The organism is Clostridium sp. (genome assembly GCF_050717515.1).
GTDB lineage: Bacteria > Bacillota > Clostridia > Clostridiales > Clostridiaceae > Clostridium_AD.
This window is the reverse complement of the sequence record NZ_JBOITL010000026.1, coordinates 115343-160870: the sequence shown is the minus strand read 5'-3', so window position 1 is coordinate 160870 and position 45528 is coordinate 115343. Positions and strand designations below refer to the sequence as shown.

General features: G+C 31.5%; 43 protein-coding genes and 1 pseudogene (1 of these 44 running past the window's edge). 16 read left to right on the top strand and 28 right to left on the bottom strand.

Annotated elements, in window-relative coordinates; all coding sequences use genetic code 11:
• Positions 1-244: 244 nt before the first annotated feature.
• Positions 245-1993 carry a M56 family metallopeptidase gene (locus ACREV6_RS12715; protein WP_431578403.1) on the bottom strand — a complete coding sequence of 583 codons (1749 nt, stop codon included), beginning with the start codon at positions 1991-1993 and terminating at the stop codon, positions 245-247.
• Positions 1994-1998: 5 nt separating this feature from the next.
• Complete coding sequence (locus tag ACREV6_RS12710; RefSeq protein WP_431578402.1) at positions 1999-2382, bottom strand: BlaI/MecI/CopY family transcriptional regulator; 384 nt, start codon at positions 2380-2382, stop codon at positions 1999-2001.
• 241 nt (positions 2383-2623) lie between these two features.
• On the opposite strand from ACREV6_RS12710, the gene ACREV6_RS12705 reads away from it, so the two are divergent.
• The 7 genes from ACREV6_RS12705 (at position 2624) to lpdA (ending at position 10020) form a co-directional block, all read left to right on the top strand.
• Positions 2624-2995, top strand: coding sequence for a GntR family transcriptional regulator (locus tag ACREV6_RS12705; RefSeq protein ID WP_431578401.1), 372 nt, complete (start codon positions 2624-2626; stop codon positions 2993-2995).
• Between the two features lie 33 nt (positions 2996-3028).
• Complete coding sequence (locus ACREV6_RS12700) at positions 3029-3919, top strand: ABC transporter ATP-binding protein (protein ID WP_431578400.1); 891 nt, start codon at positions 3029-3031, stop codon at positions 3917-3919.
• On the top strand, positions 3912-4973 hold the full coding sequence (locus tag ACREV6_RS12695; RefSeq protein WP_431578399.1) for an ABC transporter permease subunit: 1062 nt from the start codon (positions 3912-3914) through the stop codon (positions 4971-4973). The genes ACREV6_RS12700 and ACREV6_RS12695 overlap by 8 nt, the downstream gene beginning before the upstream one ends.
• 189 nt (positions 4974-5162) lie before the next feature.
• On the top strand, positions 5163-6248 hold the full coding sequence (gene pdhA, locus ACREV6_RS12690; protein ID WP_431578398.1) for a pyruvate dehydrogenase (acetyl-transferring) E1 component subunit alpha: 1086 nt from the start codon (positions 5163-5165) through the stop codon (positions 6246-6248).
• Between the two features lies 1 nt (position 6249).
• Positions 6250-7227: an alpha-ketoacid dehydrogenase subunit beta gene (locus tag ACREV6_RS12685; protein ID WP_431578397.1), complete on the top strand. Its 978-nt coding sequence runs from the start codon at positions 6250-6252 to the stop codon at positions 7225-7227.
• 15 nt (positions 7228-7242) lie between these two features.
• Entirely contained in the window at positions 7243-8556 is a 1314-nt protein-coding gene (locus ACREV6_RS12680) for a dihydrolipoamide acetyltransferase family protein (protein WP_431578396.1), read from the top strand.
• Between the two features lie 78 nt (positions 8557-8634).
• Positions 8635-10020, top strand: coding sequence for a dihydrolipoyl dehydrogenase (lpdA, locus tag ACREV6_RS12675; RefSeq protein WP_431578395.1), 1386 nt, complete (start codon positions 8635-8637; stop codon positions 10018-10020).
• 75 nt (positions 10021-10095) lie between these two features.
• Here lpdA and lplA read toward each other — a convergent pair whose 3' ends face one another.
• From lplA to ACREV6_RS12625, 10 genes are all read right to left on the bottom strand, one after another.
• Positions 10096-11085 carry a lipoate--protein ligase gene (lplA, locus tag ACREV6_RS12670; RefSeq protein WP_431578394.1) on the bottom strand — a complete coding sequence of 330 codons (990 nt, stop codon included), beginning with the start codon at positions 11083-11085 and terminating at the stop codon, positions 10096-10098.
• A 199-nt stretch (positions 11086-11284) separates the two neighbouring features.
• Positions 11285-12277 carry a D-2-hydroxyacid dehydrogenase gene (locus ACREV6_RS12665; RefSeq protein ID WP_431578393.1) on the bottom strand — a complete coding sequence of 331 codons (993 nt, stop codon included), beginning with the start codon at positions 12275-12277 and terminating at the stop codon, positions 11285-11287.
• Between the two features lie 90 nt (positions 12278-12367).
• Entirely contained in the window at positions 12368-13528 is a 1161-nt protein-coding gene (locus tag ACREV6_RS12660) for a YkvI family membrane protein (RefSeq protein WP_431578392.1), read from the bottom strand.
• Between the two features lie 52 nt (positions 13529-13580).
• Positions 13581-14606, bottom strand: a complete 1026-nt coding sequence (locus tag ACREV6_RS12655) for an electron transfer flavoprotein subunit alpha/FixB family protein (RefSeq protein WP_431578405.1) — start codon at positions 14604-14606, stop codon at positions 13581-13583.
• 83 nt (positions 14607-14689) lie between these two features.
• A complete protein-coding gene (gene etfB, locus ACREV6_RS12650; RefSeq protein WP_431578391.1) occupies positions 14690-15475 on the bottom strand; it encodes an electron transfer flavoprotein subunit beta in 786 nt (261 codons plus the stop codon).
• A gap of 38 nt (positions 15476-15513) precedes the next feature.
• Positions 15514-16647, bottom strand: a complete 1134-nt coding sequence (gene acdB / locus ACREV6_RS12645; protein WP_431578390.1) for a putative isocaproyl-CoA dehydrogenase AcdB — start codon at positions 16645-16647, stop codon at positions 15514-15516.
• A gap of 58 nt (positions 16648-16705) precedes the next feature.
• Positions 16706-17836, bottom strand: coding sequence for a (R)-2-hydroxyisocaproyl-CoA dehydratase subunit beta (gene hadC, locus ACREV6_RS12640; RefSeq protein ID WP_431578389.1), 1131 nt, complete (start codon positions 17834-17836; stop codon positions 16706-16708).
• Positions 17836-19056: a (R)-2-hydroxyisocaproyl-CoA dehydratase subunit alpha gene (hadB, locus tag ACREV6_RS12635; RefSeq protein ID WP_431578388.1), complete on the bottom strand. Its 1221-nt coding sequence runs from the start codon at positions 19054-19056 to the stop codon at positions 17836-17838. The genes hadC and hadB overlap by 1 nt, the downstream gene beginning before the upstream one ends.
• 23 nt (positions 19057-19079) lie before the next feature.
• Entirely contained in the window at positions 19080-19901 is an 822-nt protein-coding gene (locus ACREV6_RS12630; RefSeq protein WP_431578387.1) for an acyl-CoA dehydratase activase, read from the bottom strand.
• A gap of 56 nt (positions 19902-19957) precedes the next feature.
• Entirely contained in the window at positions 19958-21169 is a 1212-nt protein-coding gene (locus tag ACREV6_RS12625; RefSeq protein ID WP_431578386.1) for a CaiB/BaiF CoA transferase family protein, read from the bottom strand.
• Positions 21170-21632: 463 nt separating this feature from the next.
• On the opposite strand from ACREV6_RS12625, the gene ACREV6_RS12620 reads away from it, so the two are divergent.
• Both ACREV6_RS12620 and ACREV6_RS12615 read left to right on the top strand, forming a co-directional pair.
• Complete coding sequence (locus ACREV6_RS12620; RefSeq protein ID WP_431578385.1) at positions 21633-23180, top strand: sigma-54 interaction domain-containing protein; 1548 nt, start codon at positions 21633-21635, stop codon at positions 23178-23180.
• A gap of 345 nt (positions 23181-23525) precedes the next feature.
• Positions 23526-25082 (top strand): M4 family metallopeptidase, encoded by a 1557-nt coding sequence (locus ACREV6_RS12615; protein ID WP_431578384.1) that lies wholly within the window; start codon positions 23526-23528, stop codon positions 25080-25082.
• 89 nt (positions 25083-25171) lie between these two features.
• On the opposite strand, the gene ACREV6_RS12610 is transcribed toward ACREV6_RS12615, so the two are convergent.
• From ACREV6_RS12610 to ACREV6_RS12570, 9 genes and pseudogenes are all read right to left on the bottom strand, one after another.
• Complete coding sequence (locus ACREV6_RS12610; protein WP_431578383.1) at positions 25172-25312, bottom strand: hypothetical protein; 141 nt, start codon at positions 25310-25312, stop codon at positions 25172-25174.
• 93 nt (positions 25313-25405) lie between these two features.
• Positions 25406-26698 (bottom strand): helix-turn-helix domain-containing protein, encoded by a 1293-nt coding sequence (locus tag ACREV6_RS12605; RefSeq protein WP_431578382.1) that lies wholly within the window; start codon positions 26696-26698, stop codon positions 25406-25408.
• Between the two features lie 176 nt (positions 26699-26874).
• Positions 26875-28164: a homoserine dehydrogenase gene (locus ACREV6_RS12600; protein WP_431578381.1), complete on the bottom strand. Its 1290-nt coding sequence runs from the start codon at positions 28162-28164 to the stop codon at positions 26875-26877.
• Between the two features lie 53 nt (positions 28165-28217).
• Positions 28218-29530 (bottom strand): annotated as a pseudogene (locus ACREV6_RS12595) (aspartate kinase).
• A 28-nt stretch (positions 29531-29558) separates the two neighbouring features.
• Positions 29559-31049: a threonine synthase gene (thrC, locus tag ACREV6_RS12590; RefSeq protein ID WP_431578380.1), complete on the bottom strand. Its 1491-nt coding sequence runs from the start codon at positions 31047-31049 to the stop codon at positions 29559-29561.
• 15 nt (positions 31050-31064) lie between these two features.
• Positions 31065-32282 (bottom strand): cofactor-independent phosphoglycerate mutase, encoded by a 1218-nt coding sequence (locus ACREV6_RS12585; protein WP_431578379.1) that lies wholly within the window; start codon positions 32280-32282, stop codon positions 31065-31067.
• Positions 32283-32808: 526 nt separating this feature from the next.
• Positions 32809-33585, bottom strand: coding sequence for a 4,5-DOPA-extradiol-dioxygenase (gene ygiD, locus ACREV6_RS12580; protein ID WP_431578378.1), 777 nt, complete (start codon positions 33583-33585; stop codon positions 32809-32811).
• Between the two features lie 240 nt (positions 33586-33825).
• The gene (locus ACREV6_RS12575) at positions 33826-34449 is read right to left on the bottom strand and encodes a DUF3793 family protein (RefSeq protein WP_431578377.1); all 624 of its coding nucleotides are present in this window, start codon (positions 34447-34449) and stop codon (positions 33826-33828) included.
• 36 nt (positions 34450-34485) lie between these two features.
• Positions 34486-34914 carry a flavodoxin gene (locus ACREV6_RS12570; RefSeq protein ID WP_431578376.1) on the bottom strand — a complete coding sequence of 143 codons (429 nt, stop codon included), beginning with the start codon at positions 34912-34914 and terminating at the stop codon, positions 34486-34488.
• Positions 34915-35125: 211 nt separating this feature from the next.
• Here ACREV6_RS12570 and ACREV6_RS12565 point away from each other — a divergent pair, with 211 nt between their 5' ends.
• The 4 genes from ACREV6_RS12565 (at position 35126) to ACREV6_RS12550 (ending at position 38333) form a co-directional block, all read left to right on the top strand.
• On the top strand, positions 35126-35770 hold the full coding sequence (locus ACREV6_RS12565; RefSeq protein ID WP_431578375.1) for a helix-turn-helix domain-containing protein: 645 nt from the start codon (positions 35126-35128) through the stop codon (positions 35768-35770).
• A gap of 130 nt (positions 35771-35900) precedes the next feature.
• Positions 35901-36116 carry a FeoA family protein gene (locus ACREV6_RS12560; RefSeq protein ID WP_431578374.1) on the top strand — a complete coding sequence of 72 codons (216 nt, stop codon included), beginning with the start codon at positions 35901-35903 and terminating at the stop codon, positions 36114-36116.
• 130 nt (positions 36117-36246) lie between these two features.
• Positions 36247-38193: a ferrous iron transport protein B gene (feoB, locus tag ACREV6_RS12555; protein ID WP_431578373.1), complete on the top strand. Its 1947-nt coding sequence runs from the start codon at positions 36247-36249 to the stop codon at positions 38191-38193.
• Entirely contained in the window at positions 38193-38333 is a 141-nt protein-coding gene (locus ACREV6_RS12550) for a FeoB-associated Cys-rich membrane protein (RefSeq protein ID WP_431578372.1), read from the top strand. The genes feoB and ACREV6_RS12550 overlap by 1 nt, the downstream gene beginning before the upstream one ends.
• Before the next feature lie 182 nt (positions 38334-38515).
• Here the strand turns inward: ACREV6_RS12550 and ACREV6_RS12545 are convergent, their stop codons facing one another.
• Both ACREV6_RS12545 and ACREV6_RS12540 read right to left on the bottom strand, forming a co-directional pair.
• Positions 38516-38905, bottom strand: coding sequence for a VOC family protein (locus ACREV6_RS12545; protein ID WP_431578371.1), 390 nt, complete (start codon positions 38903-38905; stop codon positions 38516-38518).
• A gap of 225 nt (positions 38906-39130) precedes the next feature.
• Positions 39131-39589 (bottom strand): 8-oxo-dGTP diphosphatase, encoded by a 459-nt coding sequence (locus ACREV6_RS12540; RefSeq protein ID WP_431578370.1) that lies wholly within the window; start codon positions 39587-39589, stop codon positions 39131-39133.
• 604 nt (positions 39590-40193) lie between these two features.
• Here ACREV6_RS12540 and ACREV6_RS12535 point away from each other — a divergent pair.
• Both ACREV6_RS12535 and ACREV6_RS12530 read left to right on the top strand, forming a co-directional pair.
• Positions 40194-40814, top strand: a complete 621-nt coding sequence (locus tag ACREV6_RS12535) for an HD-GYP domain-containing protein (protein ID WP_431578369.1) — start codon at positions 40194-40196, stop codon at positions 40812-40814.
• A gap of 81 nt (positions 40815-40895) precedes the next feature.
• Positions 40896-41189 (top strand): DUF2325 domain-containing protein, encoded by a 294-nt coding sequence (locus ACREV6_RS12530; RefSeq protein WP_431578368.1) that lies wholly within the window; start codon positions 40896-40898, stop codon positions 41187-41189.
• 188 nt (positions 41190-41377) lie between these two features.
• Here ACREV6_RS12530 and ACREV6_RS12525 read toward each other — a convergent pair whose 3' ends face one another.
• From ACREV6_RS12525 to ACREV6_RS12505, 5 genes are all read right to left on the bottom strand, one after another.
• Positions 41378-42130, bottom strand: a complete 753-nt coding sequence (locus tag ACREV6_RS12525; RefSeq protein WP_431578367.1) for an NYN domain-containing protein — start codon at positions 42128-42130, stop codon at positions 41378-41380.
• 53 nt (positions 42131-42183) lie between these two features.
• Positions 42184-42567, bottom strand: a complete 384-nt coding sequence (locus ACREV6_RS12520; RefSeq protein ID WP_431578366.1) for a PH domain-containing protein — start codon at positions 42565-42567, stop codon at positions 42184-42186.
• A 160-nt stretch (positions 42568-42727) separates the two neighbouring features.
• Complete coding sequence (locus ACREV6_RS12515; RefSeq protein ID WP_431578365.1) at positions 42728-43477, bottom strand: hypothetical protein; 750 nt, start codon at positions 43475-43477, stop codon at positions 42728-42730.
• Positions 43464-44351, bottom strand: coding sequence for an ATP-binding cassette domain-containing protein (locus tag ACREV6_RS12510; protein WP_431578364.1), 888 nt, complete (start codon positions 44349-44351; stop codon positions 43464-43466). The genes ACREV6_RS12515 and ACREV6_RS12510 overlap by 14 nt, the downstream gene beginning before the upstream one ends.
• 1 nt (position 44352) lies before the next feature.
• Entirely contained in the window at positions 44353-44745 is a 393-nt protein-coding gene (locus ACREV6_RS12505) for a GntR family transcriptional regulator (protein WP_431578363.1), read from the bottom strand.
• Between the two features lie 273 nt (positions 44746-45018).
• On the opposite strand from ACREV6_RS12505, the gene ACREV6_RS12500 reads away from it, so the two are divergent.
• A protein-coding gene (locus ACREV6_RS12500; protein WP_431578362.1) for a L,D-transpeptidase family protein crosses the window boundary here: on the top strand, positions 45019-45528 show its 5' portion. It continues 912 nt past the right edge of the window; 510 of the gene's 1422 nt are visible here — the first part of the coding sequence; it begins with the start codon at positions 45019-45021; the stop codon falls past the right edge of the window.

Genomic DNA, 45528 nt, shown 5'->3' with positions numbered 1-45528 from the left:
AACCCTTTAAATAGTCTTCTACAGCTGCAATTTTTTGAGCTAGAGTGAAAGGTGATCTGGACATAAAAATCCCTCCAAAGTATTTTGGTTATTTACCATGTCTACTTTAAAGGGATCATATCATTTTAGACTTCCCTTTTCAAATTTTTATAAATACATTATCCATAATGTCTCAATAAACACAATGAGTAGTTTCATAAGACGCTAGAATATATGAGGTTTGATAGTTCGTACACTAGTTTACCTATTGAATGTTTTTCAGTGCTGTAACCAGTGCATTTACACAATCTTCAATATCGCTGTCACTAGACATATTATTTCCAATATTAATAAGTGCTGCATTATTAGATAAATCTTGATTGAAATATAATATTCCCTTGTTGTAATAGTAAACATCTGATTTAATTAGATTAGATGTTTTAAACTCTGCTAATAAAAGATCGGCAAACTTTTTATTTGATTTGTAACCTGGGTTATCTTTAGTAAGTATAAGTTGCATTTTTTTTGTTTCTGATTTTGAGTTTTCAATTACATCACGATGTATATCTAAAAGAATTGTATTGCTATGATCTTTTACATTTTTTATTATCAAATCACGTGAAGTTTGATATGCTTTTTCATACCCTATAGGAGCAGTACACTTAATGAAACTGCTTTTCAGCCCTTCTTTAAGTAATTTATCATTTATTAAAGTAGCAATATCCGTAACTTTTATTCCTGAGGAGTAACCCTCATCAGGATGGCTATTATAAATTACTATGTCAGGTGAAAATTCTACTATCGGATTCGAGCTATCACTTGGTGATTCTTTTACAGTAGTAACTTGTGTTTTATTTGATGTATTGTTAACTAGACTTTTAGGCGTTGTCACTGGTGTTGCTACTTTTAACGTTGTAGCACTAGCAATACCTTTATCTGACCTTACGTTTGATGTGTTTAGTACAATGCCGAGGCTTCCTACAACAACTACTACCAAAACTCCTAATAATATACCTTTAATATTTACCTTCTTATGCTTTGAAATCATAATAACCCTCCTTTTTATTTCCGAACTATTCATGACCATTGAAGTAGTCCCCACAAGTCTATTGCCGCTACCAGCCAGCTCCAATACTCTTATTATTGCATTTCCATATTGCAGGTTTTCCCCTTCACCTAAATGTGAAATCACTTGACTATCACAGGAAAATTCACAGTCTTGTCTCATTTTATAAAACCCATAAAGCAATATAGGATTAAACCAGTAGATCACAGACAATAAAGTTATAACCAAATTTATAAATATATCCTTATTTTTTAAATGGGTTAATTCGTGCATTATAATATACTTGAATTCTTCATCACAAATATGGCTTGCTACCCTAACTGGAATTAATATTTTTGGTTTAATCAACCCACATAGTGAAGGACTACTTATTTTATGCGAATATGATAGCTCTACCTCAGCTCTTATATTCATAGCTTTCCTGCATTTATATAAGATATCTTTATGTGTGCTGTTTATATTTTTTATAGAAGTTTTAACAATGCCTCTAAGTTTTTTATGTCCTGTAACAAATACCCCCATTACTAATACAACCCCAACCACCCATATAAAACAAAACACTTTTTCAATATTAACTTTGTTTTTAAAATTCATATTCCTGGCGTTACTAATTACACTTTTACTTGAAAATTGAGATGCACTTATTGATGTTAACCCTCCTAAGGTTGTATCTTCAAGTTGTTTTGATGGATTAATTTGTATTTTTTGAATATTTTCATCTGTAGCTGTTCTCACATAAAAATTTTCATATACATTAGCAATATTTAAAGGGGTTTGTGGCCCGAAAGGGATTATTAACTTTATGAGCAATATTAACCATATATAATAGTGAAAGATAGAATTAAATTTATTTCTAAATATACCTTTAATAATTAATATCATTAGTACAATTACGCTACCTATTACAGATGAAAGTATAATCACCTCAAAAATATTTAATAACTCCATACACATCAACCTTTCGTTTTACTTTGCTGGTTTAGTATATTTTTTAATTCCTCTATATCCCTTTCAGATATCTCTTTTGACTCTGCAAATGTTAGCATCATAGATTTAATAGAACCGTTGAATACCCTGTCAACAAAAGACTTACTTTCTAATTTTATACATTCATCTTCTGATACCAAAGGAAAATATAAATACTCATTACCTAATTTACTAAACCCAATTGCATTTTTATTTAATAACCTGTTTATTAGACTTTTAACTGTAGATGGTTTCCACTGGGCTTTATCTTTTAGCTGCTGAATAATATTAATTGATGTAATTTCGGAATGATTCCATATTATTTTCATAACTTCCCATTCAGCATTTGATATTTTTGGAATTTCATACATTATTACTTCACCTCCATTTCGATTACAATTGTAATTCCTAATTTTAGTTTACATGTGTAATTAGGAATAGTCAACATAAATTTGTAAAATTTATACAATATTTTTTTATAAAAATTGTAATATTTCACAAATGTTACTTGACAATGCAAATACAGTGTATTATATTTATAAGTGTACTATGTGAAGTAATACACCTAGCACACTCAAGTAACCAAAATATTATTTGAAAGAAGGTGAACCCTTGATAAATATCGACAGCAGAAGCAGTAAACCTATTTATGAACAGATTATTGAGAAAATAAAGGAAAATATTATAAAAGGAATATTAAAACCTGGAGATAAACTGCCTTCTGTACGTGAACTTGCTTCAATTATAACCATAAATCCTAATACTATAAGCAAAGCATATAATGAGCTAGAGCGAATGAAGGCAATTGAAGTTATAAGAGGAAAAGGAACCTTTGTAGCGGAAAATTTCCAGCCTGTAATGGATGCAGAAAAGATGAAAGAAATTAGAGAACATATGAAGAAAATAATTATAGAAGCACATTATATAGGAGTTGATAAAGATAAGCTAATTGATGTACTAAATGAAATTTATAGCGAGTTTTAAGTTATTGAAAAGTTATAAAATGGGGGGATTAATTTGATAGATATAAAAAATGTGAGCAAACGCATAGATGATAAATTTATTCTTAGCAATGTAAATTTACATGTAAATAAGGGGAGCATATTTGGAATTATCGGTGAAAACGGTGCGGGTAAAACTACACTTATAAAATGCCTAACAGGTATTTACAAGGTTAATGAAGGAAGTATATTAATAGATGGTGAAGAGATTTTTGATAATAATGCAGTAAAACAGAGGATAGGTTATGTATCAGATGAAAATCAATATTTTTCATCATTCAAAGTAAAAGAACTTTTAAAATTTTATAAGAAAACCTATAATGATTTTTCCGAGGATAGGTTTGATGAGCTTAATAAAAAATTTAAAATCCCATTAGGACAAAGAGTACGCGAACTTTCTAAAGGCATGAAGATGAGATTAGCTATTCTTTTAAACCTAAGCATAAAACCAGATATTCTAATACTTGATGAGCCTACATCTGGCCTTGACCCTGTGATTAAGAAAGAAATAATGTCCCTTATAGTAGATGAAGTGGCTTCAAGGGATGTAACTGTGTTTATTTCCTCACATCATTTGGACCATATCGAGAGAATATGTGATACTGTAGCAATAATTAAAAATGGTGAAATAAAACACATGAGTTCTGTTGAGGATGCTAAAAACAGCATAAAAAAACTTCAAGTAGTATTTAAGTCCACTGTGGATTTAAATAAAAATCTCTCTTCTCTTGATGGCGTAATTAAAGTTGAAACTATTGGCAGAGTAAACTATATAATCACTAAAAATTACACCAAAGATTTTGAAAAAAGGCTTTATGACATGGGTGCTGACTTTATAGAGATTATAGATATGAGTCTTGAGGATATGTTTATATATTTCGTAGAAGAGGAGGATAAAAATGAATAAAATTATAAATAAGGCCCTTTTCTATAAGGAATGGATAAATGTAAAGTGGGTAACCCTTCTAACTATTTTTATACTTTTGTTTTATAAGGTTCATGGTGTTATATCCGCATTAAATCAAAATAAAATGTATTTGAAACTAAATGGTACAGTATGGACTGATAGATGGTTTAATAACGGACTTCATGACCGTCATACATATATCTTTGTAATGATATTTGTTGTAATAATACTCGCTATGATTTTATTTATAGGTGAAAAAGCCAGTGAAAGTCAAGGATTCTTAGCTTCTATGCCATTTACAAGAAAAGAGATAATACTCAACAAATGGCTTGTTGGTGTGATAAGCATCCTAATAAGTTTTGTAGTAACATATATATTTTTAAGTTTGTTTTATCTTGCAAATATTAAAGGCCTTGACACAACATTAAATCCATATTCTGATATAGTTATGTGGTTTTTTATGGACATATTTGTTTACATTTGCATTTTCACTTTTATGGTACTGGCACAGGCAGTTATGGGAAATACCATAATTTCAGCCGCAGTGGGTGCAATAATACTTATAGTCCCCTACTTTATAACAAGGATATTAATGTATTTATTAAGTAAATGCTATCGACTTAACCAATACCGCTATATGATTTTTGATGAAATTGGGCGTTGGGTAAATATTTATAGTTATAATATACCTCATGAGGCGTGGTTTAATAGGTTTGATACAGAAGTAAATAAGGGTAAAGATATGTATAGAACTTTTTATTATACAGATTATAAGTTAAAGTTATTAGTACTTTTTATATTAACTTGTTTATTTCTGTACTTATCCTATGTATCCTATAAAAAGAGAAACTTAGAATATAATTTAAGACTAATAGTCTTTAAAAATTTAGAACCTGTATTTATCTGTGGTGTTTCTGTATGTTCAGGGCTTTTAGCTGGTTATACTTTTGGAAGCGAAAGACTAATCTCATTTGCGTTTTGGGCTGCTACTTTCACTATTATAGTCTGTTTTATATCAAAGGTATTACTTAAAAGATTCTCATCAACAAAGTAATTACAAACAATATTAAAGCAGCAAAGGTATTATTCATTTGAATAGTACCTTTATGTTCTTTTTGGAAAAGAAATCTCCATTCATAACGCAAATATACTATCAATAATAATTATTACCTAATAGTCTTGCAATTTAGAGTTATAAATGATATGGTATATATAATATATAAATCACTTAAGGAGGTTCATTATGCTTACTGAAAAATATAATTCATTAAATAAAGAAATGTTTTCCGTACTAGATAGACACGGAGTAGTTATAAATGAAGATTTGCTTCCTAAATTAGAAAAAGAAAAATTAATCACATTATATAAGACAATGCTTCATAGTCGTATTGCAGACGGAAAGGCTTTGCAATACCAAAGACAAGGTAGAATGTTAACCTTTGCTCCAAACCATGGTGAAGAGGCAGCGCAGGTTGGTTCTATTGCAGCTACGGAGGAAAGAGATTGGTTAGTTCCCGCTTTTAGAGAAATGGGAGCTTGGCTCTATAAAGGTGTATCTTTAGAACAAATTTATTTATACTGGTACGGAAATGAAGCTGGAAGTAAATTTCCACCTAATGTAAAAATGTTACCAATTTCTGTTCCCATCGCCTCTCAGTTAAATCATGCTACTGGACTCGCCATGGCTTCTAAAATCAAAGGAGAAGATCATGTAACAATTGCCTACGTTGGTGATGGAGGAACTTCTCAAGGAGAATTCCATGAAGCATTAAATTTTGCTTCCGTATTTTCATCGCCGGTGGTATTTGTAATATTAAATAACCAATTTGCTATTTCAGTAAGTAGGGCTTCTCAAACTAGATCTGAAACCTTAGCACAAAAGGGTATTGCTTATGGAATGCCAAACATTTTAGTGGATGGAAATGATGTTCTAGCAATGTATGCAGCTACAAAAGAAGCTGTAGATAGAGCAAGAAATGGCGGTGGTCCAACCTTAATTGAAGCTTATACCTATAGAATTGGAGCTCATACAACTTCTGATGACCCTACTTTATATAGGAAAGATGAAGAAGTAGAAGAGTGGAAGAAAAAAGATCCTATTATAAGAATGAAAAAATACTTAATAGATAAAAAAATGTGGTCTGAAGATGAAGATTTAAAAGAAACTGAAAGCTATGAAGCCTTCGTAAATGAAACCTTTAAAAAAGTAGAAGCTTCTGGCATCGTCCCTTTAGAAGATATTTTTAAATATCAGTATGAAAAAATGACTCCAAATTTAGTGGAGCAATATGAAGAATACAATAAGTTTTTAAAGGAAGGAGGAGAATAGTATGCCTATTTTAAATATAATTGGTGCAGTAAATTACGCATTAGATCAAGAAATGGCAAGAGATAAAACTGTTGTAACCTATGGAGAAGACGTAGGTGTTGAAGGTGGCGTTTTTAGAGCAACTGTTGGACTTCAGAAAAAATATGGAGTAGATAGATGTTTTGATACTCCATTATCTGAGGCTGCAATAGTTGGTAGTGCTGTAGGTATGGCTATAAATGGATTAAAACCTGTGGTAGAAATGCAGTTTGATGGTTTTGTGCTTCCAGCTTTAAACCAAATTATTGGTCACGTAGCTAGAATGAGGAACAGGTCAAGAGGAACTTATACCCTTCCAATGGTGATTCGTATGCCTTACGGAGGTGGAATTCGTGCCTTAGAACATCACTCTGAAAGTATAGAATCAATTTTCGCTCATATTCCAGGACTTCAAGTAGTTATTCCATCAACTCCATACGATACAAAAGGGTTATTACTAGCTGCTATTCGAAGCCCTGACCCTGTTATATTTTTAGAACCAAAAAGAATTTATAGAGCCTTCAAGCAAGAAGTCCCAGAGGAAGATTATATCATTCCTATTGGCAAAGCAAAGGTTGTAAAAGAAGGGGATCATATTACCGTAGTAGCTTGGGGCGCAATGGTTCGTGAAGTTCAAAAAGCAATTGAAGAAGTTGAAAAAGAAGGTATTTCCGTGGAGCTTATTGATTTAAGAACCATTGCACCCTTTGATAAGGAAACAATACTTAAATCAGTAAAGAAGACTGGACGGTTTTTAGTTGTTCATGAGGCATTTAAATCTTTTGGACCTGGTGCTGAACTAATTGCTACTGTAAATGAAGGTGCGTTTTTACATTTAGAAGCACCACCAACTAGACTTGCAGGCTTTGATACTACAGTTCCACTTCCAAAGGGAGAAGATCATTTCATTATTCGCCCAGATCGCATTGCTCATAAAATAAGAGAGGTTGTTAATTTTTAACTGGAGGTGTATTATATGTTTAAATTTAAATTCCCAGATATCGGGGAAGGAATTACAGAAGGAAAGATTTTAAAATGGTTTGTAAATTCTGGAGATCCTATTAAGGAAGGTGATTCTTTATTCCTTGTAGAAACAGATAAAGTAAATGCAGAAATACCCTCTCCAGTGGGTGGCATTGTTACTAGTAAAAAAGCTGAAGAAGGTGAAATCATTTATGTTGGAAATGTAGTTGTGGAAATTCAAACTTCAGAGGATGATGTAAAAAACACTGATTCTCCTAATGAAACTGTAATTGAAGGGTCAAAAGCTATAGATGAAGGTGAAACTGCTGGAGTTGTAGGCGAATTAGAAGTTTCCTCACAAATAATTGCTGTTAGCCATGAAGAAAAATCAGTAAAAGAAGAAGAGTCCTCTACTAAAATTCTTTCAACACCCGTTGCAAGAAAACTGGCTAAAGATTTAGGCATTGATATCCACAAGATTAAAGGCACAGGACCAATTGGACGGGTTATGAAGGAAGATATTTATCTTGCTAGTAAAGAGAGAAAAACTGAAATCTCTACTCCTTTTGCTGAAGTTCCAGTCTCCCCCACTGCCCAAGCTATAACAATTCCAGAACTTAAATTTGCAGGCGAAGTGGAAAGAGTTCCACTCACTATGCTTAGAAAAACCATTGCAAAAAACATGGTACTTTCAAAATCTGTTATTCCTCATGCTTCTGCAACGGATGAAATAGACGTATCGAAACTTGTAGCCTTTAGGGCACAAGCAAAACCCATGGCAATAACACAAGGCGTTCACTTAACCTATATGCCTTTTATTATAAAAGCAGTAACCCTTGCACTTAAAGACTATCCTATGTTTAATGCAAGTTATGATGATAAAACAGAAGAGCTTGTATTAAAAAAATACTATAACATTGGTGTAGCTGTGGACACACCTGATGGCTTAATTGTTCCTGTAATAAAAGATTCTGATAAAAAAGGTGTTTTGCCAGTGGCAAGAGAGCTTTCTCTCCTTGCAGAAAAAGCAAAAAATAAGGCCCTTACTTTAGATACCTTGCAAAATGGAACCTTCACTATTACAAACTACGGCGCCATAGGAGCAACTTCAGGAATTCCAGTAATTAAACATCCAGAAGTGGCTATACTTGGAGTTGGTAAAATAATAAAAAAACCAGTGGTTGTTGATAATGAAATCGTGATCCGAGATATGCTCACCATTACAATATGCGTTGATCATAGAGTAATTGATGGTGGAGATGCTGGGAGATTCCTAAGTAGATTAAGAACTTACTTAGATGATCCAATGCTTTTAGTGTTAAGCTAACCAGGAAAAGGATACACTGCCTCTAGCATTGTATCCTTTTTTATAAAATAAATTTTTATAAGGAAAGGTGGAATTAAATTGAAAACCTACGACATTATTATTTTAGGTGGAGGTCCTGGTGGATACGTTGCTGCAATTAAAGCTGCTCAACTAGGTGCAAAAACTGCTTTAGTAGAAAAGGCAGAGCTTGGTGGCGTATGTCTAAACTGGGGATGTATCCCTACCAAAACTCTTTTAAAAAGTGCACATGTATATCAAGATATACTTCACGCAGAAAAATTTGGTGTTCATATAGAGGATAAAAACACTGTGTCCATAGATTGGGCTGCAATGCAAAACAGAAAAAATGCTGTAGTAAAGCAACTTACAGGTGGTGTAAAAACTTTATTAAAACAAAATGGTGTAGATGTATATTTGGGAAATGGTGACGTAATAGATAAAAACACAATACAAGTAAATGGAGAAACCTTAGGTACAAAAAATTTAATTATTGCAACGGGTTCTTCCTCCATGATTCCAAATATCCCTGGATTAAAAGAGTCTATGGACGGTGGTTACACTGTAACTTCCAAAGGACTTCTATCTATAAAAGAAGTGCCTGATGAACTTATCGTAATTGGTGGAGGAGTTATAGGCATTGAGTTTGCAGTTCTATTTAATGCACTTGGAAGTCATGTAACCATCCTTCAAAGATCAGGAACCATTTTAAGAAGCATCGATACAGAAATACGAACTACCATGGAAAAGATTCTAATTAAAAAAGGAATTGATATCATTTACGGAGTAAATTTTGAAAAATTTGATAAAAATCAACTTACCGTAAAAATAAAAGAAGAAGTAAAAACCCTTAGAGCAGATACTATTCTTCTTAGCATGGGTAGAAAAGCTAATATTCAAGGTCTAGAAAAATTAAATCTTACTTTAGATAAAAATTCTATAAAAACCAATGACAAGCTTGAAACCAATGTACAAGGTGTCTATGCCATCGGCGATGTAAACGGGAAATTTATGCTTGCCCATGTGGCCTCAGCAGAAGGTGTTGTAGCTGTAGAAAATATTTTAGGTCAAAATTCTAAACTTGATTATAATAAAATTCCTTCCTGCATTTACAGTTTTCCTGAAATAGGTGTTGCTGGACTTACAGCAGAGGAAGCAATTGCAAAGGGTCACGAAGTAATAGTCAGTAAATTCCCTTTAATAGCAAATGGAAAAGCACTTGCTGAAGGTGAAACAGATGGCTTTATTAAAATCGTAGCTGATAAAAAGTATGGAGAAGTTCTTGGGGTTCATATTTTAGCCTCCCATGCTACAGATATGATTGCAGAAGCGGTAACCACCATGCAACTAGAAGGTACTGTGCATGATGTAGCAAAAGCAATACATCCACACCCTACTTTATCAGAGGCTATAATGGAAGCCGCTCATGGTGCAATAGACAGACCAATTCACATTTTTAAGGCTTAATTTTATATAAAAAACATCCATGGATTTGATTTACACAAATCTATGGATGTATCTTTAAAAAGCTCTTATCTTTTATTAGTAAAACGTACAGTCTATAAAATCTTCAATTGTTATTCCCTGAATATACTCTTGCAATTCTAAACCTTGAATTACCTGGCGTAGACTTTCTTCTTTAAAATCAACTCCTATGAAACCCTCTTGTAGCTTTGATAAATCTTTATTGGCGAAAAAATCTCCATATATACCCAAGGCTTTTATCCTGCCATCTTTTACATTTAATTTAATATTTAACTGACCAAATGGGTATCTTTTGCTCTTCTCCATATTAAATTCCGGTGACTCTCCATAGGTCCAGTCCCAAGTTGCGTATTTTTCATCTGCTATGGACTGAATTTTATCTATATCATCTTGCTTTAATACATATTCTTTATAAACAGCATCCTTATATTCAAAAATAGAGTGAAGAAGGATTTCTTTAAATTCCTCCACAGAAACTTTTTGCGTCAAATAAGGATACACATTAGTTACTCTACTTCTCACAGATTTAATACCCTTTGATTGTATTTTCTCAGCTTTTACTTGCAGTGCATTTTGAACCACAGAAAGATCAGAATTAAATAAAATTGTTCCATGATGTAAAAGTCTGTCTTTAAAATAATATTGAGAGTTTCCAGAAAACTTTTTCCCCTCTATAGTAATATCATTTCTTCCAGTAAATTCTGCCTTTATACCTATTTTCTCTAAACTAGCCACTATGGAATCTGTAAATTTCTTAAAATTGTTTATATTAGACTTGTCTGCTTTTACAATAAAAGTGAAATTCAAATTGCCTAAATCATGGTATACAGCTCCTCCACCTGAAAGACGCCTAACTACTTTTATATTATTTTCTTCCACATAGGCTTTATTAATTTCTTCTATGGTATTTTGGTTTCTTCCAATTATAATGGCAGGTTCATTTTGCCAAAGGATGAAATATTCTTCTCCCTTAAAAGTTTTTAAAAAGTATTCCTCTAAAGCTAAATTAAAATGTGGATTATTAGAATCATTTTTTATATATATCATTTTATTATCTCCTTCATAGATTGAACATTCTTATTTTTTATTATTATACCACGTCCAGCGCTAGACTGCTCTCTCCAATATTTTTTTAATTTTCTAACTAAGAACTTCTAATTTATACCTACCTCAGAATTGTATGTAAAAAACCCAGTATAATATAAAATTATACTGGGTTTTTAAACAAACTGAGCTGTAAATAAAATTAGTTTACAATATAATTACTAGTACCATTTTTAAGAATATCGTAAGCTCCATCTAATCCACCTTCAACTAAGTTTTTAACTGCTGTTTCTGTATAAAATGCTATATGTGGTGTTAGTAATACATCATCACGGTGAGTAAGTTCTTTTAACATCTCATCCTCAACTTCCTTACCTGAAAAATCTTTTGTAAAATAATTAAATTCATTTTCATAGGTATCTAAAGCTGCAGCCGCAATTTTACCACTGTTTAAGGCATCTATTAACGCTTTTGTATCAACTATTGTTCCCCTAGCAGTATTAACGAAAAACACACCATCTTTCATTTTATCAAAAATTTCTTTATTAAATAAATGAAAATTATCTTTTGTAGCTGGTATATGCAATGAAATTAAATCTGCTTGTGCAATAGCCTCTTCAAGAGTATCTACATATTCCATACACCCTTTAGCTGCTTCACAAGGGTATAAATCATATCCTATAACTTTTGCACCAAAACCTTTAAATATTTGCGCTGTTATGCATCCAATTTTACCTGTTCCAATAATTGCAATAGTCATGGATCTTATTTCTTTAGATATAATCTCTTTTCTCCAACGATAATCTTGTTCTTTCATGGCTACTTTAATATGATTCACATGGCGGACAATATTAAGTGATGCAGTTACAGCATATTCAGCAATTGCATTAGGCGAATATACAGGCACGTTTGTAATAAATAATCCATGTTTTGTTGCTTCCTCCATATCGAACATATCAACCCCTGCTGTTCGCGATGCAATTTGTTTTATTCCTTTATCTTTTAACCCTTTATAAATTCCATCTTCCATCTTCTTTGTTTGGCAGAGACATACTCCATCAAAGCCTTTTACTAAATGAATGTTTTCTAATGATAAAGGTTCTGAAATATTTTTAACTTCCACTTCACGCTTTTTACCCCAAATACTAGCAGCATTCACTTCATCTTCTCTTGCACTAAACATAATTAATTTCATTTTTATTTCCTCCTCTTATAGTAAAAATAAGCATACAGGGATTCTAGTCGATAATTATGTCTGCTTTTATGTTAACTTCTAGTCCATTTGTTATAATGCAACATTTTTATCTTTACTTACTGGTTTCCATCCTATAATACCCCTTATCAACAGTGGTAATATGATAACAAATATTGAAATATATCCTATTGTTCCATACCCTTTTGCGATAAGTGGTATAAGTCCAAACTGAGCTACACACCATGTGAATATTACATACCCAAGAGAAACTAACGCACTTCTCTTTGTTTCTTTTTCAATTTTTATGGCATCAGTATCATTTCTAGCTAAGAAAGTAACTACTCTACTTGTTATTCCGAATATTAAGTTTACACCTGTAGATATTGATCCTAAAATTACTAATATAGATATTAAAGGTGTCATCCATGAAGAGCCCACACCATGCATCACAACAAATAATGCGGGTACTGTCTCTTTTAATATGCCTTCTTTATAAAATCCCATTATGCCTAATGTGGATATCCCAAGTATGGATGCATTTAATACAAATCCCCATATTGCTGCTTTTTTAGCCTCATTTACATCTTTTAAAGCATTTGAGTGGGCTAAATAAGCCCCAAGAGCAGCAGCCTGAAAACCTGCATACATAAATGTTTTCCATAAAGCTGATCCAAAGGAAGCATCATTAACTATTGCTCCTGACTTTAAACCTGCAATATTCGCGGTGATGTCACCCCAAGATGCAATTACATTAGGTACGTATACAACAAGCATACCAACAATAATAGCAATAGCCATAACCGAAGCCGCATTCCTTACTAATTTCGCCCCAAATATAGTCAAAATCAACATTCCTATTGCTATAACAATAGTGTTAATGATATAACTTGTTCCAAATACAGCTGTGATAGTAGCTCCACCAGTTGCAAATGCTATAGCTGTACCAGTTATCAATAGTAATTGATATATAATTTCAAATATTGGTGACATTACTTTTTCCACAGGTTTATAAAATTCTAATGTCCAGCTTTTATAATCATACTTTTTCTTATCCAATGCAAATTTCCAAGCGTAGTAAAAAATAACTGCAAGCAATGCTTGCGAAACTATTGGTAAAAATGCAGCATACCATCCATATGCTACAAAATACTGCACCACTTGTGCTCCTGATGCAAACCCACCCCCAAAATGAGTTGTAAACCATACAAATGCTACTGCAAAATACGCAGGCATCATTTTTTTAGTTTTCATAAAATAGCCCCCTATTTATTTAAACTCATATTCACCTTAAATGTCCTTTTATTTATGCATTTATCATTTTGACTAATTCATCAACGTTGTCTAATTCCTCAGTTATCATTGGAACTATATCATATACATCTCCAACAATGCCATAGTCAGCTACTCCAAAAATTAGCGCTGATGGATTTTTATTGATAGCAATTACTACATCTGCTTCCTGCATGCCAACAACATGTTGAATAGCACCAGAAATACCACAAGCAATATAAACAGTAGGTTTCACAGTTGTACCAGTTTGACCTACTTGATGGGAATGGTCAATCCATCCTGCATCAACAGCCGCACGAGAAGCACCAACTACTCCACCAAATTTATTTGCAAGCTTTTTGAGCATTTCAAATCCCTTTTCATCTCCAAGACCGAGGCCTCCGGAAACAATGACATTAGCATCTACTAAAGATACCATATCCTTATTTGTTTTTACAGTTTTAATTACCCTTGTTCTTATATCTTTCTCTGACAATTTAAAGTCTAAATTAATAATTTCCCCAACTTTTGATTCATCCTTTAGAGCTTTGTCCATAACACCTGGTCTTACAGTAGACATTTGCGGCCTGTTATTTGGGCAAATAATAGTGGCCATAATGTTTCCTCCAAAGGCAGGACGAGTCTGCATGATTTTTTTATCCTCTGGGTCAATTTCAAGTTTTGTACAGTCTGCTGTTAGTCCCGTGTCTAATCTAGATGACATTCTAGGAGCTAAATCTCTACCAATATGAGTTGCTCCAAGTAGCATTATTTCTGGTTTAAATTGATTTACTGCATCGCAAATAACTTTTGTGTAAGCATCTGTTGTATAGTTTTCTAAAAGAGAACTATCTGCTACATATACCTTTTGTGCACCATAAGAAATTAATTCCTTAGCAAGTCCATTCACATCTTTTCCCAGTAACACAGCACATAATTCAACCCCAACTTCATTAGCAAGCTTTTTACCTTCTCCCAAAAGCTCAACTACAACCGGAGAAATTTTACCTTGTCTTTGTTCTGCAAATACCCATATATTTTTATATAAACTTAAATCCATATCCATGTTTACCTCCAACTAATATAATGTATTTTGTTTTTCCATAAATTCAGTATTATGCAATTTATTTATTGCAAATCAACTTATATAATGTGTTTTTGTTTTAAAGCCACTACTAATTGTTCAACCTTGTTCTTAGATGTTCCTTCAAGCATTACGCCCTTTCCCTTAGGTTGTGGGGTAAACGATTTAAATACCTTAGTAGGTGAAGCTTTTAATCCTACTTTACTTGAATCAATGTCAATATCGTTAAAGCCTAAAACCACAATTTCTTTTTTATATGCATCAAATATTTTGTCTACTGACATATATCTAGGTTCATTTAATTCCTTAACCGCTGTTAATAATACAGGCATATCTACTTTAATGATCTCATATCCATCTTCTAGTTGCCTTTGTACTTCTAATTCATTACCTTTAATTTCGAGGTTCTGAACGTATGTAACTTGTGGCATATGCAGTTTTTCAGCAATCTGAGGTCCTACCTGAGCTGTATCTCCATCTATTGCTTGTCTTCCTGCGAAAATCATGTCAAATTGTCCAATTTTATTGATACCAGCTACTATTGCATTAGATGTTGACCAGGTGTCAGAACCACCAAAGGCTCTATCACTTAAAAGAAACGCATCATCTGCACCCATAGCTAAACATTCTCTTAGCATATAATCTGCCTGAGGTGGTCCCATGGAAACCACAGTTACTGTAACATCACTATATTTATCTTTTATTTTAAGAGCTTCCTCTAATGCATTAGCATCATCTGGATTTAAAATACTTGGAACACCCTCGCGAATAAGGGTTCCTTTCTCTTTATCAATTTTAACTTCTGTAGTATCTGGTACTTGTTTTACACAAACTAATATTTTCAAAATATATACCTCCAAGTATAAAAATTTTTATATTATTTCTATCTTAAAACACTGGCTGCGATTACCATTTGCTGTACTTGTGATGTACCTTCATAAATAGATAAAATCCTAGCATCTCTGTACATTCTTTCAATTGGGTAATCCTTTATATAACCATATCCACCATGAAGTTGTAGTGCTTTATAAGCAACCTCATTAGCCACCTCTGCCGCATAGTATTTTGCCATAGATCCTTCTTTTTCAATTTTCATGTGAGCATCTTTCTTTTCTGCAGTATCATAAACTAATAATCTAGCTGCACATACCTTAGTTTCCATGTCAGCTATAGTAAACTGAGTATTTTGGAACTTAGACAATGGTTTACCAAATTGAATTCTTTGCTTAGTATATTTTATAGCTTCATCTAAAGCACCTTGAGCAACTCCAAGAGCTTGCGCTGCAACACCGATTCTACCAGCCTCAAGAGTATTCATAGCAATTTTAAATCCCATACCCTCTTTGCCTATTAAATTCTCCTTTGGAACCACAACATTTTGGAAAACTAAATCAGAAGTTTCTGTACCTCTAATACCCATCTTGTCCTCATGAGCACCATGAGAGAATCCTTCCCAACTACTTTCTACTATAAATGCTGAAGTACCGCGTACACCTTTAGATTTGTCAGTCATAGCAATTACTATGGCAAAATCACAAATTGGAGCATTAGTAATAAAGCACTTTCTACCATTTAAAATATAGTTATCTCCATCTAACACCGCCTCTGCTTGCTGTGCACCTGCATCTGAACCTGCACCAGGTTCAGTTAAAGCAAAGGCGCCAATTTGCTCGCCTAGTGCTAAAGGTTTTAAGTATTTTTCTTTTTGAGCATCTGTACCAAAATTCATAATAGGTAATGCAACAAGAGAAGACCCAGCAGTAACAAAGGTACCTGTTGAACAACATTTTCTACTTATTTCTTCCATAACTATTGCATATGAAACATAATCTGCACCAGCTCCACCATATTCTTTTGGAACTATTGTGCTTGAAAATTTATACTTTGCTAGTTTATCCATTAATTCCCTTGGCATTACACCAGTCTTATCCATCTCCGCTGGCAGTGTGTCTAATTCTTTTTTTACAAAATCTCTAACTGCCTTTTGTAAAAGTATATGTTCTTTTTTAAATAACATAATAATATCCTCCATTTCAACTTTGATATAGCATTATTTTTATATAATCATTTTCAAATTATAAGCTTAGCATTTCAGCAAAAGTTTGCACACGAGTTCTAGCTTGTTCATTGTTTTGAACTTGTTGATCTATCTCAAGATATAAAGTAGGAATTCCCGCAGCTTCCACTTCTTTCTTCATTAGTGGATAATCATATTCCTCAGGATCACAGAATTTCATCATGCAGAAAATAACACCATCAATATTTTTTTCTTTTATTTGCTGGGTTATAATAGCCCCACGTTTTTTCTCAGGATCATATGCCAAGGAACAGCCCTCAAAAATGGACCAAAATCTTGCTAATCTATCTACTGCATCCGATCCTTCTGGAACGTCAAATCTAAATTGTCTTGTTTCCTGTGCTAAATCATCTGCAGCTACTGCAATGTTATTTTCAGCGAGAATACTTAGTAACTCTTCTGAGTCAGCTAATATACCTGATAACAATACTGTTTTTCCTAACCATTTCTCAGCAGGCATTTTTTCTACTTCAGAAATAAGAACTTTCACTAATTTTGTATGCTCGGATTTTTCCATGAAGAAAGCACTCTTAATGACTGTATTTCTAATTATTGGAGTAATAATATTTGGATACTTTGCAGCTACTTCTACAAATTCTCTCATGGTTTTTCTATAGTCGTTATAAATCTCAATACTTTCATTTAATTTTTCTTCTGTAACGGTGCAACCACTAATTTCTTCTAACCTTTTTTTGATATTATTGTATTCACTTTTTAAATACACAACGCCAGCTTCAATTTTTCTATTCTGAGGATGAACCAGGGAAATATATTCAACCTGTGGAACAGCTACCTTCCAATTCTGGCCCATACATATTAATGTGTCACACATACCAGGTATAATAACCGCTGATAAATCATTGTAGGCTCCCTTTAATCCATATTCAAGGCAAGACTGCATAATTGAACAAGCGAATGCTGGAAGATACTGTTTACTTAATTCAATCTCTGTGGAGCCTCCCCAAATACCCATTGGAAACATTCCAGCAGCATGAATGATCTCTTCAGGGCAGTAAACGGGGAAACATCCAACTATTTTGATACCTTTTTCTCTATAGGCTTTCACCACTGCTCCTGGATTGTTAATAACATCTTTCATCTGTGATAAAACAGTTTCAAAAGTATTCATTAGTCATTACCTCCAGTTATTTTTCTTTCTTCCATTACTTCAACTAACCCTTGTATTCTTGTTTCAAATTGAGCCTCTGTAAAATTCCTTGGATCTGCTTGATCTCCATCAAAACCCGCATAAGGTAAACCCGTAGCTTCGTATACCTTCCTTTGCATTTCATATTGCATAAGACTCATCAGTTTACAGCTTCTATTCATATGGTAGAAAGCACCATCGCAGTCACCTGATTTTAAAGAATCTATTCTAAATTTAGTCATTCTATCTAAATTTACATTATTAAACATACTACTATAGGCTCTTGCCATTCCATCTAAATCGTTGACTTCGTACTCTAAAGCCCAAGCATCAGGGTAAACACTACCAGTCATATTAACTCCATATTTTGATAAGGTCTTCATTTTAAATCCAATATATGGCCAGCAAGGTATGCCTTCCATCATGATTCTAAATTTTTCTTCTCCCCTAAAGGTTGTTTCCTTATTTTTAATTCTCTCTTCTAATTCTGCAATTAATAGTTCAAAAGCATCAGTTGTTTCCTGTTTACCTCTTGCACAAACAATAACTGCCATATAGTTGAATAAATCAAACCCATTCATAGGAGATGGCTTTGCTGAAGGTAAACTCATTGAATACTTCCAAAGCTTACCGTTTTTAGTGGAAATCTTCATAACCTCTTCAAATTTTTTAGGATCAAATTTTTTTCCAGAAATCACTTCTAACTGTTTAATAGCTTCATCAAATTGACCTTTTAAATAATCTATTCTTTCCTGACTAACTTCATATTCATTGTTAAATGTAGTGTCAATCAAAATAAGTGGTATATTTAATTCCTTAGAGATATTTTCATACCATTTAACAACTTGATTACAAATGTTATTACAACATAATAGAAAGTCAGGACGAGGCATATCTAAGCTTTCACAACCGCCATTTTCAAGAAATCCAAAATTAGTTCTTGCATAAGCACATATGTCATTAGAGTATCCTGTGTCCTCTGCAATACTACATAATTTTAGAGATTCTCTTTTTGCAGCTATTCCTGCTGCTTGATTTTCAGGATAGCATATACTAAGCCCAAAACACTCCGCAAGCTCTTGAGGAAATACAGATGTGGACCAACCTACAGGTTCACCCTTTGCTTTAGCCTCAAATGCATTTTCGTACTGCTTTGCTAATAAATTGCTTATTACTTCTTTTGATGATAATTTATCGCTCATTTTTCTCCTCCTCAAACCTTTGATTAGTTTTCAATTTCATTGCTTTCAAGTTCATTATTTTTAAGTTCTTTACTTTCAAGTTCATCAAACGCATACAAAGCTGCTCCTAATGCTCCAGTAAGTTGTGCTAAATCTGGCACAATAATTTCAAGTCCAAGGGCTACTTCCATAGCTCTAACAACCCCGCTATTTCTTGCCACACCACCTACCATTACCACACTTTCCTGGATACCTACTCTTTTTGCAAGACTAGAAACTCTTTTAGCTACTGAAGCATGAATACCAGCAATAATATCTTCAATTGCTGCTTCATTGGATAAATGAGAAATTACCTCTGATTCTGCAAAAACAGTACATGTACTACTTATAGGAACTTCCTTTGTAGATTTAGCAGACAAATCACCTAAATCTGAAACATTAACTTCAAGTGCTCTTGCCATAACATCTAAAAATCTTCCTGTACCAGCAGCGCACTTATCGTTCATAACAAAATTAACCAATTTACCACTTTCATTAAGCTTCAATGCTTTTGCATCTTGCCCACCAATGTCTATAATGGTTTTAGCACTGGGAACTAAGAAGTTAACTCCCTTTGTATGACAACTCAGCTCGCTAATTTGCTTATCAGCATCAGAATATTTCATTCTTCCATATCCAGTTACTACTAGCTTTTCTATATCCTCGCGGCAAATATCCAGCTTCCCAAATAATTCTTTCAATGCTCTTGCAGGTCCTGTAGTGCCTGTACCCGAGGGTATAGTTGAAGTAGCCACGATTTTTATACCATTCTCAATAATTACACCCTTGGTTGCTGTTGAGCCTATGTCGAGTCCCATTGTATACATACTATCCTGTCCTTTCCTATTTGGCGTAATATGCCTTACTAACAGTTTTACTAAAACTATCTAACTAGTTTGCCTGATTTCAAAGTCTGAATTTGTTCTATGTTATATCCAATTGAACTTAAGATTTCATCTGTATTTTCTTCAAGTCTTGGAGCAGGAGTCATTTCCCTAATACCCATTTCTCCAAATTTAACAGGTGAATTGACTAAAATGCCTTCATTACCTGAATCATAGGTTTTCTTCACTAAATAGTCGTTTGCCCAAGCTTGTTCATCCACTGCAATATCTGCACAAGACTGAACTCTTTCAAAAGGAATATCACATTCCATAAGAACTTTTTCCCATTCGTTAAGAGTTTTTTTAAGCATTGCCTCTGCAACAATAGTAACCATTGACTCAACATTTTCTACCATTCCATTACGGGTATTATATCTCTCATCATTCATTAAATCTTCTCTACTAATAGCCTTAAAGAATCTTTCAATCCATTGATCATATTGTATTAACGCTAATTGAATCCATTTTTCATCCTTGCATTGGTATGAATTGCAAACAGGAGAGTTTGGACTAAGTCTAGACATTGGCATCTTATTTCCGTACTGATCAGACATAATCATAGATCCAAGTCCATAAATACCCATATGATAAAGACTTACTGTTATCTTTTCTCCTGTGCCTGTTTTAGCTTTTTTTACAAGAGCTGCGCATGCACCTGCTGCAAGAGCAATACCTACGTAGTGATCACCAAAGCCTGCAGCAACATTTGTTGGAGTAGTACCTTTTTCCATAAGTGAAGACATAACACCACCTCTTGCAAAATATGATGTATAGTCAAATCCAGGTTTATCTTTTAGTGGACCTTCTTCTCCATAGCCTAAAGCTTGAACAAATATTAAACCAGGATATTTTTCTTTAAGTTGTTCATAAGATAATCCAAGTTTTGCAAGAGCTTGCACGCGAACATTTGTGACAAAAATATCTGCCTCGGCAAGTAATTTATGAAATACTTCCATACCTTCTGTAGATTTTACATTAACGCAAATACTTTTTTTATTGAAGTTTTCATTTTCAAACCAAGGATTTTCATCTTCCTGGCAAGGTGATGAGTATACTGAGCCAATACCTCTCATGTTTTCTCCAGAAATAGGCTCTACCTTAATAACATCAGCGCCCCAATCAGCAAGCATTCTAGCAGCACATGGTGCAGCAATGAAGGTTGCAAATTCAACAACTTTAATTCCTTTTAATAACCATTTGTTATCATCCATTTTAATCATCCTTTCAATATTTCTTTATATTTTGGCATTATATATATTTATGCATTATAAACTTTTAGTGCTTGTAAACTTTTACACACTATATGCAGTAGCAAAAGTTATGCCAACTAATACTTGTTTGTAAAACCACACTAAGTCTATTTTTTAACAAACTTTTACAGTGATTTTCGTCTATTTCTCTTGCAAAATGCAATTACTCCTTGCATTTTGCATTATTATTATGCACATTTTATTTTTTATATTTGTAATACGCATAATTTTGTAGCTTAATCCATAAAATTATGATATTATAACGTTATTAAATTAACAATTAACTTTGTGATTTCAAGGCTTTATTTTATTTTGAAAGGCATGGTGTTATATGAATACTATTTCACAAGATATGTTAAACAAAATATATAATCCGATAATTGTATGTAATAATACTGGACAAGTATTATATACTAATTCCATAATGAACAATATTTTTGAATATACAAAAATCAAAATTCTAAAGAATATACAAGACCTTGACATAGATTTCAATTATGAAGATATTTTAGAAAATGGAACTAACCACCGTAGTATTTTAATGAATGGAATCCCTTGTCCTGTTAGCATACATAGTCTAACTGGGGAAGGTAATTCACATAATATTATGTATATGTTTGATAATTCTGTTATTAATAATAAAACCATAGAGAATGTTATAAATGATATTGATGAAGTAATTGTTATTTTCAATGAACAGGGTGTAATTGAAAAAATGAATGACCTTTGCGATGTGCTTTTGCCCTTTAATCGCTGCGAAGCACTTGGTAAAAGCATTTATGACATATCACAAAGAGGTTTGGTAAAGGATCCTATTATTATTGATATGTTAAAAGTTAAAGAGAAAATTTATAGAAATGTTAAATATCCAAGTGGAAAAACTCTTGCCTATACAGCTGTGCCTTTTTTTCATAATAATGGTGATTTAAAGGGCGGTGTGCTTACCGGTCGCGATATTACCCGATTAATAAAATTACAAACAAACACAAATTTAGATATAAAGCAGCCTGAAACTATAGAATATATTAGTCAAAGCAAGGTTATTGATAACATCAAAAAAATGGTCATAAGAGCAGCTGCCTATGATTCATCCATATTTATTACTGGAGAATCAGGTGTTGGTAAAGAAATTATTGCCAGGATGATTTATGACTATAGTCCTAGACGAGAAAAACCTTTTATTACAATAAACTGTGGTGCAATACCCTCAGAACTTTTGGAATCTGAATTTTTCGGCTATGAAGAAGGTACCTTTACAGGTGCTAAAAGAGGTGGTAAAAAAGGCCTTTTAGAAGAAGCCAATGGAGGTACCATTTTTCTTGATGAAATTGGTGAATTGCCATTACCAATGCAAACAAAGATCCTTAGAGTAATACAGGAAAATGAATTCACAAGAATAGGTGGAGCAACCCCTATACGATTAAATATAAGATATATTAGTGCTACAAATGTATCTGAAGGAGAACTTCATAACAGTAAAAAATTCAGACAAGATTTATATTATCGCCTTAATGTTATACCAATTAAAATTCCGTCTATCAAAGATAGAAAAGAGGATATTATTCCTTTAATTAAGTATTTCCTTGATTTTTATAATAAAAAATATAATAGAAGTTTAAGATTTTCACCGGCAGCAATAAAAATACTTTATAAGTATGATTGGCCAGGAAATATAAGAGAACTTAAAAACATGATAGAAAGGTTAATTGTCCTTGCAGCTAATGATATTATCAGTGAGGAAGACCTTAGCATATTCATGAACCTAAGTGAGCTTGAAAATTCTTTAAATGATATGCCTAGTGTTATAATAAATGGTCATAGTAATCTAAGCACTGTATATGGTATAGTAGACCAAATAATGATATCAAAAGCTATAGAAAAACATGGCTCTGTTGTGAATGCATCTAAAGAACTAGGAGTTAATCCTTGCACAATACACCGAAAAATCAAGAGTGGTTGTATAAAATTGTAAAACATATTAAGAATTACAAGTGTTCATTAATGTAAATTTCTTTAATGAACACATTCTTTATATTCTAGAATTACTTTATTGTTGACTCATTATGTATGGAAATAAAAAAATACCACCAACTATAATATTTGCATTTCATCCTTTAGCCAGATGAGATGTTTTTTTGTTTTACAAAAAATAAAGAGGCACCTCTTATATATTTTATATAAATTATAAAAGTTGTTGAATAATCAACAACTTTTTTATTTTAAGCCAAAAATGTAACTAAATGTCGTAATATTTCAGTTACATTTTTGCAATATTTAGTTTATAATAAAACTATAAAAATATAAGGGGGTTTTTACTTTGTTATCAAAAAAATTGGTTTCTTTAGTTGTTATTTCATCATTATTATTCTCAAGTTTTGCACTTCCTGTACAAGCTAAAGGGAATGACGGCAGTCCACCAGATTTTCAAACCGGAAAATTATCAAAACAATTGTCAAAGGATATGAAAGGTGTACATCAATTCTTCAAAGAAAATAATTATGGAATTAAAGATCCTGTAAATGAATTGAAGGAATTAAAATCAAGTGATGACAACTTGGGTTTTAAACATATCAAAACTCAACAAATGGTAAAAGGCGTTCCAATTTATGGTAATGAATATATCGTTCACTTTAATCAAAATGGTGAAGTATACGCTATAAATGGTAAATATGATGTTAATGCAAAAAATGTTAAAATAAATAAAGCACCTTTTATAGGTCAAAACAAAGCTCTTGAGATTGCAAAAGCACAAGTTAAATTTGATGAACTTGAAACAGCTCCAACCATCAAACTTTTCTATTACAATGTAAATGATGAATATGTTCCGGTTTATTTAGTTTCATTAAGTTTCCTATCTCCAACACCAGGATATTGGGACTTCTTTATAAATGCTGAAGATGGAACTATAGTAAAACAAGTCAATAAAATAGACTCTATTGCGGCTACAGGAACAGGGCTAGGCGTACTTGGCGATACCAAAGCATTAAACCTTGACAAGGTTACTGTAAGTGGCAAGACTCAATATCAATTAAAAGATACTACCAAAGGTGGTCTTATAACTACTTTTACTGCCTCTAACGGCACTAGAACACCTGGTACTACCGTTTTTTCAACTACAAGCACAATTAATGATAAAGCAGCTGTAGATGCACATTCCTATGCAGGAGTTGTATATGATTATTATAAAACTAAATTCAATAGAAATAGTCTTGATGGATTAGGTATGGGTATTAAATCTACAGTTCACTACTCTAGAAGTTATGTAAATGCTTTTTGGAATGGAACTCAAATGGTTTATGGAGACGGTGATGGCGTTCAGGCTATTGCATTATCCGGCGCTTTAGATGTTGTTGGTCATGAAATGACCCATGCCGTAGATGAAAAGGAAGCGAATCTCATTTATGAATTTCAATCTGGAGCATTAAATGAATCTATGTCAGATGCTTTTGGTGCATTCATCGAATATTATGGACAAGCTAGCAAATTTGATTGGCTAATTGGTGAAGATATTTGGACACCTAAAGTAGCTGGCGATGCACTTAGAGACATTTCCAATCCATCCAAATATGGAGATCCAGATCATATGAGTAAATTTGTAGTTTCTCCTAATACTAAAGCCGGAGATTGGGGTGGAGCTCATACAAATAGTGGAATTCCAAACAAAGCTTGTTATCTTATAGCTTCTAATCCTAATGTAGGTATAAACAAAGCAGAACAAATTTATTACAGGGCTTTAACTAACTATTTAATTTCTACTTCTAACTTCCACGATGCAAGAGTTGCACTTGTACAATCTGCAACAGATCTTTACGGCGCAAGTGGATCAGAAGTTGCTACTATAAATGCAGCTTGGGATGCTGTAGGCGTAAATTAAAAAAGAACAAGTAACTCTATATTAATATAGGGTTACTTGTTCTTTTATTAAACATTAAAATTTTTAAATTCTACCTTACATACCTATGTTTATACGTTCTGTACTGTTGTAATATTAAATCCTTTAGAATCTGGATCATCTGTATCCATGGTTTTTATTATTCCAAACACCGAGACTGCCGCAACTAAAATAATACAACAAATCACATTTCTTAAAAATTTTTTATTCATATTATCCCCCCCTTTTTAATATAATGTAAATATTACATTTAAATACATTATAACATAAATTGTAATATGAAACCATATTTTCCAAAAAATCAGTTACATATTTATTAAACTATTTAAAGTTTTTAATCTATTCTTACATTTTTCCATGTCATTATTTTCAATATTTATAAGTGCTAGTTTATTTGATATTTTAGTATAAATCAATAGTACTGATTGGATATTCTCTCTTGAACTCAATATCTCTAACATTTCTTCGTATAAGTAAATTAACCTCTTATTATTACATAAATCTATATATATTTTTTCAAGCATATTGAAACTCAACATTGTATACTCTAAATCCTTATACGCAACTGACATGTCAAATCCTTTTGTTAAAAGATTTGTAGCTTCATTAATTTTTTCAATTCTTATGAACACATTAGACTTATCTATTAAAGTCCGATGCAATTTGGATTTATCCCTTACTTTTCTTAGTTCTTGTGACTTATCAAAATAGAACAATGAATTTTCACAATCATTTACTTCTAAATATGCTAATGCTAAATTATTATATATATTTCCCAACATAGTATTTTTTAATTGATCCTTTTTATTTAATATTTCTTTATAAATTTGTATAGATTTATTGTACTGATTTTTAGAAGAATAACAATTTGCTTCTAAAATTTTAGCATCAATTATATCAAAAAAATCTATATCATAATCACATATATCTATGTACTTTTTTATATGCTCAAGTGCATCATCTATTTTGTTTATTTTTTTATATACTAATGACATATTATATAGTGAATTTTTTTTAACTAATTTGTAATTTCCTATAATTGATAAATTGTATGCCTTTGTAAAAAAACTTAAGCTTTCAAAGTACTCCAACATTTGCAATCTACATCTGCCTAATTTATTGTAAATAAAAGCTTTGTCTTCAATACTATTAATACTATTATAAAAGATTAAAGCATCATAATAATAAGTAAATGCTTCACTAAATTTACCAATGCTATATAACATATTTCCTTTCTTTACATACAATGTTGATAAGATATCTGACAAATTATACCGACTGCATACATCAAATAAATAATCAATTTCATTGATTAATAAGGTATCATTTATTTTTTCATTGCAATATTCTATAGCTTCCTCCTGCGGACTTTTTAGTAGATGCTTTTCATCTATATCTAAATCCAGCCCAATTTCTTTTGATTTTGATTTAAATATTTCTATAAGCAATTCTGCAGTTTTCAAGCTTAGTTTCCTTTTGTTATTTTCAACCATGCTTATAAAGTTTCTAGATACTCCTATTGATGTTAGTTCTTCCTGTCTTATTCCAAGAATTTTTCTCAAATTTTTAATTTTTTCACCAATGGTTAGAAATTCCATACTTCCACCTACTTTATATATTCATTCCTTTAACTATCAATATTCAATTATTATTAATTTAATCCTTTTTTAATATAAATAGTATAACATGCTAGAATTATTTGTCAAAAATTTCTTTTTAAAAATCAGCAAAAAGAAGTTGGCAATATAATTACCAACTTCTTTTTTTGATGTCTTTAATTAAATGATTCTATCCTTATTATGCTTTCCACGCTGTTTACGTTTTCCAGTGCTTTTATTTTTTCGAGAGAATTTCTTATATTTTTTTCTAAACTTTTATGAGTAATAAATACTAGTGGTACATCATCTTCACGACTTACATCTTGAGTCATGGATATAATACTAACATTATTTTCCCCAAACACTTTCGCTGTATCCCCTAAAACACCTGCTCTATCTTTAACATTAAGTCTAATATAGAATTCCGATTCATTTTCTTCTGGTTTTTTTATTTCTTTAAAATCAACTTTCTCACTTTCATCACTTACGTCGGCTGGCTTTACATTGTTTCTTAATATAGAAATTATATCCCCTACAACTGCACTTCCAGTTGGCAAATCCCCTGCTCCTCTTCCATATAACATTAACTCTCCCACTGCATTTCCTTTTATCATAATGGCATTAAATACATCATTTACATTTGCCATAGGGTGATTTGAGGGTACTAGAGTTGGATGTACTCTTAACTCTAATTTGTTATTTTCTTCCTTCGCTATTGCAAGTAGCTTTATTGTATAACCAAATTTCTTTGCATATTCTATATCCAGGGAACTAATATTTCTTATTCCTTCTCTATAAATAGCATCATGATTAACTTTAGTTCCAAAGGATAGTGATGCCATTATAGCAAGCTTATACACAGCATCATACCCATCTACATCAGAGGTTGGATCAGCTTCAGCATATCCCTTTTCCTTAGCCTCTTTTAATGCCGCATCAAAGCTGATTCCATCATTGGTCATTTTACTTAATATATAATTAGTTGTTCCATTTATAATTCCAATTATCTGCTCTATTCTATTGGCTGTAAGGCTCTCATTAATTTCTCGTATTATTGGAATTCCGCCCGCAACACTTGCTTCATAATAAAATAATACCTTTTCCTCCTCAGCTATTTTGAATAACTCTTCGCTCCAATTTGCAATAACCAGTTTATTAGCAGTTACAATATGTTTTTTAGCTTTCATAGCGCGTATCATATATTCCTTAGCTTCACCCCGTCCTCCAATGAGTTCAACCACAATTTTAATACTTTCATCATTAATAACATCATCAATATTGTCTGTTAATATTTCCTTAGATATAGCAATATCTCTTTTTTTATTTATATCTTTTACTAGTATTTTAGCTACCTCTATTTCGTAATTTGAACGTTTCATTATTTCTTTTTTATTTTCCTGGAGTATTTTCCATACGCCTGTACCAACATTCCCAAACCCTAAAATTGCTATCTTTACTTTTTCCATATTTATCTACCCCTCCTAGTTAAAATTTATTATTGCAGCAGGTCAAGTGATGATTAACTTTCAAAGGCTTTATACACTGCCCTAATGGCATTTTCAAAATCCTCGTTTTCTACACCAACAAAGATGCTGAGCTCACTGGAACCTTGATTTATCATTCTAATATTTATATTGTTTTTTGATAATGCGCTAAATAATTTAGCAGATATCCCCTTAGTCCTTATCATACCTTCTCCAACCACTGCTATTAAAGCCATGTTAGGATAGGCTATTAAAGAATCTGGTTTACATTGATTTTCAATTTCTTCTAATATTATGTCCAGCTTATTGTCGAGCTGCGCATCGTCAATTACCAATGAAATTGAATCTATCCCGGATGGTATATGTTCGAAGGCTACATTATTATTTTCAAGAATTGAGAGAATCCTTCGTAAGTATCCTATATGCCTGTTCATAAGCGTTTTTTCAATTGCTATTACTGTAAAATCTTTTTTTCCTGCTATACCTGTAATATTTCCAGTTTTAATTTCTAATTTATCATTTAAAATAAAAGTTCCCTTGTCTAATGGCTTATTAGTATTTCTTATATTTATTGGAATTCCATTATTCTTAACAGGAAAAATCGCCTCTTCATGAAAAACCTTTGCACCCATATATGAAAGTTCCCTAAGTTCTTTATATGTACCTCTTCAATATGTTTGGGATTACTTACAATACTGGGATCTGCCATTAAAAAGCCTGATACATCTGTCCAGTTTTCATAAACTAGCGCCCATATACCCTTAGCAATTATTGCTCCAGTAATGTCTGATCCCCCTCTTGAGAAGGTTCTTATTTCACCCTCTCTGGAAGCACCATAAAATCCTGGTATTACTGCTTTTTTTACCACTGATAGTCGTTTATTTACAGCATCATAGGTTGCTGCCTCGTCCAAACGTCCACTTTTCTTAAAAATAATAATCTCGGCAGCATCAATAAATTCATACCCCAAATATTCAGCGAGTATTAAACCATTAAAATACTCTCCCCTACTTGCCACATACTCTTCTGAAGCTCCATTAATTATTTTTTCCTTAAGTTCCCTTAAATATTTTAAAATATCTATGGAAAGCTTTAATTCACTGCATAAAACAGTATATCTTTCTTGGATTAATTTGAACAATTCATCAAAGGGTAGTGATTTTTCCACATGCTCATGACATAAATATAAAAGATCTGTTATTTTATAATCACCACTACTTCGCATGCCCGGAGCTGATGGCACAATATATGCCCGCCTATTATCGGACAAAACAATATCTTTTACTTTTTTGAATTGCTCACTATCACATAATGAACTTCCGCCGAATTTTGCAACTATAACTTCCATAATTTCTGCCCCTTACTGTTTTATAATTTTATAGGTTAAGGATTTTTTCTATTTGCTTTTGCATTTCATTTTTTTCGCATTTAGTTTTGTGAATCACAGGTTTCTTTTCTAAATCTACTATGCCTGCTGGAATATGAATGTTTGTTATCTTGCTAAGTTCTTTTATTAATTCAAAATCATTTAATCCTGCATATTTTGCATCTATTGATTTCATAACATCCGTTGTGAATTTATAGGGGCTTGCAGTAGAAACAATAACTGTCTTTGTAGTGTCCAATGTTTCTTTTAAATATTTTTGATAAACCGCGTAGGAAACGGCAGTATGTGTATCAATTACATAATTGTTAGCTTTATAAACCTCAGTTATTGACTGCGCCGTCTCTTCTTCACTTGCGTAACCTCCATAAAAGTCCACTAACCCTTTTTTCATAATATTATCAATTTCATATCTACCCTTTACTGAAAGCTCTTTCATAAGGTTTTTTATCACTTTCGCATCTTGACCACTAATAGCATATAGCAATCTTTCAAGATTACTTGAAATCAATATATCCATTGAAGGAGACATTGTAATCACAAAATCCCTTACTTTATCATAGGTACCGGTATTTATAAAATCAAATAAAACCTTATTTTCATTTGAAGCACAAATTAACTTTTTAATTGGCAAGCCCATTTTCTTTGCGTAATATCCCGCTAATATATTGCCAAAATTGCCAGTAGGAACAGAGAAATTTATTTCTTCTCCTATTTCAATTTCCCCCTTATTACAAAGCTGAGTATAGGCATAAAAATAATATACAACCTGAGGTATTAACCTTCCTATATTTATTGAATTAGCTGATGAAAACATACTGTTTTTTTCTTCTAATTTTTTGAGAAGATTAACATCCGTAAGCATCTGTTTAACTCCATTTTGTGCATCATCAAAGTTTCCATTAATGCCTATTACAAAGGTGTTATCTCCAGTTTGTGTTACCATCTGCTTTTTTTGAATCTCACTAACACCCTGCTCTGGGAAAAATACTATTATCTTTGTACCATCTACATTTGCAAAGCCTTCCAAAGCAGCTTTTCCTGTATCCCCAGAGGTAGCAGTAAGGATAACCATCTCTTTATCATTATTCAGATTTTTTACTGCGGTTTTTAATAAGTAGGGCAGTATTGATAATGCCATGTCTTTAAATGCTAAAGTCGGCCCATGGTATAACTCTAAAAAGTATGTTCCAGCATGCTTTACCAAGGGTGCAATAATAGGCGTATCAAATTTTTCATCATAAGCCTTATCTATACACATTTTCAACTCATCTTCCTCATAATCAGTTAAAAACTCCTTCATTATAATTAATGCTAACTGTTTATAATTCATATGAATGAGGTCTTTAAGCTGGGTATTTAACTTTGGTATTGATGTCGGTACAAAAAGCCCACCATCTTCGCTAAGTCCCTTTGCAATAGCTTCTGCAGCTGTTACTTCCTTTTCATTTCCGCGAGTACTCTTATAATATATTTGCTTCATAATTTTCTTCTCCCCCTACCTAACACCTTTTAAAAAATAATCCATTAACTTATATCCTTCTGGAAAATATAGGCCTGTGTCTTTTGCCCCAATTTCATCATAACATCCATTAGGGTTGTCCTTCTCATCATTGCTTTGGTATATTAAAAATGGAACAGGATCACTTGTATGTGTCCTGAGAGCTAAAGGTGTAGGATGGTCTGGAAGTATTATCATTTTATAATCTTCACCTAGTTCCTTCATTTCCTCACTAATAACCTTTACTATTTGGTTATCTATGTACTCTATGGCTTTATATTTATTTTCTACTTCACATCTATGACCGCATTCGTCTGGAGCTTCAACATGAATATAAACAAAATCATTTCCCTTTGCAAGCTCAGCCATTGCAGCTTTTGCTTTGCCTATATAATTAGTATTAATATTCCCAGTGGCCCCTTCAACGTCAATAATATCTAGTCCTGCACAAAGTCCTATGCCTTTTATTAAATCAACAGCAGAAATTACTGAGCCTTTTAAATTATATTTCTCATAAAAGTTAGATAAAAGTGGTTTCTTTCCTTCGCCCCAAATCCAAATGGAGTTAGCTGGGTTTAATCCTTTTGCCACTCTTTTTTTATTTATATCATGCTGTGATAAAAATTGACTACTTTTCTTTATCATTTCTTCAATTACTTCACTATTTAGACCCTTAGGCATATAATCCTTTACTTTCTTTCCCAAAATATCATGAGGTGGTGTAAGATTCCAGTCAAAGGGCCCATTATCCCATATCATAAGATGTCTATAGCCAATACCTGGATAGAACTTTATTGCCTCAGTGCTTAAATACTCACTTAATGCACTTATTAATTCCGCTGATTCCTCAGTTGTTATTTCACCAGCACTATGATCTAGCATAATCTTCTCCACGTAGGGCTCACCTTCAGATACTGTTACTAAATTACATCTAAAGGTAATATCTGTATCTAGCATATTTACTCCCATGCTTGCTGCTTCAAAGGGTGAACGTCCACTATAATACACAAAGGGATCATAGCCAAAAACACCCATATTCGCTGTATCACTGCCTGGAGGCATACCCTCTGGCACAGTTTTAACCATACCAACAATACCATGCTTTGCCATATAATCAATAGCAGGAGTCCTGGCATATTGAATGGGTGTTTTATTATTTAATTCTTTTACAGGGTAATCTGCCATTCCATCTCCTAGCACTACAATATATTTCATATGTTAACCCTCCTTCTTTTGATTGTTGATTATAAAAAATATATTACTTCAAATCCCTCTTAGATATTTGCTAACTGAAGTATATAGATTATTAAGAATATTTCTACCACTTTTAAGTAGTTTTATATATTATAGTATAAATTCATCTATAAATCAAAATTTTAAGTTAAAATTGAGTATTTTTTTTTTATAAACCGTCATTTTCTTGCTTTAATAAAAAATCACAAAATTTTAAAACACCCTTAATTACGCAAATTAATAGGTTCAAATATGATACTTATTCCTCATGTAAAACATTAACAAATACTACATATAATCTTAATAATGCCGTAACAATTTTATGTTATGAGCTATTAAATATTCAAAATTACTTTACATCTTCTTCATTATATGGACATAATTCTATGTTATCATCTACTTATAGATTAATAAATTAATAAGTTATTAGATTTATAAATTAAAGCAAAGTCCCCCTTTACTTTAATAATAAAGGCTGCGAAGTAATACTTCACAGCCTTTTCTTTTGTTAACCAATTTGTATACTGGTCATAGACATTGAACTATGTTGTATACCTTTATATATAAAATTAACTTCATCTGATTCTTCTTGCAATCCAGCTATATAAAGTAAGGGCAAATAATGTTCATTAGTAGGTACAGATAATTCAGCACTTTTACCTAATTTTTCATAGTGGATAATATTATCATGCCTTCTACTTACAATAGCCTCTGTAATATAATTATCAAATTCAGATGCCCAGTCAAATGGTTTTGCATCCATTTCATAATTCATAATTCTTAAGTTATGAACTATGTCTCCACTTCCTATTATTAAAATTCCTTTTTCACGAAGCACAGATAGTTTTTTTCCAAGGTTATAATGGTAGTTCGCATCACCTAACCTATTTAAACTCATTTGAAATACAGGGATATCGGCTTTGGGATACATATGTGTTAGTACAGACCAAGCCCCATGGTCTAGACCCCATTCTTCAGTGAGCATAACATTACAATCCGCGAGTTCTTCTGCAACCATTTCTGCATATTTTTTAGCACCAGTTGGACTATATTTCACATTATAGAGTTCCTCCGGAAATCCATAAAAATCATAGATTTGTTTAGGTGCATCACTTACTGTAATATAAGTACCATCGGTCTCCCAATGGGCAGAAATCACTAAAATCGCTTCTGGCTTTGGAATATTTTCTATTGATTTACAAATAGCTTCCGTATAGGAATTGTTTAAAATTGCATTCATAGGACTACCATGTCCAATAAATAATACTGGCATTTTTTTATTCATTTATAATTACCCCCTCATAAAATTTCATACACTTAGTGTATCACAATTTTTTTCACAGAGATTAACATGCATTAAATGTTGGTTACTTAATCTTAATATTTTTTTGTTTGAATCAAAAAAGCTCTTGATAAATCAAGAGCTTAGATGGTTACTAAATTTAATGTATTTTTCTTTAACGACATTTCAGAAGGAAAGTCTCCCACTTCTATAAGTGGGAGTCTAAATCTCCTTCTGAAGTCGTTAATTGCAGCATCGCAGATGATGATTTAATAGTTCTGTGGGTTTCATCCCTCTCATCATTAATTGTATAATAGAATGTTTTATTTCATCATACTTACTGAAAATAACTTCTGCACTTTCAATATCATGATACACTTTCCAATAGCCTACCATTTTACATTTAGTGTTGGGAGAATCAACAAATGATGCCACGTCTTCTATAGGATATCCTAGAAAAATTCCAATTTCATGAGGGCACATATATTGGAATCTCTCCCCTAAAAGTGACAAGCATTGCTTAATATCCATATCTTCCTTGTATCCAAATCTCTTTAAGAATTCCATGTTTTTGTTATCCCTTATACTTAAATTAATCTTTTCTTTATTATAAAATAGTACAAATGTATTTGTTGTATCCTTTTTCAATTCAAAGTAATCAACATCTAGTTTATCTTTCACTTCATTTTTATATTTTTCCCATATACCATTTAAATTTCTATTACTATTACTGAAATTAATTAAAGAGGATGTCTTATGTTTTCTTATAGTTGGTGCCGCATTACGTATTATTACTGAAAATAGGTATTCCAGGTCATCATAATCATCTATAATCTTTAAAAATTTACTTAACTCTTCTATTTTCATAAAACATCCTCCATTACCTTTGTATTCAAACTATTTTTAAGCTTTTGATAATAACTCACCTATTTCCTTGCACTTTTCAATACCTTCTTTTTCCGCAGCATAATTAATTATAAGTCCTTCTGCTATAACCTTAGCACCATATCCTTCCATTCTATCTTGCCAATTAATCATCCATTCACCATTACCCCATCCATAAGAACCAAATAATATAGTATTTTTACCATTTACCACACTGGCAATTGAATCAATAAATGGTTCCATTTCTGATTCCTCAAGCTCCTCAGTTCCCATAGATGGACATCCAAATGCTACTGCATCTGCATTTAAAACATCCTGGGCTTTTGCATCTCCTACATTAAGTAATCTAACATTTGTATCTCCATTTTTTGAACCTTCCATAATCCACTGCGCCATAGCCTCTGTATTCCCTGTTCCACTCCAATAAATAATTACTATATTTTTCAAATCTTCTTCCTCCTCATATAAGATATTATTTAGATCTATATTAAATATATACTTAGTTAAATTAATCTATAAATTTAATATCTACTTCAGTTAGCTCTTGCATTTCACATCTATTGATATTGATTATCGTTCTTATTTATATTATAATACAATTAAGTTAAGCTTTTTTTAAAATTATCACTATATTTTTTAAAAATATTAAGGAGATGCTATGAAAAATTTACTAAATCACACTGAACTTGCCACAAATATTAGAAATAACAACTTAGAAATTGCCAACTCCCTATACATAGAAAAGATAAATATAGTTCTATCTTTATCGGATCACCCAACTCAATTAAAAAAACTACTCTATTCAATGAACAGCTTTATATACACCTATTTCTGTATCAATAGCTCAATAACCTTGGAGGACTTATGTTATAAGAATCTTAATTGCATTGACACTTGTCATTTAAAGAAGGACTTAATCGCTTTAGGAGAAGAAATTATTAAAAGCTATATAGAAGCAATCCATCATGATACCTCAACATCAGAAAATGAAATTATAAAACATGCTTTGACTTATATTAGCTCAAATATTAAAAATAAGATAAGTTTAGAAAAAGTTGCAGCTCATATTCATATAAGTAGCAACTACTTATGTTATCTTTTTAAAGAAAATACTGGTTTTAAATTTTGCGAATATATAAATATATGTAGAATAAATGTAGCAAAAGATTTTTTGGATAATTCTTCTAATACCTTAGAAATAATTTCTTTTAAGTGTGGTTTTAATAGTCAAAGCCATTTTTCTACAACCTTCAAGAAATATGTAGGCATACCTCCTAATGTATATAAAAAAAGGTCAAAATAAGAATAATATCCGATTTTTATTTAATTATAAATTCCGATTCCCAATCTATTGACATTTTCATTTGAAAATGATATTCTTTATCAGTAGCTATTAGGTAAGTAGTCAGACAACACAGTGAGGTGATTATATTATGGTATTATCAAAAGCAAATATTGGTCAAACTTTTAATATTAAACAAGTTGAAGGGAAAGAAAAGATGAAGAAATTTCTTTTTACTTTAGGCTGTTTTGAGGGAGAAGAGATTACTCTCATCTCTAAACTTGCAGGAAACTATGTGGTTAATATTAAAGATAGTAGATATGCACTTGATGAAAATATGGCAAAATCTATTATGTTATGTACATAAGATATGAGTTAATTTTTTCATTTAATATTACGTCATTGATATGCTATAAAGTATAGCATATTATTTTTGCTCTATAGTTGATAATGATTATTAATATTAAATGAATTTATATAATAAGGGGGAATTTACTATGAAAATAGCATTAGCGGGTAATCCTAATTCAGGGAAGACTACACTGTACAATGGTATTACAGGAAAAACAGAACATGTAGGAAATTGGTCTGGTGTTACTGTATCAAAGAAGGAAGCAAATCTCAAGAAAAAGTATAATCCTAAAGGGCTTGATGTTAAAATTGTTGACCTTCCAGGTACATACTCCATTTCACCATTTACTGGTGAAGAAGCGATTACTAGGGATTTTATCTTAGAACAAGCGCCGGATGTAATTATTAATATTATTGATGGGGCCAACGTTAGTAGAAGTCTATTCTTTACAACTCAGCTTCTTGAGCTGGGAATTCCGGTATTGGTTGCACTTAATAAAAGCGACATTATATCCAAAAGAGGAGATACTATAGATCAAATTGCTTTAAGTAAGGCATTAAATTGTAATGTTGTCGCCACTACTGCCACATCAGAAGATGGATTATTAGATTTAATTAATGAAGCTATTAAACTGGGACAACAGAAGCAACCTCAAATTGCAACTAGTTTTGCAAGCAAAGATTCAGATGTAGCAAGACAAAAGTTTGTAGATGGAATTGCAATCAATTGCCTTGTTAAAAAAAGAGATGCAACTAAGATAACTTTGGGGGATAAAATTGATAGAGTTGTAGCTCATAAATGGTTGGGGTTACCTATATTTTTCATGATTATGTGGGCTGTATTTGCATTTTCTATAGAAGGTCTAGGTGGATATCTATCAGACTACTTTAATGATGTAGTGTTTGGAGAAATTGTTCCAAATGCCGCAAATGCTTTTTTAGGGGGACTGGGAGTTAATTCACTATTGCAAGCCCTTATAGTAGATGGTGTTATTGGCGGCATTGGAGCGGTTGTGGGGTTTTTGCCTTTAGTTATGCTATTATTCTTTTGCTTATCACTACTTGAAGACTGTGGATATATGGCTAGAGTAGCAGTGGTAATGGATCGTTTTTTCAAAAAAATTGGATTATCAGGTAAGTCTATTATACCGATGATAGTAGGTTCTGGTTGTGCCATTCCAGGTGTTATGGCAACGAGAACAATAGAAGATGTTAATCAAAGGAGAATGACTATAATGCTTACTCCTTTTGTACCTTGTGGTGCTAAACTACCAATTATAGCCCTGTTTGTGGCTGTATTTTTCCCGAAAAATTCTTGGGTTGGACCAAGTATGTACCTTATTGCATTTACAATGATTGCAATTGGAGGACTTTTACTCAAGAAAATTTTTGTATGGGAGAACACCTCACAATTTATTATGGAGCTTCCAGATTATAAATTGCCTAGTTTAAAATATGCTTTTCTTCAAATGCTAGATAAAGCAAAAGCTTTTATTTATAAAGCTACAACCATTATACTTGTATGCAATACCGCTGTGTGGTTTGCACAAGCATATGGCTGGAATCTTAGTCCTGTAGAAGATCAGAGTTTAAGTATCCTTGCTTCAATTGGCACCATAATTTCTCCTATTTTTATTCCACTTGGATTTGTTGGATGGCAGCTTGCAGCTGCAGCAATAACAGGTTTTATTGCAAAAGAAAATATTGTTGCTACATTTGCTGTACTATTGGCTGTAACTTCGGAAGATGCATTACATTTACCTGGAGGTGCTTTAACACAATTTTTCACTCCAGTGACAGCTTTTGCATATCTTGTATTTAATTTATTTACTCCACCTTGCTTTGCAGCAATTGGAGCTATGAATTCGGAAATGGGTTCGAAAAAATGGTTATTTAAAGGTTTGGCTTTCCAGTTTAGCATTGGATACATTTTAGCTATGCTAGTAACCCAAATTGGTTCATTAGTAGTATACGGAACACCTGCAGTAGGTTTTATACCAGCTATAGTGATAGCCGCTATTACTGTAATTTACCTTGTTATAACTATTAGAAAAGCGGATTCTAAACGTGCTGAATTAGGAGTTGATGCGTAATGCTTACTAATATAATAGTTGGTTTAGTTTTTGCAAGTATTTTAGTATTTGCTTTTAAAAAAGCTTATAGTGATGCCAAAAATAATAAATGTAGTTGCGGTAGCAGTTGTTCTGATAAAAGTAAATGTAACAAACGCTAATTAGCATTAATGGATAAAAGAGGTGATACATCAAAATAAGAATTTCGATGTATCACCTCTTTTATATTTTATTCTTTATTTCTAATATAGCAACCATATATAACACTTGGGAACAAGCTTATACAAAATAGTAATATAAACCATTGTGTTAATTTATTCAAATAAAATTAGAACTATCAGCCTTATTCTGTTATCTCTATTCGATTTCCATCAGGGTCCAAAATGCAACTCTCATAATAACCATCTCCTGTATAACGAGGTTCACTTACCACCCTGTACCCTGCATTTTTTAATGTTTCGGTAAGTCTATTGACTTTTTCAATACTCCCTACAGAAATAGCAATATGAATTAAACCAATATATTGGTTAATAGTATCATTTAAATTGGAAGGGATTGTAGGCATCTGCATAACTTCAAGTCTAGCACCTGATTCAAATTTAATAAAATATGATTCAAAATGTTTTTTTATATTAATATATTTATCTCCAGAAATGCCATCAAAATAATTCTCATAAAATTTCTTTGATTTTTCAATATTTTTAGTCCATATAGCTACATGTTCAATTTTCATATTAGCACATCCCTTAATCTTAAATTTATAGAAATTATAACATTATCGATACTAAGTGCATCTCCTTCTTTAGCTCCGGAAGGTAAATTAATCTTTTAATGTACATCATAGTTCTATTTTCTTTTTCACATTTTCCTTCAATATATTATAAATCATTAAAAAAATCCTCCGTGGTTTTTAAATATAAGCAATCTTTACATTTCAATATATTACTCATATAAATAATTAATATAATCTAATTATCCAATCATCACCTGTTTTGTTGCGTTCATACATAAACTCACTATAACAATCTGAATCAAATACATTCAATAAATCCATAAAATCATTTACTAACGTATAATCATTTATTGAGTCCCTATCAACCCATCTCATTTCTCCTTCATCAGAAGAAATTAAAGTACCTTCAAATTTATCTGTCTTAAACAATAATACAATATATCGTTCATCTTCATCTGTTTGAAATTGCTTTACTCCACATAATTTAGGCTCTCTTATAGTTAATCCTGTTTCTTCATACATCTCACGAATAACTGCTTGAACGAATGATTCTTCTTTTTCTACATGTCCTCCTGGAAACGTAATTCCACGCCAATCTTTTTTAACCCTGTCTTGAAGTAATATCTTATTTCCATCATAAAGCATACACAAAACTGTTACTATCGCTTTTTCACACTTACTCATTCTTTATCTCCTTACTAAAACAAATTAAAATCTATAGTGAATTTTTTTTGCAATTCCCAATCGTTGTTACCATTATATAACATAACAGTAAAAATAGGAATAGTCCAAGCTTTACTGCACCATATTTCCCTAATTCGTCACAAGTAAAAACGCCACAAACTTTTATTTTTTGTGACGCCTAATATGGATATTTTGTAGTTTTTTTGCAAATTCCTGTAGATCTTTATTCTTCTAATTAATCGGAGGCCTCTCCCAACAGAAATAATAAAAAAACTGCCCCTTTACCGAGCCTATACAAAATAAAAGAATTAGAGAAGCATAACACATATTATTGAATTCATATTTAAATATTTAAGGCCGGTTAAGTGTAATTAAGTAAATTTTTCATAGCATCTCCTTAATATTTTAAAAAAAGATAGTAATAATTTTAAAAAACCCCTACCTTAAATATATTATAATATAATTAATAACGATAATCAATATCAATATAGTAGTGTATAAACTAAATCTAAAAATGCAATTAAAATTATAGTAATATTTTTTTCTAGGCGTTAATGAATACACATAGAAAGTAATATTTAGAATTGGATTAAGGAGATATAAAATGTTCAAAAATTTGTTAGTTAGATTTAGAGATAAAGAAATATATCACGACATAATTGAAAGCTTAGTCACAGCACTTGAAGCCAAAGATACTTATACAAGTGGTCACTCAGAAAGAGTTGCATTCACCTCATATAAACTTTCAAAAGGGCTAGGAATTAAAGGTGTTGAATTAGAAAATATACATATAGCAGCGCATTTACATGATATAGGTAAAATAGGAGTTCCAGATAAAATCTTAAATAAAACCGAAAAATTATTGCCACATGAATGGGAACATATAAAAATGCATCCCAAGATAGGCTTTAATATTTTAAGTAAATCAAAGAATTTAAAATATATAAGTAAAATAGTTCTTTATCACCATGAAAGATGGGATGGAAAGGGATATCCACGAGGACTATCTGGAATTGATATACCACTGGGATCAAGAATAATTGCAGTATGCGATTCTATTGATGCTATGACATCTGATAGACCTTATAGAAAGTCTATGAGTTTTGAAGAAAGCATTAATGAAATAATTAATAATTCAGGATTAATGTTTGATCCTGTGGTAGTTCAGTATATCGTAGACAACATGAATACAGCAAGAAAATTTTTAGAACCTAAAAACACTTAATTCTAAACGGTGTTAATATTTATAAAAACAATAATAATAATAATAATAATAATAATAATATGTATAAAAGGGAGTGAAACTATGGGAATATTACTCATAGGTGGAGATAATCTTGGTAGTATTACTAAAAATCTGATGAAGAATGGATTCAACGACGTAGAACATATAACTGGTAGAAAAAATGATGCTAAAAATTTCAGAATACCTCGAAATATAGATTTAGTAATGGTTCTGGTAGACTTTGTAGGTCACCAATTAACAACGGTTGTTAAAGAAGAATCAAGGAAATCTAATGTGAAAGTTGCATTCTCTAAACGTTCATGGACACATATGGAAAAAGAAATACAAAAGTACATTAAGGAGATAGAGGTTTAATAAAAATAAAGACATTAAATACGAACTTCCCATCTCCCATATTTTCCTAATTGCAATGAAATTAAATAGAAAAAACATACCAGGTAAAGTAATTATACTTGGTATGTTTAATGCTATTTTATAAATTTCGAGGAAATTTTTGACGATTTGCTTATGAACTTTAAAATATCAAGTGTTGCAGGGTTAATTTATTCTTTATTTCTAATATATTTAAGACTTATACTTGGATTGCTAGTTTTTGTTGATCTAATCTCAAAATGATTTAGAGATGCTACAAAAGGTGTAAGCTTTGTATACCCATAATTTCTGGTATCAAAATCCGGATATCTTTTATTAAGGGTGCTACCTAATTCGCCTAAAAATGCCCAACCGTCTTCATCTGAAATCTCAGTTATAATAGTTTTAATAGCTTCTACTAATTTATCGGTACTTGTCATACCAAGTTTTGATTCTTCCTGTATTTGTATTCCTTTAACAGTAATGATTTCGTTATGTTTTGGTGACATTGAAGCTAATACCTCAAGATATTTAAATTTCTCACAAGCTGAGATGAAAGGTGTAGGAGTTTTCCTTTCTCCCATGCCAATAACATACATACCAGCTTCTCTTAGGCGTGCTGCAAGTTTAGTAAAATCACTATCACTAGAAACAATGCAAAAACCATCAACGTTCTTTGAATAGAGTATATCCATGGCATCAATTATAAGGGCTGCATCTGTTGAATTTTTGCCTGTAGTATAGCTATATTGTTGAATTGGGCTAATAGAATAATTAAGCAATACATTCTTCCAAGATGCTAGTTGCGGTTTGGTCCAATCCCCATAAATTCTTTTATAAGTAGGTGTTCCATGATTTGAAATTTCGTCAATTATATACTTTATATATTTATCAGATACATTGTCAGCATCAATCAAAACTGCTATTTTTTTATCCTTTTCCATTTTTGTCTCCTTCACACCTAATCTATTTAAAGTGCTTAAAATTTCTATGTACTCTAATTTATAATGAAATTATTTATTAAATTATATACTCTTAATAATAGTTGGTCCATATTTTTACTCTCCATAAACTTTAGTTCTATTGTCACTCCACCAGCTAATATTAGTTTTATTTCTGGACCTAAATCAAATGTACCTTCTGTTTCAACTGCATAAGTAATAATACTTTTAAAAGGTATAGTATAATATTCAACTTTTTTGCCTGTAGATCCCTGTTTATCAGCAACCAGAATACGTTTATCAGTAAAAACAGCCATATCTCTTACTGTTTTAACAACAAAACATACTTTTTCATTTGGAGAAATAAATGATTTTAGTGTATCCGATATTGGAATTTCCTCATAAAAATTAAAAACCTTATTGAAATTTACTGATGCCACAGCACAACCCCCTAATATATTATATAACTTTTTATCCTAAATAAATTATATACTATGGAGTAATTGTTTACAACTCTAATATAAAAGGTACCACCTCAATTTATCCATTATAATTTAATTGATTAAACTATAGTGGATAGAAATGGTACATTTTATTGCCTTAAACTTTTTTAACCACTGCTCTTCTAACAAGCATATAAACAAAAAACATTACTATTAGAAATAAACATATAAATGTCATTACAGCAATATAAGAGTTCCTTGTGCTTATTCCAAATATATTATCAACAAAAATTGCTACTTTTTTTCCAAACTCAGGAGAATTATAAGAAATATTTCCCAATATAGCCGCAATAACTAATGGGCTTAAAGATACTAAAATTTTCATTATTTTATTACATTTGGAATATATCAAAGTTATTAATAACCCTATTGCAAACGCTACAATATAAAAAGCAAATAAAAAGGTAACTGTTCCAAATAGTGTTCCTATGCTATTACTTTGTATCCATACTTCTTTATTTAGATAGATACCAGTAAAGTTATTATAGCTCATATCATACATTGTTGGACCTGGCGCAAATACATTATAAACTCTATTTATTATTACATCAATCATAGACATACCTAAAGCTGTTGGCAAAATAGCTATTACTACAGATTTAAAATAATCTTCTCTAGAAATATTATTAGCTTGGGCGAAATAAAAATTTTCTTTGAAAAAGTTTAACCCTAGGACTAATAAAAATATCATGGATGAAAACTCAATCCCAGATGCACTAGTATTTCCTCCATAAAATTCACTTATCAAAGTTATGCTTGTCATTACAGCTATCAGAATGCAATAATAAATTATTATTGCTTTAAGACTGATTATAATATTATATTTAGCAAGTTTATAACTTTTCATTGTTTCCTCCCCCTTCATTGGTCAAATGAATAAATAGTTTTTGAAGCTCAACCTTTGATACTTCTAAATCTAATTTTTTCTGCTGTTTCACTTCCTTATCACCATTTTCCCCCATTATAACGGCTGATTTAAAAGATGACATTTCATCTATACTTATACAATTCTTATCTTTAATATACTCATCTATATTTTTATTTAACCCAGATACACAGTAGCATTTAGCCAATAATGCTTCAACACTTTCATCATTAATTATTTTACCATCCTTAAGGATAACTATCTTTTCTAATAATTGTGCAACTTCTTCTATAATATGAGTAGACAGTATAATGGTCTTAGGCTTTTCTATATAACTTTCCATAAGTTCACTATAAAACATTTCTCTATGATTGGCATCGAGTCCCAAAACTGGCTCGTCGAACATTAAAATTTCTGCACCTGATGCCATTGTATTTATAATTTTGCATATGGACGAATACCCCGTTGATAGTTCCTTAATCTTTTTATTTATATTTAATCCAAATTTTTTAGAAAGCTCTAATGCATAGGGCCTATCAAAGTTAGGATAAAATTCTTCCGTCCAATTAAAAAGCTCTTTTACTTTCATAGCCTGTGGGTATAAGGTTTGCTCTGTCATAAAATAAATATTTCCTAGGCCCTTTTTATCTTCTGACAAGTTTTCATTTTCTATAGAAATAATCCCGTAATCCGTGAAAATTCTATTATTAATAACATTTAAAAGAGTTGTCTTTCCTGCTCCATTCCTTCCGAGTAACCCATAAATTTTATTTTCTTCTATAGTTAACGATATATTATCTAATGCAAAAATATCCCCATATTTTTTACTTACATTTAAAAGCTTTATTGTAGCCATATTAAATACCCCTTTCAATCATTTTAATAATATCACTGCTTGAAATATCTAATTTCTTAGCTTCTTCTATTAAAGAGACTATATAGTTCTTATAAAAATTTTCTTTTCTTTTTCCCATTAACTTTTCTTTACCTCCAGTTACAACAAACATACCAACGCCCCTCTTTTTATATATGATTTCTTCATCTACAAGTAAATTAAACCCTTTAGCTACTGTAGCAGGATTTATTTTATACTTAACAGATATTTCTGTTGTAGATGGAATTGCAGTTTCTTCCTCAAAAATTCCCTTAAGAATCTTATCTTCAATAGCCCTGGCAATCTGCATATATATAGGTACATCATTATTAAAATCTAATTTCACAATATCACCCTCTTTACTTAATTGGTTCATTACTTATGTAACTAACTATACAACCTAATTTCTTCCTTGTCAATAGTAAATTGGTTTATTTTAGTTATAATTGAAAAAACTGTAGTTTATTTTTTTCTATTAAATTTTCTATATACAATTTACAAAATTGTGACATTTGTATATAATTTTGTGAAAAGTTTTTGTTACAATAAGATTATAACGAAAATGGAGGAAAATTCAGTGGTTAGAAAAAAGATTTTACACCTGTAAGGATATACAGAAAAATCTAAATTACATTAAAAGAGGTGTCTCATGGAAATACAACCAATTAAAAGCAGCAAATCTATGACTAAAATAAAAATTATTAAATGCCAAAAAACTATGAAAGTTATTATAATTTCTTTTTCTATTTTCCTTGTTCTATATTTAGGTATGTCAATATATTTTAGAACTCATTTTTATTTTGGTTCTGTAATTAATGGCATTAATGCTTCTGGTAAAACAGTAGAGGAATTAAATAAAGCAATATTATTAAAAAGCGAAACATACACACTAGAACTTCAAGAACGAAACGGTGTTAAAGAACAAATCATGGCGGATGACATTGGCCTTAAATATAATGCAAAGGATAAAATTCAAGTTTTAAAAGACAGTCAGAATTCTTTTAAGTGGATTCATGGGCTTTTCAATCAAAAATCTACTAAAATATATGGTATGGTGACCTATGATGAAAACCTCTTAAAAGAATGTTTTGATAAACTCTCTTGTTTTGATAGTAAGAAAGTAATTGAACCTCAAAATGCTAGCTTTAAATATTTAGAT

Excerpts from the sequence above, each read along its gene's own strand:
- ACREV6_RS12715 (WP_431578403.1), bottom strand. The coding sequence starts at position 1,993 with ATGGAGTTATTAAATATTTTTGAGGTGATTATACTTTCATCTGTAATA.
- ACREV6_RS12710 (WP_431578402.1), bottom strand. The coding sequence starts at position 2,382 with ATGTATGAAATTCCAAAAATATCAAATGCTGAATGGGAAGTTATGAAA.
- ACREV6_RS12695 (WP_431578399.1), top strand. The coding sequence starts at position 3,912 with ATGAATAAAATTATAAATAAGGCCCTTTTCTATAAGGAATGGATAAAT.
- pdhA (WP_431578398.1), top strand. The coding sequence starts at position 5,163 with ATGCTTACTGAAAAATATAATTCATTAAATAAAGAAATGTTTTCCGTA.
- ACREV6_RS12685 (WP_431578397.1), top strand. The coding sequence starts at position 6,250 with ATGCCTATTTTAAATATAATTGGTGCAGTAAATTACGCATTAGATCAA.
- ACREV6_RS12680 (WP_431578396.1), top strand. The coding sequence starts at position 7,243 with ATGTTTAAATTTAAATTCCCAGATATCGGGGAAGGAATTACAGAAGGA.
- lplA (WP_431578394.1), bottom strand. The coding sequence starts at position 11,085 with ATGATATATATAAAAAATGATTCTAATAATCCACATTTTAATTTAGCT.
- ACREV6_RS12665 (WP_431578393.1), bottom strand. The coding sequence starts at position 12,277 with ATGAAATTAATTATGTTTAGTGCAAGAGAAGATGAAGTGAATGCTGCT.
- ACREV6_RS12660 (WP_431578392.1), bottom strand. The coding sequence starts at position 13,528 with ATGAAAACTAAAAAAATGATGCCTGCGTATTTTGCAGTAGCATTTGTA.
- ACREV6_RS12655 (WP_431578405.1), bottom strand. The coding sequence starts at position 14,606 with ATGGATTTAAGTTTATATAAAAATATATGGGTATTTGCAGAACAAAGA.
- acdB (WP_431578390.1), bottom strand. The coding sequence starts at position 16,647 with ATGTTATTTAAAAAAGAACATATACTTTTACAAAAGGCAGTTAGAGAT.
- hadC (WP_431578389.1), bottom strand. The coding sequence starts at position 17,836 with ATGAATACTTTTGAAACTGTTTTATCACAGATGAAAGATGTTATTAAC.
- hadB (WP_431578388.1), bottom strand. The coding sequence starts at position 19,056 with ATGAGCGATAAATTATCATCAAAAGAAGTAATAAGCAATTTATTAGCA.
- ACREV6_RS12630 (WP_431578387.1), bottom strand. The coding sequence starts at position 19,901 with ATGTATACAATGGGACTCGACATAGGCTCAACAGCAACCAAGGGTGTA.
- ACREV6_RS12625 (WP_431578386.1), bottom strand. The coding sequence starts at position 21,169 with ATGGATGATAACAAATGGTTATTAAAAGGAATTAAAGTTGTTGAATTT.
- ACREV6_RS12620 (WP_431578385.1), top strand. The coding sequence starts at position 21,633 with ATGAACAATATTTTTGAATATACAAAAATCAAAATTCTAAAGAATATA.
- ACREV6_RS12610 (WP_431578383.1), bottom strand. The coding sequence starts at position 25,312 with ATGAATAAAAAATTTTTAAGAAATGTGATTTGTTGTATTATTTTAGTT.
- ACREV6_RS12605 (WP_431578382.1), bottom strand. The coding sequence starts at position 26,698 with ATGGAATTTCTAACCATTGGTGAAAAAATTAAAAATTTGAGAAAAATT.
- ACREV6_RS12600 (WP_431578381.1), bottom strand. The coding sequence starts at position 28,164 with ATGGAAAAAGTAAAGATAGCAATTTTAGGGTTTGGGAATGTTGGTACA.
- thrC (WP_431578380.1), bottom strand. The coding sequence starts at position 31,049 with ATGAAGCAAATATATTATAAGAGTACTCGCGGAAATGAAAAGGAAGTA.
- ACREV6_RS12585 (WP_431578379.1), bottom strand. The coding sequence starts at position 32,282 with ATGAAATATATTGTAGTGCTAGGAGATGGAATGGCAGATTACCCTGTA.
- ygiD (WP_431578378.1), bottom strand. The coding sequence starts at position 33,585 with ATGAATAAAAAAATGCCAGTATTATTTATTGGACATGGTAGTCCTATG.
- ACREV6_RS12575 (WP_431578377.1), bottom strand. The coding sequence starts at position 34,449 with ATGAAAATAGAAGAGTTAAGTAAATTTTTAAAGATTATAGATGATTAT.
- ACREV6_RS12565 (WP_431578375.1), top strand. The coding sequence starts at position 35,126 with ATGAAAAATTTACTAAATCACACTGAACTTGCCACAAATATTAGAAAT.
- ACREV6_RS12560 (WP_431578374.1), top strand. The coding sequence starts at position 35,901 with ATGGTATTATCAAAAGCAAATATTGGTCAAACTTTTAATATTAAACAA.
- feoB (WP_431578373.1), top strand. The coding sequence starts at position 36,247 with ATGAAAATAGCATTAGCGGGTAATCCTAATTCAGGGAAGACTACACTG.
- ACREV6_RS12550 (WP_431578372.1), top strand. The coding sequence starts at position 38,193 with ATGCTTACTAATATAATAGTTGGTTTAGTTTTTGCAAGTATTTTAGTA.
- ACREV6_RS12545 (WP_431578371.1), bottom strand. The coding sequence starts at position 38,905 with ATGAAAATTGAACATGTAGCTATATGGACTAAAAATATTGAAAAATCA.
- ACREV6_RS12540 (WP_431578370.1), bottom strand. The coding sequence starts at position 39,589 with ATGAGTAAGTGTGAAAAAGCGATAGTAACAGTTTTGTGTATGCTTTAT.
- ACREV6_RS12535 (WP_431578369.1), top strand. The coding sequence starts at position 40,194 with ATGTTCAAAAATTTGTTAGTTAGATTTAGAGATAAAGAAATATATCAC.
- ACREV6_RS12530 (WP_431578368.1), top strand. The coding sequence starts at position 40,896 with ATGGGAATATTACTCATAGGTGGAGATAATCTTGGTAGTATTACTAAA.
- ACREV6_RS12525 (WP_431578367.1), bottom strand. The coding sequence starts at position 42,130 with ATGGAAAAGGATAAAAAAATAGCAGTTTTGATTGATGCTGACAATGTA.
- ACREV6_RS12515 (WP_431578365.1), bottom strand. The coding sequence starts at position 43,477 with ATGAAAAGTTATAAACTTGCTAAATATAATATTATAATCAGTCTTAAA.
- ACREV6_RS12510 (WP_431578364.1), bottom strand. The coding sequence starts at position 44,351 with ATGGCTACAATAAAGCTTTTAAATGTAAGTAAAAAATATGGGGATATT.
- ACREV6_RS12505 (WP_431578363.1), bottom strand. The coding sequence starts at position 44,745 with ATGAACCAATTAAGTAAAGAGGGTGATATTGTGAAATTAGATTTTAAT.